Consider the following 57,671-nt stretch of genomic DNA (forward strand, 5'->3'; position numbering starts at 1 on the left):
CACGCGAAAAGGGAGTAATTTAATATAGTCTTTTAACCATGACGTGATATCATCAGATGATCCATCATCGGCAACAATCACATCAAAGTTATAGGTTTTCTCTTCTTTGAGTGATTAGAAAATCATACACAATGCCTTTTTATTATTGTAAAAAGAAATAATGACTGTTGCTTTTCTATCGTCCATAATATTTTTAAATCATTTGGAAGGTGTTAATTTGTTTCGTAGTATAACAATTATGTATAAGGTTTGGGACTGATTCGTGCGCTGGCTATACACCTTTATCCTGACTCTTGTGGCCCCATTATTATTAGTGGGCCTATATCGAAAGCGTCCCGGGAAACCGGCCGTCGGTGCGCGATGGCGGGAGCACTTTGGCCGTACGCCAGCTGTTGAGGGGCAGCCGATTTGGCTGCATGCGGTTTCTGTGGGCGAAGTGCTCGCCGCGAAACCCGTAATTGCCGCGTTGCAGCAGGCCTATCCATCCATTCCTTTGCTCGTCACCACCACGACCCCAACCGGCGCAGAGCAGGCAGAGAAGATAGAAGGCATTATCCATCGCTATATGCCAGTCGATTTTAACTTCGCTGTCCGTGGTTTTTTGCGCGCAGTAAAACCCCGCCTGTGCGTGATTATGGAAACCGAGCTGTGGCCAAACACCCTCGTTAACGTCCATCAAGCCGGTGTGCCTATCGTGGTCATCAATGCGCGCTTGTCCGAGAAAGCGTGCCGCGGCTATAAACGAATCGCACCGCTATTTCGTACCATGAGCCAAAATATCGATGTAATTTTATGTCAGCACGACAGCGATAAGGCCCGTTTTGCCGAATTGGGGGTTGCTGACAATAAGCTGGCGACGGTCGGCTCGGTCAAATTTGATATTAAAGCTACGGACCCACATCTGGGCCAATCACTGATTGATGACATTGGAGCGCGTCCATGCTGGGTCGCCGCCAGTACGCATGAGGGCGAAGATGCCATCATGCTCGACGCCCATGCTGCCTTGCTCCGTGATTATCCCGATGCCTTGTTAATTTTGGTTCCCCGTCATCCGGAGCGGTTTGATGGCGTAGAAGCGCAGATCCACACCCACGGACTCAGCGTCCAGCGCCGTACGAGTGACGCGCCAATCGCCCTATCCTCGCAAGTCTATTTAGGGGATACCATGGGAGAAATGATGACATATCTGGCTGCTGCGAACGTGGTTGTCATGGCGGGTAGCTTTCTCGGCCCTAAAGTCGGTGGGCATAACTTGCTCGAGCCTGCCGCGCTCGCGAAGCCACAATTAACGGGACCCAGCTACTACAATTTCCAAGTGATTGGTGACACCTTGATTGAAGCGGGCGCCTTGCAAGTATGCAACGACAGCCGCGATATTGCCGCGAAGATCGGTGCCTTTTTCTCGTCGCCACCACTGGGCGCGCAAGCAGGACAAGCCGGATTACAGGTTGTTGAGCAAAACCGAGGGGCAGTCGAGCGCACCTTGCAAGCACTGGCGCCTTGGTTAAATCGCTAACCCCTATTTGCGAATCTTGTTATAGCCTTTTAGCACGGCGGCCCAATCTTCGGGCTGCCAATGGATTTGACGTTTTTCCTTCTCTTTTTTAAACGAGCGATGCAAACGCGCTAAGTTGTCTTCTTTCCATTGTTCACCATCACGCTGCTGGCATTTGTCGAAATCAATTAACCACAACTTGCCTTTCTTATCGCGAAGAATGTTGTGAATATTGAGGTCAGTGTGACAAACACCGGCATCGTGAAGCCGTCGAACGAGTCGTCCGATGGATCGATAATCATGAGCCAATAGTGCATGTTCACAGAGAATAGCCACAAGATCGCGCGCGCCTGGCACTTTTTCAACCAGAATATCTGCCCGATACGTGCGCCCAGATTTGACCGCGCGCGCCGCAACCGGTCGAGGCACTGGCAACTTTTTCGCCCGCAAATAGGCGAGTAACGTCAGCTCCGCCCCGCAACGGGTTGTCTCCCAACCGGTGAACCAGTACTGATCTTTTACCAGCTTACCGAACAAACCGCCCCGATAATAATGGCGCAATGCCATTTCCATCTTAGGACCACGCACAAAAAACGTCGTACCGCGTCCTTTTGCTGAACCCGTCACCGCGGCTTGCTGATGCCAATAGTGAATATCGAAATAGTGGCGTGGATCCCCTTCCACCAACTCAGGGTCAAACCAAATACATTCGTTGTCGCGCTGTTCTACTTCTATACTCACTGTTTTTCCTATCTTGCGGTCTCTGCAGCGCCTATCAGTGTAACGTGCCTATTTTCAGATTCACAGACGCGCCACGATGAAGAACAATGCGTCTCGATGCATGATTTGATAACCTCTGCCCAGATAACACATCAAAAGGACAACCCTGTGACCAAGAAACAACTGACCCGTGTGATTTACCCGGGCACGTTTGACCCCATCACTAATGGCCATCTTGATTTAGTCGAACGCGCTGCAAGCATGTTCGATGAGGTCATCGTCGGTATTGCCGCAAGCCCCAGTAAAAAACCCCTGTTTGACCTGGACGAACGCGTCGCCTTAACCCAAGCGGTAACCAGTCATTTGCCCAATGTCTCTGTGGTCGGTTTTTCTGGACTACTGGTGAATTTTGCCAAGCAATACCAAGCCAACATTTTGGTACGCGGTCTACGTGCTGTCTCTGATTTCGAGTACGAGTTCCAACTGGCTAACATGAATCGCCGTTTGATGCCTGAGCTTGAAAGCGTGTTTCTCACCCCATCCGAAGAGCACTCGTTTATCTCATCGACCTTGGTCAAAGAAGTGGCACTGCACGGCGGCGACACCAGTGAGTTTGTACACCCTGATGTCTTAACCGCACTTTGCAATAAGCTTCACGTCAATACGCCATCATAGTGGCTGGCAATGCGGGCAGAATACCGTTGCCCGCTGCCCAATCACCACACGCTCTAATACCGTCTCGCATTGCGGGCAAGGTTCGCCGGCTTTGCCGTACACCCGAAGCTCCTGAGCAAAATAACCGGCTTTGCCATCTGCATTGGTAAAGTCTTTTAAGGTCGTCCCCCCTTGGGCAATCGCCGCCGCGAGCACGGTTTTTATCTCATCGACAAGACACGCTGCTTCTGAGTGCGTCAGGCTCCCTGCTGGGCGTTTGGGGTGGATCCCTGCACAAAAAAGAGATTCATTGGCATAGATATTCCCCACGCCAACGACCACCGCGTTATCCATAATGAAGGATTTCATCGCCAGTTTTTTACCCTTCGCACGCGTCAGTAAATAATCAGCGTTAAAAGCGTCACTTAATGGCTCAGGGCCAAGCTTACTCAGCACTTGATGCATTGTATCCTGCGCTTGCCACAGCCAAGCACCAAATCGTCTTGGGTCGTGATAGCGGATCATCATATTGTTGCTGAGAATGACATCCACATGGTCATGCTTTTCTGGGGCTAAGCTGGCGGGTAATACCCGTAAACTGCCCGACATCCCAAGATGCACAAGCGCCGCCCCTAGATCGCACTCGAGCAACAAATATTTGGCACGACGTGTTATCCGGCGAATCACTTGACCTTGGAGCAATTGCAATTCATCAGGCACCAGCCAGCGCAGCTGTGGTTGGCGAACAATAATTTGGGTGACGGTCTGACCTTCAACATAGGGAGTGATCCCCATGCGACTGACTTCGACTTCAGGTAATTCAGGCATGATAAGGACTTTTACTTACGACTTAGTCAACGGAAAAAGGTAACGGCTATCAACAGACACCGCCAGCCATTGGCCTTGCTCATTTTGCATTAACCAAAATTGCGGCTGCTGATAATAAGTAATACGGATAGGTTCTTGATCAGGACTACGCAGCAGCTCAAGCGTCCGCGGTGCGGTTAGTTGCGGCCGCAGCGATTGCAAGGTAGCGTCATTCACTTGTGTCCCTTTCAGTCCCAGCCAACGCTGAGCCAGCTCCGTGGGGCTAATCAATAACGGCTTGTCGGTTTGCCAACCATCGAGCGTTCGCGTCAAGGTTAAGTGCGAGAAGCGCAGCGCGAGCACCTCACTGCGTGACGTCACCAAGGCAATCACACCGTCAGGCATATCTCGGGCGTGGCGTTGGTGGCGCAGGTAGTCAGGCAATAGCATCAAACCGAAAAAGATCACCACGGAAAAAATGAGGATGTTGTTCCACGTTTTTCGTTTTAGCTTCATGAGACACCGCCACTGGATACCCGACTTTGTTAATCAGCAGTATATACACAAATGAGGCTGGCGTTGATAGCTAAGCAACCGGATGGCCCAGCCAGGAAAAATAGATATAAAAAAACCCAGCCTAGGCTGGGTCTTTCTCGAAACTTTCAACCAATTACTTGATTTTGGCTTCTTTATACATAACGTGCTTGCGAACTACGGGATCAAATTTTTTGATCTCGAACTTGCTTGGCATGTTACGTTTGTTCTTATCTGTGGTGTAGAAGTGACCAGTACCAGCAGAGGATACTAGACGAATCTTCTCGCGAATGCCTTTAGCCATTCTCTAAGTCCTCTTATACTTTCTCACCGCGGGCACGCATTTCTGCTAGTACAGAATCGATACCTTTTTTGTCGATGATGCGCATACCTTTAGTAGATAGACGCAGTTTAACGAAGCGTTTTTCGCTTTCTACCCAGAAACGATGAGTTTGCAGGTTCGGCAGAAAACGACGCTTGGTGGCGTTATTAGCGTGAGAGCGGTTGTTACCAACTACAGGACGCTTGCCAGTTACTTGGCATACTCGTGACATGAAAGTCTCTCCAAAATCGTTTCAGCTCGATATCAACCTTGTCCGCCAGTCCTGCAAATTCAAGGTCAGGCTCAAGGTCAAGGCTATCAAAGGTGGCGCATTATACTAACTGAATTCACATTGCTCAAGTCCCGAGCAGATCCTTTTGCGCTCTTTTTGATCGTTTTTTTCGCCAAAGGCGATCCTCAAAGGGATAACAACCAACCTCGTTCGGCGAAGGATACCACTTCTCCGTCCCCAACCACCAGATGATCAAGCACACGAATGTCGACTAATCCCAACGCTTGAACGATTCTTTCGGTGATTTGGCGGTCGGCCTGACTCGGCTCTGCCACACCCGAAGGGTGATTGTGGGCCAATATCAGCGCCGACGCATGTAATTCGAGTGCGCGGCGCACAATTTCACGCGGATACACACTCGCCGCATTGTGAGTGCCCTCAAAAAGTTGCTCATCGGCAATGACACGGTGTTGATTGTCGAGAAATAACACATAAAACGCTTCGCGGGGCCGGTCTCGAAGCAGCGTCGACAAATAACGGCGGGTATGATCAGGGCTGGTCAGTGCATCGGTTTTACTTAACGTTTCTTTTAAATAACGGCGACTAAGCTCCAATACCGCCTGAAGCTGGGCATATTTCGCGCTTCCTAGCCCTTTGTGCTGACAAAACGCAGCTTGGTTAGCACCCATCAGCGCACGCAGCGAACCAAAGTCATTTAACAGGTAGTCGGCCAGCTCGACCGCACTCATCCCCGTCACCCCAGTTCGCAAAAAAATCGCCAGTAACTCCGCATCAGACAGGCTTTGTGCCCCTCTACTCAGCAAACGCTCTCGTGGGCGGCAATCTTGCGGCATGGTTTTTAAGCTCATGATCGTTCTCCCTTTGCTGAGCCAGTCGTCGGCTACGACAAAGCCGATAGTAGGGAGAGGACGCCGCCTTGATACAAGCGCATCATGGCAAGGTTGCGTTACAGTCGCCTATTTTTATTCCCCGTTGCGTGTGCTTTTCAGCAGACATCAGCCCATATCACAGCCAACCTGGCTCACACCGTGCGAGGATTCATGCGCTTGAACAAGCTTTTTACGCTAAGGATTATGGTATGGTTGCGCCATTCACTGACAACGATATCACGCATTATGGCCAGTTCTTCACAACAGCCAGCCCAGACGCTGGCAGGAAAACGTATACTGCTCGGTATGGGCGGCGGCATTGCCGCGTATAAATGTGCCGACCTCACTCGACGTCTTATTGAACGTGGGGCGACGGTCAAGGTGGTGATGACTCGCGCAGCAAAAGAATTCATCACCCCGCTGACCATGCAAGCCGTTTCCGGTCACCCGGTATCAGATAGCTTACTTGACCCCGCCGCTGAAGCGTCGATGGGCCACATTGAATTAGCCAAGTGGGCAGATTTAGTCTTGCTCGCCCCCGCGACCGCTGACTTAATTGCACGCGTCCATGCTGGCATGGGCAATGATCTGCTCACCACGGTGTGTCTCGCCACCGATGCGCCGATTGCGATTGCACCCGCAATGAATCAGCAGATGTATCGTGCAGCTGTCACGCAAGCCAATATCGCTGCATTGAGTGCGCGCGGTTGTCTGATTTGGGGGCCCGACAGTGGCGCACAAGCCTGTGGCGATGTCGGCCCGGGGCGCATGCTAGAGCCGATGGCGTTAGTGGCAGAATGTGAACACTGGGCCGGTCCCACCCCTTTGGCTGGCAAGCACATCATGATCACCGCCGGACCAACCCGAGAAGCACTCGACCCGGTGCGCTATCTTTCCAACCATAGCTCGGGAAAAATGGGCTATGCGCTCGCAGAAGCCGCCCGTGCACTGGGGGCTACCGTGACCCTAGTGAGTGGCCCAGTCGCACTACCAACGCCCACCGGCGTACACCGTGTGGATGTGACCAGTGCACAACAAATGTATGAAGCCGTCCATGCCAGCATTGCCTCACAAGACATTTTTATTGGCTGTGCGGCCGTGGCGGATTATCGTCCCCAAACCGTTGCCGAGCAAAAGCTGAAAAAACAGGCCGATAAAGATGCAATGACAGTCACCATGGTGAAAAACCCTGACATTATCGCCTCGGTAGCTGCGCTGTCGGATACACGACCTTTTACCGTTGGTTTTGCGGCAGAAACACAGGATATCGAGACCTATGCACGCGATAAGCTTGCACGTAAAGGGCTCGACATGATTTGTGCTAACGATGTCTCGCTTTCAGACCAAGGGTTTAATAGCGATCACAACGCCTTACACCTTTTCTGGCCGAACGGTGATCTCGCACTACCGTTAACAGAGAAAGCACACTTGGCGCGCGCTGTAATGACGCATATCGCCAACCGTTATCACAAGGCGGATACCAAAGCGTAACGTAAAAAAACGCCGTTACATCAAGTGTAAAAGCGTGCGCCAAGGCCACGCTTTTTGCTTTTAATACAGGCACCTCACCGCTAAGATAAAGGGCATGACTAACACGCTTGGTGGCACCTCGTCCTGATGCTTCCTTTACCGCCCGCCAACGTGAGAATAAAAGACAAAGGAATCGCATGAATGGCAGCCCCGAAAAAAAATAATCGCCGCGAAGAGATCCTCCAAGCGCTCGCGCAAATGCTGGAATCCACGCAAGGCAGCCAGCGCATCACGACCGCCAAATTGGCCGCCCAAGTTGGCGTCTCCGAGGCGGCACTCTATCGCCACTTTCCCAGCAAAGCACGCATGTTTGAGGGCTTAATTGAGTTTATTGAGGACTCATTACTGTCCCGCATCAACCTGATTATTGATGAAGAGAAAGACACCTTAGTGCGTCTTAAGCTCATTCTGCAGTTGCTGCTTGGATTTGGTGAGCGCAACCCAGGGCTGACGCGTATCATGACAGGCCATGCGTTGATGTTCGAGCAAGACCGCTTACAAGGTCGCATCAACCAATTGTTTGAGCGCGTTGAAGCGCAACTCAAGCAAGTACTGCGGGAAAGACGTTTACGAGAAGGGAAAGGCTTTCCGCTCGATGAAGCGGTGCTCGCGAGCCAACTAATTGGCCAAGTTGAAGGCAGTTTGTGCCGTTATGTACGCTCCTCTTTCAAACAACTGCCTACCGCCAACTTTGAACAGTACTGGCAATTGCTCACCAGTCAGCTGCAATAAGCCATGTAAGCAATCAGGCGCGCCGTGGCGCGCCCAGTAAAGATTAAATACCATACTCTGCTTGATAGGCTTTGACCGCCGCCAGCTGCGCCGGATCAGCCTCGCTTTGCTCCAGATAGGTCACTAAGTCACTCAAACTAATGATAGAGACAACGCGGCAGGCAAAGTCACGCTCCACTTCTTGAATCGCAGACAGCTCTCCTTGGCCCCGTTCTTGGCGGTCAATCGCCACCAAAACACCGGCAAGTTGCGCACCTTGCGCCTGGATCAGCGCCATAGATTCACGAATAGCAGTACCTGCCGTGATCACATCATCCACCAACATCACGCGACCTGCGAGCGCACTCCCCACTAACTGGCCGCCCTCGCCATGATCTTTTGCCTCTTTGCGGTTAAAACAGTAAGGCGTATCCACATCATGATGATCGGCAAGCGCGACCGCGGTGGTGGTTGCAATCGGGATCCCCTTGTACGCAGGGCCAAATAGCACATCGTAATCAATCCCAGCATCCATTAATGCAGCGGCATAAAAACGACCCAATTTTGCTAAATCACGTCCGGTATTAAACAAACCTGCATTAAAGAAATACGGGCTCTTACGGCCGGATTTCAGGGTGAATTCACCAAACTTTAAAACCTGCTTTTCAAGGGCAAACTCAATAAACTGGCGCTGGTAGGCTTTCATTCCATCCTCTCACTATTAAAACGGTTGTGACGCTTATGTCACGGGCTCCATCCTGTTCTCAGGGCAAAAAAATAGCCCCCAATGTGGGAGCTACTCAATTTGTTATGCGTCGGCTAACGCCGATTTTTGGGCAACGACAATGTCATCAATGCCCTTCTTGGCCAGTACCAACATGGCATTGAGCTCATCGGGAGTAAATGGCTCTGCCTCAGCGGTACCTTGTACCTCAATCATACGGCCATCTTCGAGCATCACCACATTCATGTCGGTGTCTGCCGCGGAGTCTTCGACGTATTCCAGATCGCAAATTGGCGTTTGCTGATAAATACCTACCGACACCGCTGCGACGTGACCTTTCATAGGGTTCGCGGCAAGTTTGCCATCACGCACCATGGCATTGAGTGCGTCAGCCAGAGCAACGCTCGCTCCCGAGATAGATGCAGTACGCGTGCCGCCGTCGGCCTGAATCACATCACAATCGACTGTAATGGTGTACTCACCCAGCGCGGTTAAATCAACCGCTGCACGCAGGCTGCGCGCGATCAGACGCTGAATTTCCATCGTGCGGCCACCTTGTTTACCGGTCGACGCTTCTCGACGGTTACGCGTATGCGTGGCACGTGGCAACATACCATATTCTGCCGTCACCCAGCCTTGGCCCTTGCCTTTTAAAAAGCGTGGCACACCCTCTTCGACAGTGGCGTTACAAATGACTTTTGTGTCGCCAAAGCAAACCAGCACAGAGCCTTCTGCGTGGGCAGTAAAACCGCGGGTAAAGCTAACGGGACGAATTTGGTCGAGCGCTCTTCCACTTGGACGCATGCAAGTAACCTTTTGGGCAGATGAAATTTGCCCGCGATTATACGTGTTTCTTGCCACGCTTGCGATCCCTGTCGGCACATCTTGCCAACACAGCTGACGCATTGCAGGTGGATGCGTATAATCAAGCCATTCACTCTTTGCACACACAAGCAGGTACCAATGATCCACAGCATGACCGCCTACGCGCGACACGAAATCAAGGGCGATTGGGGCAACGCCGTTTGGGAAATTCGTTCCGTCAACCAGCGTTATCTCGAAACCTACATTCGCATGCCCGAGCAATTGCGCAGCCTTGAGCCCGTCGTGCGTGAGCGCTTCCGCAAGCGCCTTGCGCGCGGCAAAGTGGAATGCAACTTACGCTTTGATACCTCGCAAGCCAATCAAGACAAGCTCACCATTAACGAAGCCTTGGCCAAACAAGTAATTCACGCCGCCAAATGGGTGAAAGAAACCGCTGGGGAAGGCAACATCAATCCGTTCCAGGTCCTGAACTGGCCGGGGGTGATGGAAGCCCCTGAGCAAGATACCGACGAACTGCATCGCGCCCTATTGACTGGTCTCGATGAAGCACTCGACGCCTTTATCGCCGCGCGTGCGAGCGAAGGTGACAACATGAAGGCGCTGATTGAACAGCGATTAGATGCGATTAGCGCTGAAGTCATCAAAGTGCGCGAAAAGATGCCTACCGTGATTGAATGGCAGCGTGAACGCTTAACCACACGTTTGGAAGAAGCCAAAGTGGAGCTCGATCCAACTCGCATCGAGCAAGAAATGGTGATGCTGGCGCAAAAAGTAGACGTTGCAGAAGAGCTTGACCGCTTGGACTCACACGTTTCAGAGGCGCGAAAAATCCTCAAAAAAGGCGGCGCCTGCGGCCGACGCTTGGACTTTATGATGCAAGAGTTCAACCGCGAAGCCAACACCCTCGCCTCCAAATCAATCAGCACCGAAATCACCGCCTCCGGCGTCGAGCTCAAAGTGCTTATCGAGCAAATGCGCGAGCAGATCCAGAATATTGAGTAATCACTAGCAATTCTCAGCACTGACATTCAGACAGATAGAGATAGCTCGAGCGCGATATATTGAGCTGCCTCTATCTGCTTACCCTATATTCGCTCAGCCATTTTTTGCCCTACATTTGAGGCTCGTGGCGACAAAAGACACGCATCGGTCTCTAGCCTACCGCCAGCTTCGCCGCTTGCTGCCACATAAAGTTTGGCATCGGAGTGGCTAGCTCCCACGTAATATCCATCGGCTGAGATCCAGTGTGCGAGATATAATTCACTTCGCCAAAGTTCACAAATCCCATGGTACGCCCGTATTCATCCTTGGTTTGCTCACGTACAAACAAAAACAGGCGCTTCCCTATTTTTTGATGTTGAATGTAATCTTTGCCTCGGCCTTTATCAGGACGCGAGCTGTTTTGCGATTGCCAGTGAAAGCGTGACGCATTAATCGCATAATCGTGGTACATGGTTGTCGGGGAAAATTGCTTTTCATTTTTATCCAAGGTGACAAATAGCAACTCAATATTTTGATCTTTAAGCGCATAGAGCCCCTCTCGTGCAGGTGGCTGCCGCTCAAAGATGGTAGCGCCAAAGCCAACTAGAATTTGCTCACGTGAATATCGCGCATGAAGCCGCAATGGCACATCAGGCAAATCGTCCATCCTCAACTGCTCGTGCTTGGTTTGTGACAGTTTCCAATCCAACACGTCCATTAATTCTGTTTTGATGCCCAGCCGCCTTAGCGCGGCAAAGCTTTGCGCAATGGATGAAAAGCCAAGTGCTGGCCCTGTTTGTTGCCAAACATCATAATGGCACATGAGTCGATGCCGTTCGCTACCCGTATCAGGCGCAAAGTCTGTTTGGCAAAGCTGCTGTAAAAACTGTAGATACGCATGATCATCAGTGGTTAAAATCCGCTGAAATATCGCTTTCTTGATTGTTTTAAGTGCACTTTCATCAACAGGAGAATCATTAACCTGTAGTTCTGCTTTGAACACCAATTCTGACCAACAGCCCCGCTTGTATAGTTCGTTCAAATCAATATGCGGATACAAGGTTAGGAAGTTCGCTAGCGTCAGCGGCAGGTGGGTGTGTTGAGGATATTGCCGAACCATTGCCACTAAGCGCCTTAGCGTTAACGACGCTTTGCGGATGTTATCCAAGACCATTTCTTGGGTGCGCTTAGTAAGCTCAATACGACAACCCAAAGGCGCATGTGGGAAGCCTTGTTCAATCTCATGGTTAATCGCTCGAGCGCTCTTGCCCACCAGCGCACGAAACTTGTTTGCAAAGTCATACTCGGGACGCGAATGACCGACAAAGTCCAGGACGGTACAGCACTCTTTGCCTTCGGCTAGCCGTAAACCGCGGCCTAGCTGCTGAAGGAAAATGGTTAAACTCTCGGTGGGACGCAGAAACAATAAGGTATCCACTTCTGGGATATCGACCCCCTCGTTGAAAATATCAACCACACAAAGCACATTCACCTCACCGGCGCGCAGCGATTGCTGCTTTCGCTGGCGTTCATGCCGATTGTCGCTGGTCAACACATCCGCCTTAAGCCCTTGCAGTGAAAACTGTTGAGCCATGTATTGAGCGTGTTCTTTACTCACACAAAAAGCGAGCGCTTTCATACGGCTAAGATCCGTGATGATCTCGTTCATGCTGAGTAATATCTTATCCACCCGCGCTTGGTTGGACGTATAAAGGTTAGTCAGCTGTGCAATATCATAGCGGCCACGTTGCCAAGGAATGGTCCTCAGATCGGTATCATCATCAATACCAAAATATTGGAATGGGCAAAGATGACGACGATTAATCGCCTCTGGCAACCGAACCTCAGCCGCAATAACGCCACCAAAATCCGCGAGAATATCGCCGCCATCGTGACGCTCGGGTGTCGCCGTCAGACCCAGTAGTACTGACGGCGAAAAGTAGTGCAAAATCGCTCGATAACTGCTCGCAGCAATATGATGCACTTCATCAATCACAATGTAGTCATAGTAATCGGCCGTCAAGTTGAGCGTATCGAGCTGGTTGTTCAATGTTTGAATCGAGACAAACAGCTGACGGTAATGATCTGGCGTGTGACCACCGACCCACAGCTCGCCAAAGGTGCTGTTACGTAATACCCCTCGATAGGCCGCACGCGCTTGCTTAAGGATTTCTTCACGATGGGCCACAAATAAAAAGTTGGCATCAGGGTGTTTTTTCAAAAAACGGGCAAAATCAAACGCAGAGATCAGTGTCTTACCAGTGCCTGTTGCCGCCACCACTAAATTGCGAAAACGTTGATGCGTCTGGCGCTCAACCGTCAGCTGCTCCAAAATCTCCTTCTGGTGAGGGAAAGGAGAGAGGTCGAAGAAAAACGTAGCACCATCTTCTTCGCCACCCCGCTGCTGCCGAAGGGCTTGATTCAGTTTTTCGGTACTTTTTACATCTCCGTCAAATCGTTCAAATTCATTCGACGCCCAATACGTTTCAAAGGTGCTGAGTGATTTATTGATAATGTGGGGAATTTCTTGCGAGGTAATTTTTAGGTTCCACTCCAAACCATTCGTCAGAGCAGAATGAGAGAGGTTTGACGATCCGATATAACCGGTGTGATAGCCGGTCTCGCGCAGAAACAAATAGCTTTTTGCGTGAAGACGCTCGCGCTCAGTGTTGTAGCTTAACTTCACCTCGGTATTAGGTAGGCTGGCTAAATACTCCACCGCTTTCGCGTCTGTCGCGCCCATGTATGATGTGGTGATGACCTTTAACTCGCGACCACTGCGGGTAAAGGCTTCCAGCTCTTTACGGAAAATTCTTATCCCCGCCCACTTGATGAATGATACCAACCAATAGATTTTGTCCGCGGATAAAATCTCCCTTTTCAGCTCTGATTCCAATGAAAGACCCGCGTTACTGCCACAAAAAAGCTCACTTTGCGTTAAGCCGGTGAGTGGGAAAACATCTTGCACATAACGCGCTAAATCAGATGCTATCGGGTTTTCAAACTCATAAAGGGCCGTCAGGATTTTCCCCTGACTCGCGAGCAGATTATCGTCGATAATGTCTTTGTCGTGGATCTGGGTTTTCAGCCACAGCAAGAATTGGTTGGATAGCGAAATCTGCTGAGCTAGGCGATCGTCACTGGCGGGCACCGCGTCGAGCACATGATGTAAAACATGCGATAAAAAGCGAGACAACCAAACGGACGCCTCGTTGCTGGTAAGCTCTCGCTCACCAACATAGAATCGTTCTCGATCAATACGGCTCTCAATAAGCTGCGTTACCAGCTGCTCATAAATTCCGACCTGCTGCATTTTCCTTCCACTTGATGAGCCAGTTTCACCTTACAAACCACGGGTTGTAGGCGCTATGAAAGGATCACTTTTCTATACTTTTCAAACAATAGCAACAAAGAGTTAAGCCAGACTCTATCAACGGCTCGATGTGCCGACAGGCCAAACAACCACGCCCCTCATCAGAGGGGCGTGTACTTAACTCACCGCTTCAGGCTTTTTTTCGGCCACCGGTTGCTCGGCGCGGCGCTTGTGTTTGCGATATTTGGGGTGGGTGATTGGGATCGCGGAGAGTAGCTTTTGGGTGTACTCATGCTGGGGATGATGGTAGACGGTTTCAGTCGGCCCCTCTTCTACCACATGACCAAAGTACATCACTGCCACCTTATCGGAGATATGGCGAACCACCGATAAGTCGTGGGAGATAAAAATCATCGCCAAGTTCATCTCTTGCTGGAGTTTCAGCAACAGATTAAGAATCTGCGCCTGCACCGACACATCCAAGGCGGAGACGGATTCGTCACAAATAAGCAGTTTCGGTTTAAGGGCGATCGCTCGTGCAATACCAATTCGCTGGCGCTGACCGCCCGAAAACTCATGCGGATAGCGGTTAACCGCATCATGGGGTAAACCGACTTTGTCTAATAGCTCAAGTACCCACTGACGACGCTCTTTCGCGGTGCCAATATTGTGAATAATAAAGGGCTCTTCTAAGATCCCGCCGATGGTATGGCGCTGGTTTAGCGACTCGAGCGGGTCTTGAAAGACAATCTGCATGTCTTTGCGCAGTGGCCGCATCTGACGTGGCGATAAATGCGTGATGTCTTTACCTTCAAAGAAAATTTTCCCTTCAGTCGGCTCAAACAGCTTAAGCATGGTACGGCCAAGGGTGCTTTTGCCACATCCCGACTCACCGACCAGCCCCAGCGTTTCGCCTTGTGACACCGAGAGCGATACGCCATCGACGGCTTTAATGGTGTAGCCTTGACGAAGCAGGCCTTTGCCCGAGACAAAATACTGCTTCAGATTTTCTACTCTGAGGACTTCCTTGCTCATCTCGTTCTCCTGCAACTACGTGGATGATGGCGCAGCATCAAAGTCTTCCAACGGACGAATATCAATCATCTGCTTGGGTTGATGGTGACGCCCTGGCATTAATCCCAACAAACGCTTGGTATACGGATGGGCTGGGTGATCAAAGAGTGTGAAAATATCGGCCCGTTCGCGAATTTGGCCATCGTACATCACGGCAACATCGTCACATACCTCGGCGACTACCCCCAGATCATGGGTGATAAAAATTACCGCCATGCCGGTTTCTTCTTGCAGCTCGTTAATCAGATCCAAAATCGAGGCCTGCACCGTTACATCCAAGGCGGTGGTTGGCTCATCACAAATCAAGATATCGGGCTTGCAGGCCAGTGCCATCGCGATCATTACCCGCTGACGCATCCCGCCAGACAGGTTATGCGGATACTCGTTCAGCCGCTTTTCTGGCATCGGGATTTTCACCTTAGCCAGCATGTCGAGCGCACACGCCGCGCGGGCTTTTTTGTCGAGCTCTGGGCGGTGTAGCGTCAAGACTTCATTGATTTGTCGGCCAATGGTGTGCACAGGGTTTAACGCTGTCATCGGGTCTTGAAAGATAATCGAGATCCGATTGCCGCGCATTGCATAGCGCTCTTTGGCGGGCAGAGTGACCAAGTCGGTCCCGCGGTACAAGATTTCACCACCCGTTATTTGCCCATAGGGTTTTGGAAGTAATCCCATGATTGACATCGCGGTGACACTTTTGCCGCTACCCGACTCGCCTACCAAGCCGAGCGTGCGCCCGGCTTTGACCTCAAAGCTCACCCCGTGAAGTACCTCACGGGGGCCATCGTCAGTGGTAAAATTAACGGTCAAATCCTTAACCGATAGAATGACATCCTGCGTCATAATCGCCTCTACAGCTTGTATCTGTCATCAATGATGGTTGTAGGTTCAAAGGCTTTACCTTCGTCCATGGCTTCTTCGGTGGCTTCTTTCATCGCTTCATCAATCCAGTATGTGCCAAGACCAATCACCGACCCGTTACTTATCATGGTTTCTGTGCGCTTGGTCATCGCGTTATCTGGGATTTGTACATAACGCCAAAAACCTTGACGTACATACGGCACCATGTAACCCGGGGCAATCACGCTCGCCTCAGAAATCTTAGCGCGGATCTGGTGCGACAACTGATACTTCTTCTCCAGATCAAACTCCGTTTTGTAAGCCATAATTAACGCGTCCAACTCTGGAGCGCTGTAATTGGTATGGTTATTGGTTTGCGCTTTATTGGCATTATCCGAGTGGAAGTATTCCCAATAGGCAGGAACTTCGGAAGTGCCCATATTGAGAAAGGCAATTTGGTGCTTTTTCTCCAACACGTATTTAAACGCCGATGAGCCATCGACCAAGTTAATGGTAAATTCCAGACCCGCTTTTTTAGCTTGTTCTTTTAAGTAAGCAATACGCGGCGTGTGGTGTTGATAACCATAAGTGATGGCAAAGCTTAAACGCTCGCCTTTGTCGTTGATACGAATGCCATCTGGTCCCACCTGATTAAAGCCGGCTTTTTCGAAATAGCTGACCGCTTTTTTAGGATCGAACGCAGGCGGTGTTGCCCCGTCGTTGTCGTATTCACCATGACCAAAGCCCATCGCATGCGGTTTACGCGAGTAGTCACCACGGGTGATTTTTTTGATCATGCCATCAAAGTCAGTGGCATAGATGATGCCTTTGCGCACATTGATGTCATCCAGCAATGGCATGGCGGTATTTAGCCACAAGCCACCCGCGCCAACTGGGATCTCGTTATATCCCCAATACTTAGTGATGTAGCCCTTTCTATAGGGTTCAGATTGGGTTTTGTCGTGCCAGATATCGGGCAGAATCAAATCGAACACATCCAAATTGCCTTTTTCAAAGTGCTTCATGGCAATGTCATTATCTCGGATCACGCGCATTCGAATCTTATCGACGTTGTAGCGATGTTGATAATACGGGTTGGTATAACCCCACCAGTCATCCACATGCTCAAAGGTGACGCTACGGCCTTTTTGCACTCGTCCTAACGCATAAGGCCCCACTGTAGGCTCGGCCTTAAAGTTATAGCGGCGCACATAGTCATCAGCGATACCATCTTGGTTTTCATCTTTGCGTGGGTTGGCATAAAAATGCGCAGGACGTGGAACGAGACTGCCAAGGATATACAGCAAATCGTCATCGTTTTTCTCAATCGCGCTGCGCACGGCAATGGTGTGGGCATCTATTTTTTCGACACCACCAATCGTGTTGGTGTAATAGTCGTTATACCAAGGCGCAACAATATCTTTGGAGCGATAAAACTGCATCATAAAGACAAAGTCATCAGCGGTGACTGGCTTACCATCAGACCAGGTCGCGTCTGGATTAAGCTTAAAGTAGATGGTTTTATGATCATCGCCAAACGCCCACTCGTTGGCCAAATCCGGGATCCATTCCAAGGTGTCAGGGTGACGTTTCACCAATGAGGGCATTTCATCGAGGAAATAGCTACGCAGACCTGAGTTGGAGTCTGGGCCAACGGTGCGCAATGTCTGCGGAAAACTTAATAAATGGGTACGCAGTGTACCACCGCGTTTTGCCTCTGGTGAGCCAATTTTGGGGGCATCCCAGTTGGTTTGCCAATTGAGGTTTTCAGGCAACGAGGCTGCCCAACCGCTCAGGCTAAACATCGAGATTGAGGTCGCAAGGATCAGTTTTTTCATCGTGATGTCCCTATCGTGATTCACACATTGCTCACTGTGCTAATAATTAATCGTAACGGGTGAATTTTTTCGGATCGAAGGCAGCGCGTACCGCTTCACCAATAAAGGTCACCATCACCAATACCACCACCAGTGAGGTCACCACGGATGCAACAATCCATGGCGCATCCAAATTCGATTTGCCTTGCTGCAACAGCTCCCCCCAACTTGGCGTCGGTGGCATCAGCCCCAAGCCGAGATAATCCAGCGCCGTTAGTGCGGTAATATTGAGGGCGATGGTGAAAGGCGCCAAAGTAACAATCATCACCATAGTGTTGGGTAAAATATGACGGAAAAGGATCCGGCTGGTCGACGCCCCCAGCGCCCTCGCGGCCATCACATAATCGCGCGCTGACTCTTTATAGGTCATGGTGCGCATATACCAAGTGATCGCCATCCAACCAAACAGTACGTTAATCCCTACAAAGAGGGCAAAGGTGGGCTGAAGAATCGAGACCAATATCATGATCACGTACAAAAACGGTACCATCGACCAGATTTCGATAAAGCGCTGGAAAAACAAGTCAAACTTGCCACCCCAAAAGCCCATTGCACAACCTACCGCAGTGCCAATCGCATACGAGGCGGCCATGGTCAGCAATGCAAAACCCATTGCGGTTCGAAAGCCATAGACAAGGCGGGCGAGAATATCGCGTCCGATCTCATCGGTGCCAAGATAGTGCTTGTTTTCGGCGCTTGGCGCAGTCGGTGGAAAATCGCCGCTAAAGTCTTGTTCAAGCGGGTTCCACGGCACTAGTGGCATCACCACATAATTGTCACCGCCCTGCGCGGCAAAGGCTTTGGCAAGTTGACGGTAGTTAGCTTCGCTAGTGCCCACTTGACCAAAATCGCTCGCCAAGTGCACATCACTCAATACGGGGAAATAATACTCGCCGTTGTATTTGACCATTAACGCTTTACTGTTAATAAAAAACTCGGCGAACAGCGATAAGACCAGCATCACGGCAAGGATGATAAACGACCAGTAACCGCGTTTAATTTGTTTAAAGCTGCGGATTTTCTTTTGAGTTAAAGGGCTAAACGTCAACATATCAAGATCCAAACTTCACGCGAGGGTCAACCATAGCAACACAGATATCTGAGATAATGTTGCCGGCCAGTAGTAAAAGCGCATTGATGGCGACAATGCCCATCACCACCGGATAGTCGCGCTCCATAATCGACTCATAGCCAAGTAAGCCAATGCCGTTAATATTGAAAATCACTTCAATCAAAAACGCGCCAGTCATAAAGAACAATAAAGAGTTACCAAAATGGCTGGCTATCGGAATTAAGCTGTTGCGCAGCGCGTGCTTGCGCACCGCCGAACGGAACGGCAACCCTTTGGCGATGGCTGTGCGAATATAATCGGCAGATAAGTTTTCCATCAGGTTGTTTTTCATCGTCATGGTCAGAGTGGCAAAATCACCAATCAGATAACAAATCAGCGGCAGAACCGCATGCCACATCACATCTTTGGCGCGCTCCCAAAAACTGGTCGCGTCGTAGTAAGCATCGCCAACAAAGCCCCCCATTGGGAACCACTCGAGGTGATAACTAAACAAGGTGATCAGCAATACCCCGACCACATAGCCGGGTAAGGCAAACCCGATAAAGATCAGCACAGAGGAAGAGGAGTCAAACACTGAACCGTGTTTGAGGGCTTTGTAATAACCGAGCGGAAGAGAGATAAAATAACTGATAAAGAAGGTCATCCCGCCGTAAAACAACGAGACAGGCAGACGCTCGGCGATCATGTCAGTGACCGGCTCGTAGTAGCGCGTCGACTCGCCCAAGTCGAAATTGGCGAGTTTGCCCAGCCAATCAACATAGGCTTCCAGCACGGGTTTATCGAGCCCATAAAAGGCGCGTAACTCGGCAATTTGGTCTTCCGATAACGCCGAGCTGTCACCAGCACGCTGCAGGCTAGAGCCACCATCGGCTTGTGCTTGCATTTGCGTCATCATCCGCTCGACCGGTCCCCCAGGCACAAGACGGGTGATACCAAAGATCAAAATAGTAATGCCAAGAAAAGTCGGCACCACCAACAACAACCGACGTAAAAAGTACGACAGCATAGTCCACTACTCCCTGTTAACTATGTTTCAGCTAACTGATGCTTGGGCAGGCGACATTGGCCTACCTTCTCACAAATGTTTTTATGCCATCCCGGGCGTAAAAACATTTATCCGTATGACACGCTTCAATTAAGTGGTCTATATTTATCTTGATTTGCCGACACAATCAACGATCTCCACTTGCACGGCGAGACTTTTTTTCTCTTTCGATACCAGCCACTTACAAAATAAAAAAAACAATATTCATTCACATGACAGTAAAATTACAGAATATGACAAAACTATCAATTGAGTGTTTACTCTAGAAATTTACGCAAAAAAATCGCATAAGTTTCCATAGACGCTATAAACACAATTGTCAAATTAATGTCATTTTTTGTTAACTCATGTCAGTTTGAAACTGAACTCACTGCTTTTTCGTTGAACCTGTGAACGCCACTACTACCGATGCACGCATTAGGTAGATTATGCGGCGACAGACCCTAGAATGTTAAATAGTTGTATATTCTTTAAATTCATTCATCTTCAGCATATCCACTCATCGCGCAACCAAGCACGCTCATCCCGCCCATAATGAAACAATTCTCCAACAAAAAACAAAAAGCCAGTCATATAGACATAGTTGATCGCCAAAAATCAAAATAAACCACCAAAATAAGCGGACAAAACCATGAAAGCGCAAATAGAGAGTGTCGCTGTCACTTGTTTGACGCCTAGACGAAACATTCGGTATATCTGGCTGTCATGCGCGCTCAGGGATAAGAGCTGTACTGAAGATACGCGCTGAAGAAGTAGTCAAATGACAGGGAGCAATCAAGGATGAAGACAAGAACAACGGCACTGTCTGTTGCCATTGGTCTCGCAGTGGGATCACTTACATTCGCCTCAACCGCTATCGCGGACGAGTCTCAAGAACAAGCGCAAGAACTACAGAAGCTGAAAGTGACGGGTTCGCGTATATCACGTGCTGAAGTGGAAGGGCCGAGTCCCATTACTGTAGTTAGCAGTGAGGATATCCAAGCCAAAGGCTTCAATAGCGCACAAGATATTCTCAACAGCTTAACTCAAAATACCGGCGGTAATCTGTCGCAAACGAACTCTTTTAGTTTTACCCCAGCCGCACAGTCAGTGAACCTACGTGGCCTTGGGGCATCGCGCACACTTATTTTGATTGACGGTCGTCGCCTACCTCAGTACCCACTGGCACAAAATGGCTCAACAAACTTCCAAGATATTGGTCAGATCCCCGTTGCTGCCATTGAACGTGTTGAGGTACTCACCGATTCGGGGTCAGCCGTTTATGGGTCAGACGCCATTGGTGGGGTAGTCAACTTCATCATGAAAAAAGGCTTTGACGGTGTTTCTGTTAAAGGTCGCCATGGCCAAACGACCAGCGGGGGTTATTCAGCAGATCGTCTCGATGTGGTCGCCGGTAAAGACCTCGATTCAAAACGTGTATTCTTCGTTGGCCAATTTGCTGGCAACGATATTCTCAAGCAAAAAGACAAAAGCTGGGCCGGCGACGATAACTCAGCACGCTCGGCCTTGAGTGCTTACTCGAGCTACGGAGCCAGCTTCGTCGATGCTAGCGACAATATCACCTTACCAAGTGAAAACTGTAAAGATTTTCTTGAAGGAGACGGCGTCGCGCGCGCGGATGGAAAATGTGGTTTTAACCGGGCGTCACGTCGGACCTTAAAACCAGAAAACCAGCAAGCGGATCTAATGCTTCGTGGTGAATTCGATATCACACCTGATTTGATGGCCACTGCGGAAGCACGGTTTAACCACAAAGAAACCAACTCCACGTTTGAGCCCGGCGCATTAAAAGTCGAAACCGATGCGACTCACAGCCGAGGAGAAGGTACCTATACTCGACGCATGGTCGAATTTGGCAACCGTGAAAGTAACACAGAATCACGCTCTTATGGTGTCACCGTCGGGCTCGATGGCTACGTAAGCGACTATAGCTGGGATGCTTACGCAAGCTACTCAGAGCAAAAAGTCGAGACCGATAATCCAGCCATTTTTGCCAGTATCGGCGATGCGGTGAAAAACGACGAAATCGACCTCCTTGCGCGTCTTTCTCCGGAGACCGTAGAAAAATATAAGGGAACGTCGACCAAAAACGCTCGTACTAAGCTGTATTCGGTGAACTCGTCATTGGGTGGCGATTTAATCGAACTTCCTGCGGGCATGTCGAGCTTCTCAGTATACGGCGAGTGGAATCGAACTGATTATCTCGAAACCATCGATGAAAATACCAAAAACAGCCGTTTTGAAGGCTTAGGCGGTTCATCCGGTGGTGGCGATCGCGATCAGATCGGGTTGGGCGTTGAAGCCTTAGTTCCTATCATTGAAAACCTTGAAATGACACTCGCGGGTCGCTATGACCACTATTTTGACGATTCGTCAACCGGCGGAGCTTTTACGCCAAAAGTCTCTCTAGCTTATCGTCCTACCGACACCCTGCTATTGCGTGGTAGTTACGGGCTTGGGTTCCGTGCACCCGACCTGAAACGTCTGTTCGGCGATGATACCAAGGCATTTGGTAGCGGTTTTGACCCTGTGTTATGTGAAAATGCAGGGGGCAATGGCCCACAGGATAAAGACTCTATCCCTGAGTGTGATACCCAATACTTCGATGTCACTTCTGGGCCAAACAAAGAGCTTGAAGAAGAAGAAAGCACCAATATTAACTTGGGCCTCGTATGGGAGCCTGTTGAAGATCTCGGTCTGACTCTAGACTGGTATCGCATCAAGATGGAAAACGTGGTCACAGCACCAAGCTATCAAGATGTAATCAATGAACCAAGTAAATATGCCGGTGCGGAAGTGAAGCGCAACAGTGATGGCGAGATCGATAATGTAATTTATGGGCCGGTCAACCAAGCGTCTGAATTGCGCTCAGGTATCGACCTGTCGGTATCTTATTCTTACGATACTCAAAATTACGGTACCTTCAGCCCTAAACTGTCGGTGACTAAGATCATTGACGCTGAATACCGTGAGAGCGATAGTGAACCACTCATCGATGAAACCGACTTCTTACCTGAGTATACAGCCACATTAAACCTCGGCTGGGTCATGGGCGATTACAGCGTCAATGTCTTTGGTAAATATCGCGATAGTATGTGTACAGGTTATGCCAATCAATACTACTTCGATACCTGCCAAGACGCTAAAGATGCAGGACAGCAAACCAAAGTATCGAGCATGACAACTTGGAACTTAACCGCAACTTACGCCTTCAATGATCAAGGTAAAGTCACTTTGGGTGCGATCAATATGTTTGATAAACAACCACCTGCGGATCCGCTGAGTGATACATCACCATTCTATGCCTATGACTATGACAGCCCTCTGGGACGTCAACTCTACGTTGAAGCCGAATATAACTTCTAACTCAAACCTGGCGCGGTTTCGCCGCGCCTTATTTCTCTGCAATTTAACAGGTAACGGATATGGTACGTAAGGGATTAAATAACGCCATTCTCAGTTCTCTGTTGCTGACCAGCTCGTTTGCGATGGCTACTTCTACTAATGACGTTGTGTCGGCGGTAGAAAGTAAAAATAACGCAGGACAAGCATCGCAACAAAAAATTGATCAATACAGCGAACAAACCGATGGCATGCTCGCGGAATATAAAGCGGTTTTACGCCAGCTTGACAGTATGCGTATTTATAATAACCAGCTTGATCGTATGGTGAGTTCGCAAAATAGTGAAGTGGCGTCACTGGAAAAGCAAATTAACCAGATTGATCAGACCGCGATGGAAATTGTTCCGCTGACACTCAAAATGATTGATTCGCTCGATCAATTCGTGCAACTCGATTTACCGTTTCAGCTCAACGAACGCGAAAAACGCATTGCCAGCCTTCGCGAAATGATGGATCGCGCCGATGTCACCACATCAGAAAAATTCCGTCGCGTGCTTGAAGCCTACCAAATCGAAGAAGGCTTCTCTCGTAACATTGAAGCCTACAAAGCCAGCATGGAACGTGACGGCGATGTCAAAACCTATGACTTTCTTCGTGTAGGGCGGACAGCGCTGTTCTATCAGTCACCTGATGGCGCAGAAACCGGTATGTGGAACAAGCAAACCAACCAATGGGAATCACTTCCTGAAGGTTATCGTGATGCGGTTGAGCAAGGTCTGCGTATCGCGAAGAAACAAGCACCACCTGCACTGATTGAGCTACCTGTCTTTACAGGGGAGAAGTAATGATGAAGGGAATCAAGTATCTTCTAACCGGTATCACTGCCCTATCTTTATCGTTAAGCAGTGTACATGCCAACACTTTGGATGAGCTTCTCAACCAAGTGAAGAACGACCGTGTGACCGAGTCACAGCAAAACCGAGAGCGTGAAGCGGCGTTTTTGGCAGATAAAGAAAACCAAGCGGCACTCCTCGCTGAAGCCAAACAGCAATTGGCTTTCGAGACCCAACGCGGCGAGCAACTTAAAGCCACATTCGATGCGAACGATCAGAAACTGGCGGAATTGGCAGATACCTTACGTCAGCGTTCTGGCTCACTAGGTGAAATGTTTGGCGTGGTTCGTCAATTCTCTGGTGAATTTAAAGGTATCTTCCATGCCTCGCAAAACGCTGTGCAATTCCCGAACCGTGATGCACTGCTGACCAAGCTTGCCGAGAGCAAAGAGCTACCCTCTATCAATGAGCTAGAGCAATTCTGGCAAACGGTGATGGAGCAGATGATCGTATCGGGCGATACCTCGACGGTTCCTGCAACTGTGGTGTATGGCGAGGGCAGCGAAGCGAGCGATGAAGTCACACTCATTGGTGAATTTAACGCGATTGCCAACGGTAAATACCTGACTTACGTCCCTGAGACCGGCAAATTTGAAGAACTTGCCCGCCAGCCAGCTAGCAATATTTTGTCGAACGTGTCTGCCTTTGAGTCAGCATCCAGTGCCTACGCGCCACTTTATCTTGATCCGTCACGTGGTGTGATCCTTTCCCTACTGGTGCAAAGCCCTAACGTACAAGAACGTATCGACCAAGGTGGTTTGGTAGGTTACATCATTCTTGTCATGGGTGCGGTTGGTGTCCTCATCGCGCTGTTGTGCTACCTGCGCCTATCCGTAATTGGCAGCAAGATGCGTAAACAGAAGAAGAGTGACGCAGTCTTGAAAGACAACCCACTGGGTGAAGTCATCCAAGCCTACAAAGAACACCAAGGCTCCAGCTTAGAAGACTTGGAAGCGAAACTGGATGAAATCATCATGCGCAATGCGCCTAAGATTGAACGCTTTATTGGCTCAATCAAGTTATTTGCATCGGTAGCACCGCTACTCGGCCTGCTCGGTACGGTCATGGGGATGATTGGCACCTTCCAGGCGATTACCTTGTTTGGTACCGGTGATCCCAAGCTAATGGCTGGTGGCATTTCAGAAGCCTTGGTTACTACCATGCTTGGCCTGGTCGTCGCGATTCCGTTGCTGTTCCTCTACACCTTCGTACACAGTAAAGGGCGTCGATTGGTACAAACCCTCGAGGAACAAAGCGCTGGCTTTATTGCACGATATCAGGAAAAGCTTCATACAGCGGAAAGCTAAGGAGATGTCATGCAATGGATACTCTCTGAGTTAGCGTCGATTCGACACTTTCTCGGCATGGGTGGCGATGTATTGGTCGCCATCTTTGTGCTCAGTGTCTTTCTGTGGTGTGCGCTGTTAGAGCGTTGGTTTTACTTTATTTTTGTAGCACCTCGTGCGGCAAAATCGGTAGTCAGCCAATGGCAACAGCGCCCAGAGCATCGCAGTTGGGCAGCGCGAATGATACGGCAAGAGCTGGTTTCAATCCGTGACATAGAAAATAAACGCGGGTTACCCATCGTCAAAGTGTTGATCGCAATGTGCCCTTTATTGGGCTTGTTAGGGACGGTTGTGGGTATGATCCATGTGTTCGATACATTAGCGGTGGTAGGCACAGGGAGTCCTCGGGCGATGGCTTCAGGTATTTCTAAAGCCACTATCCCGACGTTAGCGGGAATGGTCGCCTCCTTGTCCGGTTTGTTTTTCAGCACACGCTTGGATCACCTTGCCAAAACATCAACGCGTAAGCTTGAAGACAAGCTTAAGCATGTCACCTCGTAAAAGGATTTAAGGTAGCGACATGAAACGACGTTATAGCAATGAAGGGAATGATGAAGCGGCGATCGACATGACACCCATGTTGGATATCGTCTTCATTATGTTGATCTTTTTTATCGTCACCACTTCGTTCGTCAAAGAAGCGGGTATTGACGTCAATCGACCCAGTGCGAATACCGCACAGACCGTCAGTAAAGGCAACATCATGGTTGCCGTCGGTCCTGCGGGTGATGTCTGGGTTGATAAACGCCGTGTTGAAGTCGGTGCAGTGCGTGCCAATATTGAGCGCTTGCGTGCAGAAAGCCCAGAAGGCGCGGTCGTCATCCAAGCGGATCAAGAAGCAAGCGCGGGTGTTGTTGTTGACGTCATGGACCAAATCAAAATGGCCGGTGTGGATAGCATCTCGATTGCAGCGAAAAGCAAGGACTAGCGTATGCGTTATTTGGCGTCGATTGTGCTCGCATTATTCGTCTCGCTGGGTTTGTTTTGGGGCATGGATAAAATCGTCAACAAAGAGCGCCATGAGTTAACTGGCGACGAGACTCAGCGAATTATCGAGTTTGTGCGCATCAAACCTGATGAAAAGATCAAAGAAAGAAAGCGTGAGCTTCCAAAGCCTAAGCCACCGAAAAAGCCGCCACCACCACCGGAAATGAAGGTGACATCTACGGTGAAGCCACAGATGGATCAAGTGAAGCTTGATATGCCTAACCTGGACTTGCCGGTGAACATTTCGGGCGGTTCGGTGCTGGGTCACTACAGCCAAGGCGGTGGCGGGATGGCCGGTAATCAGGGACCAACTCCTTTGGCGACCTTCTTACCGCAAATGCCTCGCAAAGCGGCACGAGCAGGGTTAGAAAAAGGGATTGTGTTACTTGAGTTTACCGTCAATGAGCAAGGGGGCGTGGAAGACGTTCAAGTCCTTGAGGAAGACCCGCGCCGTATGGGACTCCGACGGGCCGCGCAAAAAACGGTGCAACAATGGCGGTTTAAGCCCAAGGTTGTAGACGGCAAACCCGTCAAAGCTCGGCTTTCTCAAGAAATAGAGTTTTCGATTAACTAGGACGGCCATCATGAAAAACTCATTAACACGGATGTTGGCTTTAGCGCTGTTTGCTTTGAGCCTTTCAAGCGTGTCCTATGGTGCCAATAACCCGGAGCTATCGGACCGGACGTATCGCACCGTCAATAAAGTGCAAAAGTACATCGCTAACGAAGCCTATCAAGATGCAAAGGCAGAGCTTGAGAGTGCACTCGATCGCAGTGGTAATAAGAAATATGACCAAGCCGTGCTGCTTCAGCAGCTTGGTTATATTTACTCAATTGAAGATAACTACCCGAAAGCGACCGAATACTTTGCACAAGCGCTAAAGATTGATGCTTTGCCTGTGGCTGTCGCACAGCAAGTCAGATACAGCCTGGCGCAGCTCTATATGGTACAGGAGAAATTTGCTAACACGATTTCGCTGATGAAGCAGTGGTTTCGTATTCAACTGAGTGAAGGCGAGGACAAGCCAGATGCCATGAGTTACATGACATTGGCAAGTGCCTATGTCCAACAAGAGCAGTTTAAGCAAGCGATCCCCGAGATAAAGCAGGCCATCGCCCTCAGCGATAAGCCGAGTGAGTCTTGGTATATGATGCTCATGTCTGCCTATTACCAAACCAATGATTTAGCAAACACCGCCAACGTCCTGACCACGTTGACCGAGCTATTCCCAGAGAAAAAACAGTATTGGAAGCAACTGTCGGGAATAGAAATGGAGCGCGGAAAGGATGGTAAAGCACTGGCAGCGCTTGAGTCCGCTTATAAGCTCGGCTTGCTCGATGAGGAAAAAGAAATCCTCAGGCTCACTGACTTTTTAGCCTATCAATCTATTCCTTTTCGCGCCGCCACGACATTGGCCAAGGAGATAGAAAAGGGCACGGTAGAAAAAACCAGTGAGCATTTGGACAAGCTCGGCCAGTATTGGCACCAAGCGAAAGAACTCACCAAAGCGATTAACAGTTATCGTGCAGCTTATACGTTGGACGCCGATCCGAAAACCAAACTCAAGATCGCTCGCTTAATGATCCAAGACCAACAGTACAAGAACATTATTGACTTTGCGTCGGATACACAGGGCGTTCCCTTCAATGTTGCTGCTGAACTGGAGTACTTAAAAGGGATGGCCTACTTCGAGTTGGAGAATAACGCTGCTGCACTTAAAGCCATGCAACAAGCGGCGAAGTCGAACGAACTTAAACCCATGGCTTCCCCTTGGATAGCGTTCTTAACGAATAGCTAACCATGGCAACAACACTGCTTTTCTTTTTTGCCGAGCCTCTTTGTTGCTCGGCTTTTTTACCCTCATGGATTGAGCACGACCCCTATTGAAAAGGAAAACAACAATGAAAACTCCCGCACTCAGTGCCGCGGCGTTAGCCATGACTCTAGGCACAGCACACGGCGCCGATCACACCGATCCCTTTTTATGGCTGGAAGAGGTTGAGAGCGAGCAAGCCCTTACTTGGGTAAAAAAACAGAATGCCTCAACAAACGACATTCTTACTCACCACCCAAGCTATCCGACCTTCTACCAAGATAGCCTTGATGTATTAAATGCCAGTGACCGTCTCGCCTATCCGTCTCGTCGTGGCGACTACTATTACAACTTTTGGCAGGATGATACCCATATCAAAGGTATCTATCGACGCACCACGCCCGACAGTTATGCCAAAGCAAAGCCTGAATGGGAAACCGTCATTGATGTCGATGCACTCGCCAAAGCAGAAGGTGAAGACTGGGTACTTAAGGGCGTCGATTGCTATGCACCTGCCTACCAACGCTGCATGGTGGCACTCTCGCGCGGTGGCGCCGACGCCACGGTTAAACGCGAGTTCGACCTCACGACCAAACAATTTATTGCCGATGGCTTTTCACTCAGCGAAGCCAAAAGCGACATTACCTGGTTGGATAATGATCACTTACTCGTGGCAACGGATTTTGGTGAAGGAACACTGACAGATTCAGGCTATCCACGCCTGGTCAAAAAATGGCAACGTGGTACCTCACTCAAAGACGCACCCACAGTTTATGAAGGGAGCCCTCGCTCCGTCTCCGTCGGTATGTTCACATTGCGAGATGCCCACTCAAGGGTGACACTTGTCCGTGAAGGCGAAACCTTTTATCGCCAACAAACATTCTGGCTCGACAAAAACACCCTGCGCCCCCTGACTCTGCCCGCTGACAGTGAGATCCTCGGCTACTTTGAAGGCGCTTTGTTCTTCCAGCTCAAGTCAGACTTGCACCAAGGCGACACCCATTTCCGACAGGGCAGCATCCTCTCCGCTGCGCTGACTGACCTAACGACAGAACAGCCACGCTATCAAGCATTTCTTGTCCCCGACACCAAAACCAGTATCGAGTCCGTTGACTTTACGGCACGCCATATCATTGTCAGCGAGCTAAATGACGTCAGTTCGCGTATTCGCGTGTTGCATAAAGACGCCAAAGGGGATTGGCAACAAAAGCCTGTCGAGCTCGAAAAAAACACCCATATGCGTGTATTCAACACCTCGCCAGAACATGATGACTTTTTCGTTGACGTGGCAAGCTTCTTGACGCCACCTTCTATCTACCGGGTAGACGCTCAGTCGCATGAGACGCGACGTCTAAAGTCAACGCCACCTAAGTTTGACGCTAATGATTTAGTCGTCGAGCAACACTTTGCGACCTCTAAAGATGGCACACAAGTCCCCTACTTTTTGGTGGCCTCTAAAGCCTTGAAACGCGATGGTAAAAATCCAACCTTGTTGTACGGATACGGTGGCTTTGAAGTGAGCTTAACGCCCCACTACAGCGCGTTACTTGGTAAAAACTGGCTAGAAAAAGGTGGGGTTTATGTCCTCGCCAACATTCGTGGTGGCGGAGAGTATGGCCCTGCTTGGCACCTTGCGGCACTCAAACATCAAAGACACAAAGCCTATCAAGATTTTGAGGCCGTCGCAGAAGATGTGATTGGCAAAAAAATCACCACACCTGCCCATCTTGGCATTCAAGGCGGTAGCAATGGTGGCCTGCTGGTCGGCGCTGCCGTAACACGTCGTCCAGAGCTCTATCAAGCCGTGGTTTGCCAGGTGCCATTGTTGGACATGAAACGTTTTAATAAGCTACTGGCAGGCGCCAGTTGGATGGCGGAATATGGCAACCCTGATACCGAAGCAGATTGGGCCTATCTTAAAACGTACTCGCCCTATCACAACCTCAGTCAGGATACCGCTTATCCTCGCGTGCTATTCACCACCTCAACCCGCGATGACAGAGTTCATCCTGCTCACGCACGTAAAATGGTGGCCAAAATGCAGGCGATGGGCCACGACGTACTTTACTATGAAAACATGGAAGGGGGTCATGCGGGCGCCTCAAACAACGCGACCCGTGCTGCCATGTATGCCAGAACCTATACCTATCTCGCAAGCCAGCTGGCTTTACGCACCGATAACGACTAATGCCCTTACGTGAAGAGGGTTGGTAATTTCCAGCAATCCTCTACAATTGGTTGGGTTATGCCGAGCATGCAAATGCTCGGCTTTTTTTCACCCTATTAACCCAAAGAGTGCCTGATGGAGTCTGTCTCTCGCGCGAAGCGCTTGTTTTCTACCACCCTGCCCATGCTATTCGGGGTGCTGTCACTGATGAGTTTTCAGTTAGTCGACAGTGCATTTATCGGCCAACTTGGGGTACTTCCCCTTGCTGCGCAAGGCTTTACCTTGCCCATTCAAATGATCATTATCGGGATTCAGGTCGGGTTAGGTATTGCCACGACCGCGGTCATTTCACGCGCGCTCGGCGCGGATAAATGCGATTACGCCAAGCAACTCGGCGGCTTAATCCTCCTGATAGGGACCCTCGGTGTCGCGGGTTTCGCCCTGCTTTTGTATGCGCTACGTCACCCGATATTAATGCTACTCGATGCCCCTCAGAGCGTGTTTCCGGTGATTGATAGTTATTGGATTATTTGGCTGGTCAGCGCTTGGGCGGGGGCGGTGCTGTATTTCTTTTACAGTATTGCGCGGGCCAACGGAAACACCTTGCTGCCCGGCTCCATGATGGTGGTCACTAGCCTGTTAAACTTGGTCCTCGATCCTGTGTTCATTTTCTGGCTCGATTGGGGCATAAATGGCGCCGCCGTCGCAACCCTGATCGCTTTTGGTAGCGGTGTGGTCATTGTCGCGCCACGGGTTATTCGCAAAGGTTGGATCTCGATGGCGTGGCACGATTTAGACATTGCCAAAAGCGTCAAATCCATCGGCCATATTATGGGGCCAGCAATGATAAGCCAGCTGCTACCGCCCGTTTCGTCCATGCTGGCAACCAAGCTACTCGCCGGCTTTGGTCCTGCGGCAGTTGCGGCATGGGCGGTGGGATCTCGCTTTGAATTTTTTGCGATTGTATCTGTGCTTGCATTAACCATGTCGATGCCACCTATGGTGGGTCGCCTACTGGGTAAAGGTGATCTCACCGAGATCCGTCATTTGGTGAAACTGGCCTGTCAGTTTGTCTTAGGCTTTCAATTGCTGATCGCTGTAGTGACCTGGTTTGCCGCCGATCCACTCGCCCAACTCATGACCAGCGATCAGCAAGTGACTGACATTTTGCATTGGCACCTGACCTTAGTGCCGTTTAGCTTAGGTGCTTTGGGCGTGTGCATGTTGATGGTCTCCATTACTAATGCATTAGGCCGTTCATACACCGCCTTGACCATCTCCGCCCTTCGTCTGTTCGCATTTTTCTTGCCATGCTTATGGTTGGGCGCGCAACTGGCTGAGTTATATGGCTTATTTGTGGGCGCTTTAGTCGGCAATATTCTCGCTGGCGCAGTGGCTTATGGTATGTATCGACGCGCAATGGCTAAGCTTATAACGCGCGAGTCCCTCTAAACTGACTCAACAGTCACCGCTATCATCGACTGGATACCACTAAAAAGCCCGCCACAACAGGGCGGGCTCACAAGCACAATGCGCTTAGCGCATGCGGGACTAATAACCCAGCTTGGCAAGTGTCGCTTGAATATCTTTGCCTTCACCGCCAGAGAGCGTTTTCACCGCAAGGTTAGGACGGTTGGTGAAAAAGCCATCCACACCACGGTCACGATAGCGCTCAAAGTCTACCGCTTGATCCACGGTGTAAACATGCATCAGCAAGTCTTTCTCATGGCTCATCTCTACCATCCAAGGTGCTGCAAGCTCCATGTAGCTAAACTGGCTTGACCATGCATCATCGTGCTGCGTTTGGATAGTGGATGGACCCACACCGATCGCGCCATGCTGTTTGGAATAATCCAACCATTCTGCGTAGCCTTCTTTCGAAGCCACTTCTTGGCGCGCATAGTATTGGGCGTAAGACTCATCGTCTGCTTTCGGCGCACTGTCCTTGGTGGGAATGTAGCCATCACCCGCCCAAAGCAGCAAGATTTTTGGCACGGTTGGCATCACACTTTGCAGCGTTTCAAGGCTCGATTTATTAAAAGTTTGTAGGATCACTTTGCCCTTGGCATCGTCATCTAGCCAGCCATGCTTGGTCAAATCGTCTTTCAAATCTTTCTCAATGCCTGGGAAGAACTCCGGCACCTTGGTCTCGATATACAGACCGGGCTGATGCGCACAGCCTTCAGCGATTTCACGCACTTGGTCTAAAGTAACAAGCTTCAAGCCACGGAAGCTTTCACGCGCGCGCTCTGGGTATGATTCATTAAACCAGCTACCCGCATCCAGTTTTTCCAGCTCTGCCCATGTAAAGGTATTGACCGGATCGTCGGCGCGCTCAGGGTAGACCGTCTCGATATTAGTATTACGCTTGAGGTTATCGTCATGCACAGCAATCAATTTGCCGTCTTTGGTGCGCTGCAGATCAAGCTCGAGGTAATCGGCACCCACTTCACACGCGAGCTGATACGCGGGCAGCGTGGACTCGGGGGCGTTGTAGGAATCACCACGGTGGGCAATAACGGCGTGATCGGCAATGCCAAGCTTTTCGCTAAGCGCACTGTCACTGGCTTGAACTGAAGAAGAGAAAGATAAGGCACTGGCCACACTCAGTGCGGCAACGGTCAAGCTCAGGGTCGCTTTTGATGTTATATTCAACGGGTACTCCTTAATGTCGTTGAAATTGGCGAGATAATTAAACGCTTGTTCAATTATCGAGACAGCATAGCAAAAGCCTGATTTAAAGAGAAAACAAACTCAAAACGCCCACCGAAAAAGGTGGGCGTTAGCACGATTAAGAGGCCAGCGGCCAAAGTGACTCAACCGCCTGCAATGGGCGTTGGTCTGGGTTAGAGAGATAGTGCGGGCGTGGTGGTAAACCACTAAATGGCGTCACCGTTTTATTCTCCACACTGTTATAGACAAACATTAAAATCGAGCGTGGATCATTGGCGATATTATCAGGTGAACCGTGCATTAAGTTGCAGTCATGGAACACCAAGGTTCCAGCTTTACCCGTGACGGAGGCAACGCCATTATCATCGAGCAACGTCTCCATGGTCTCTGGTTTAGGCACGCCCAGCATTTGTTTTTTCAGCGACTGCTGATAGTTTTTCTCGCCGGTACTGCCTTCACAAGACACATAGTGATAATGCGAGCCAGGGATGACGTACAACGGCCCATTGTGCTCGGTGTTATCAGTGAGCATCAGCCAGACGGTAACCGCTCGCATCCGTGGCATTCCATCCTCAACGTGCCAAGTCTCGAAGTCAGAATGCCAAGGAAACGACTTACCTTTAAACGCTGGTTTAATATTGACGCGTGATTGCATCAAATACGCGTCCGAGCCCAAAATTTGTCGTACTTTATTGAGAATGCGCGGATCGCGCGAGAAGCGATCAATTAAGTCACTGTAGGCAAAAGGTTTAAAAATGGTGCGCAGCTCGTCGCTATCCGGCTCGGTATATAGCTCTTCATGGCCGGTCATATCATCACGTAGGCGGGTAATCTCGCGTTTAAGTGGTGCCACCATTTCCGGCATATAGTCATTCATCACCAAAAAGCCTTGGCGCTCAAACGTATCCAGCTCTTGCTGGCTTAAGCTATGCGGTACCTTGGGTTGCACACGGCCGTAAACAACCGGATCTAAGCGTGGGGAAAGCGTTTCTTTACCATTGACGCGTGAGGGATATACATCGGCTATCGCTGCCATTATTGACACCTCCTTCATGCCATTCTTTTTCTGGTGATATCTTCTCTCTTTTTGGGGCCCCAAACGGGCATTGAGTGGAATACAGTTCCATATCGGGGCGACTCGATAGAAATCAACCCCGAAGCGAATTGCGGGAGCAGCCTAACAGGTTAGCAAGCGAGAGTGAACCTTTGTCATCGTGTTCACGAAAAAGGTATCCCCTTATTTTTACAGTGAAAAACGAATCGGCACTGTGACGGTGATTGTCAGCCCTGGCAAGGCATCTGGCGGCGTCGGCAACGGGGACGCACGCTGTACCAGCGCCTTAGCCTCTTCATCCAAACTCTCAAATTGGCTCGAGGTTTGGAGTTTGACCGATTGCACCTCGCCTTGGCGATTGACGGTAAAGGTTACCCGAGGCGAGCCTTGCTGCTTAAGTCGCCGAGCAAATCGAGGATAGCGCTTATAGTGCGCCAAATGCGCGTGAACCCGTCGCTGCCAATTCAACTTGGCAACCTTCCCCTTTACGGTTAGCTGTCCTTGCGCTGGGCCAGTCACTTTTTCACTGTGTGTTGGCGCGTCAACATGTTTCGGCGCACTCGCCTCTTTCGCGACCGACGACGCACGTGACGTTTTGGGGCTTTCCTTTGGTTTAAGGCGAGGCTCAGTCGTTTGCACCTTGTGTGTCTCAACCGTTTTTTTTGTCTCTACCGCTTTAGGCGGCTTCTTGGCAGGGCGTGAGACAGACTGCGGCTGTTTTTGGACTTGCGCATTTTTTTTATCTTCAACCACAGGCGTCGCGTTTGGCGTCGGCATCACTTTTTCCGCCACCGTCTCAGATGCATCAGCAGGCTGACTGGCGCGTTGCGGTTTGCCCTCTTTCACATCGTGCTTTTCCACCTTTGGGGCAGACACTTCTGGTGCGATGACAGAAATAGCAATCGGCACCGCGGCGGGAGGCGGTGCGAGCGTGCGCGCTGGTGTCCAAAAGTACGCGATCGCCACGCCAAAATGGAGACTGACGCTCACTAGCGCCCCCACCAACCAGCCTTTTCGCGTGCGGTCTAACTCAAAGCCTTGAGGCAACCCAGCCAATACCGTCATGAGGAACTCGATGCTGACTGCGCAATACCCACCAGCCCGACTTGCTGATAACCCGCTTGACTAAGCGTATTAATCACTTCCAACAGTGACTGATAAGGCAAGGTTTTATCGGCCCGCAAATATAAACGGGTTTGTTTGTTCGCCACCCATAGAGGCAACTTCTGACTGGCTTCTTCAAGGGAAAACGCAGGATGCTCGTCAACTTGCAACATTTGTCCAGAGCCTACAGACAAATACACAGGCTGACTGGGCGAGGCATTCGGCTTCGCCGAAGAGGTGGGTAAATCCACCGGCACGCTGACGGTTGCAAGCGGGGCCGCAACCATAAAAATGATCAATAACACCAACATCACATCGATAAATGGTGTCACATTAATCTCATGGTTTTCTTGTAGTTCATGGTCTGACGAGGAAAATTGAAAGCTCATCTTTCTACCCTGCCTGTCGCCACGCAAGTTCAGTTTGCGCATTGCGCTCACTGTCGAGATCACGGCTCACCAGCACCAAAATAGCCACCGCTAAATCCCCCATTTGAGCACGATACGCAGCCAATGCACGGGTAAAATAGTTGTAAACAATCACAGCTGGGATCGCCGCAACCAAGCCAAGAGCCGTTGCCAGCAGGGCTTCAGCAATCCCGGGAGCCACCACGGCTAAATTGGTCGTTTGCGTATGCGCAATGCCAATAAACGCATTCATGATCCCCCACACGGTACCAAACAGCCCCACAAAGGGAGCCACGGACCCGATCGATGCCAGCACCCCTGTGCCACGATTCATCATGCTAGCCTGTGCCACCTGTACCCGCTCCAACCGTGCTTGTACCCGCTCTTTAACGCCTTGACCGACTGCATCTACTTGTTCGGATAGGGCAAGCTCGGTTTGCGCCGCACTGAGAAACGCCAGCCCAGTGCCCTGGTGAGACGATGCCGCCGCTTTGGCCGCCGCAAAGCTTTCAGCGTGAGCGCAAAGTGACACCAGTGGCGCTAAGCGGCGACGCGCACGACCGAGTTGCCACTGCTTAGTGACGAGCACAGCCCATGTCACGCCTGAAGCCGCCAGCAATATCAGCATGACCGCTTTGACGATAGGATCCGCAGCCTGATACATACCGAGCGGAGACAGTGCATCAACGGACAAATGGGTGGCCTGCGAGCCTGAAGCGGTCACCACTGACCCGCTCTCCGCTGGTGCCGTGGATTCACTCGCCTGCACATGCACCGTGATGACCAAGAGCCACAGTCCCAGCCCTATCCAATATCGCTTCATTTTGAGTCCTTATTATCCATGCGTAATACGCCATATCGGTTATCTACCCGCTATACCGAACGAATAACGAAAACCCGTAAAAAATTTTTAAAATTGTTTTTCAAACTGGACTTGGATGCGCGTGTAATCATGGCTGTAGAGCCATTCAACATTGCTTCGTGTTTGATGATACTGGCCGGTGATCACCGGAGAAAAACCCGCCACAGTTAGCGTAGGGAGGCGCAAACTCAATACCAGCGTATGTTGAATATCATGCCGCTTGTTCCCCAACATGGCGTTGTATTCTCGATAGTTACGATCTTGATAAGCATAACTAAATAGACCATCGAGTTCGGGCGTCGGCTGAAAACTCACCCCGACTCGTCCTCCTAGGCTGCGCCAGTCAAAGACAGTATCCTCACTTTGGCTATCCGTGTAGTTTGCACCGATAAAAGCTAACCAGTTGGGATGAAGCTGAGAGAACCATGTTGCAGACAAATAGGTTTCCTGCCCCGACAGCGCCTTCAGCTGTGCGCCTTGATAACGGATATCTTTGCTGACAACCGTTCCCTTAAACGTCGATGCAGGAGTAAGGATACGTAAGTAGTCAAGGTTGACACCAAAGGTATGGGAAATCCACGTGCCTCCTTGCCAAGTGCCTTCCAATAAGGGGCCTATTGAGAGTTGATTCGCCGCATTTTGATACCGATACCCAATCAACCACTGGGTGTCCCACTGGTTATAGCTATCGTTTTTATCGTAATCCGCACCATATGCCATACCACGGATAAAGCCATGATGATGACCAGATACAGCCCATGTTTTTGCTGCCGAGAGCGTGGCTCCCCAGCCATAACTGGCAATCGCGTCCGGCGTTTTTCGTACGTAAGCACACCCTGCAGCCACCGATAGCAAACAGGTTTCACTGTGAGACGTTTTATTGATATTGGTGTGATACTCAGGCCCAATCGCCAACGAGCCTTGCCATGACTGACGCAAAGATAGTGCTTGTAAATAGGCCGAGACGGTTCGCTGAACACCAGCTGCGTGAGGCATACCAGCAATGCTTGTCGCGATAGCCTCAAAGTATTGTTTGGCCTCACGGCTTTGGTAATCTTCAAATAACACGCGCGCTAATGATAACTGCGCCAGTAAAAAATCAGGCTTAAGTTCAAGTAGAGCTTGATAGTCATGCGCAGCTTGGGCGAGGTTTCCTGCCTGTCGGGCTAAGCCCCCCTTGGCATAAAGGATTAACATAGCATCGTGGCCGGGTAATGTTTGATAGTAAGGCAGCCCTTCAGCCACCCTATCCCAAGCGTGTTGTCGTATCGCTTGGTAGAGCGCTCTTCCCAATGCATTCACATCCAATGTTTCCAAAGGAACATGCCATGATGGTGTGCTGGGCAGTGCTAAATCAGCCTCTGCCAGCGCTTTGTCTTCCGATTGTTTTTGTTGTTGTCTCTGACGCTGTTCAATACGAAGGTCTGTTTCGGATTGGCTACTGAATACCAACGTGGGCGTGATCATCAAGCAAATAACGCCGACGAGTAAATAAAACCGCATGCAACACCCGCAAATAAAAAGCAGAGGCACATCGCCTCTGCATCATAAAAAATAAACGCTATTTTTTGGTGCCACCAAAGGCGGTATTTAGATCGCGGTCGGCAAAGGTTGCAATCCCAGCAAGGGCTGCGGCGTCTGCACCAAAGAAATGGCCTTGTGTAGCACCTTTAACCCCTTGACCTCCATGTAAAGCAACCGCTTTACCCTCAAACGCCGCAGTTTTCGCATCAATACCTGCATCAATGCTTAGTTTCATCGCAGCATTACTGATGGTGCCGCGAACGGTTTTAGCGGAAAAGTCTGCGTTAAACTCACCAGTCAATGCATTATTGCCAGTAAAGCGGTTCAAGCCAGTCACTGCATAAGATGCCGTGCCCGATGTGGGCAGACTCGTTTGGGTGTTATCGCCCGCATAATACACACTGCGATCTTGACCATTACCGGCAAAGTCTTGCGACCATTCACCAAACCATACGTCGCCCGCACCGGCCTTCGCAAAGTTAAACACTCCCGCATCCCCGGAATGTGATGTGCCATTGGTGTAAATGTCGCCTTGCTTTTGGGTACTGCTGGCACGGGTCAACCCTTCAAAGTCCACCTTAAATGTTGAGGAAATACGGTTGTCATTACCAATCCCCGCCTTACCCATTGTATGGGGGCCAAAAGGCACATTGGATGTGCCGACTTCAATGTTGGCGTCATCGCTTTGTGTGCCAACAATATCAGCCAAAGCAGATGTGGTAGTTAAAATGGCACTCAGTGCTATCACGACGGTTTTGTACGGCATAATGTGACTCCTAGGTAAATGATTTCAACGTTCAGCAAATAATTTGCTTCATCCTCTTTACCGTTCAGTTCAGGCAAACCCGTAACCGCGTCGTTAAAATTTTGCTTTTAGCATCAATTTAATGGTGCGCCCTGGCGCCGGTACACTGGAACGCACCAGTGGGTCAATGTGGTAGACATCGGTTAAATTGGTCCCTACGACTTCAAGCGCGATGTGGCGTGATAACTGATAATTGGCAAATGCATCAAACGTTAAGGTATCGTCGCGCTGGACCACCTCATCTGACTTGGCTTTGGCAAGGTACGCGCCTTTGACCCCAGCTTCTAACTGACGATTGAAAAAGCGATGGCCCAGTTGCAGCGACGTCGACCACGCTGGGGGGACTTGCGATTCTAAATATCCGCCAGGAAAACCGCCAAACAGACAATTGCGATAATATTCTGGCTCGTCGGGGCGATAACGTGTGACGACGGAGCTCTCATCACAGACTTGATTGGTGAGCATGTAAGCGCCATTTAAATCGGCAAACCAATCACCGTCATCGTAGTTCGCTTGCAGCTCCAATCCTGCCAGCGTCTGCGAATCAATATTGCTAAAGCGCAGCATGTCATCTCGCTCGATCACGTTTTCAGTGAGGTGGTGAAAGTAAGCCAGTTTCAGATCACCGTGAGTAAAATGATGAATGTAGCCTAACTCGTGATTCACCGTTGCTTCGGGTTTGAGGCTGGTATACGCATTATTTAACGCGGAAAAGCTAAGCGTGCTTTCAAAGAGGCTTGGAAAGCGCAACATTTGGCTGTAGCGGTAGTAAATACGGTCTTGCGGCGTAGGAGAAAATGCCACGGAGGCAAACGGTGACCAACCCTGCCCGTGATCGTGTGTTTTGGGACGCATGTTCACTTTGGTATTCAATTGATTGGTCGCACGACACGTCCCTTCAATGTAGTTGTCTGGTAATAGTCCATTAGCGGGGTCACAGGGATTTTGCGCACGGCTATATTTACCGTTTCCATCATGTAACCAAGCTTGTGTGCGCTCTTCAATTTCACCTTCTTCGCGCAGCTTGGCTTCTTCTTCAGCAAGATCAGCCAATATCTGGCTCTCAGGGAACCCAAAATCCTCCAGCATTCTACGATAACTGTCCAGTATCGCCTGAATTTCAGCCTCACTCAGGAACACACGCACTTTATAGCTGGCTTCAAGCCCCGGCGAGACAGCCTGCTGCGTGAACAGGGTATCGTCCCCTTCGGCTTGGCGCGCTGCAAGGAAGTCATCTTTGACATCAAAGCCTTGAAACTTCACACCAGCGTTGAGCGTCCATTGGGTATGTGGCTGCCAAGTGGCTTGTAAGCTGGCATCAAATTCTTGATAGGTCCCTTCTTGTGGAAAGTGCACCCAACCATCGGCTTTGTTCGCATCATAAGTATCATCAGAACGTTGTTCTCGGTATTGGTATCGTCCTGCGGCAGTCATAGATAAGGTGTCACTGAACGCCATGGTATTGCTGATATTCACGCCAATACGGCTATCTTTTGCATTAGACGCAGCAGTATTACGCAACAGGGTGCTGTAGCCCGGTAACAGGTCATGGTTATTGGCATAGTTAGGAAACCCACCTCGGGTATTGGTATCGCTGACGGTGTAGGTGGTCCACAACTTGGCCGTTAAATCAATCCAAGGGTCCTTTGGCGACCAGTGATAATCAAGGTTGTAAGCTTGGGCACGCACGCGGCTAAGTGGCCATTGCGCCATTTTATTGCCATCAATTAAGTCACCAGAGCGACTTGCCATGATTTCACCATACTCGGCATCGGTGTAGCGCGCGCCAAGGCTCAATTGCTGCGCGCCCTCGAAAAGGAATGTACTTTTCAGCAACACAGATTCGGTTTCGCTGGACGTGTTGGGAATTTCCGCGCCCGGCAGATGGCGCAGCGCCAAGGTCTCTGGGTCGACCTTGGTCATATAGGCTTCTTTCGAATCGCCGCTTTTATAAAAACCACTATCATGTTTTCCCCCATAATAATTGCCTTTATAGCGATAAGCATAAGCAGCCAACCATTCCATGCTTTCGTCTCGTTTTGCCAGCGCAAGACGGTAAGCGTAGTCATCCCCCGAGAAAGGATTGTTGTTTTTGTTGTGGCTCATCGGCTGCCACAGCGAAGGATCGGCGTAAGGGTATTGGGGCGTGGACGGAAACCCGTCGACGTCGCGATAATCTTGCCCTGTGTATAAGGTCCCTAACGTGGGCGCAACCGCATTGTTGCTTCCTTCAATCAAGAACTCACCGCCAAAGTCTTTTCCCGGCAGCAAAATATCTTGTGCAGAGAGGGTGTTGACGACCACCGCGCCGCCTGTGGATGTTTTGACGTTCGCCACAGTATTGGGGCCTTTGATGACCTGCACACCACCAATTAAGTTGGGATCAATATAGCTGCGATTCGAGACACCACGGTAGCCACGCCAGACAGTCAGCCCTTGCTCTGTGCCATCAATGAGGACAGGCACACGACCCGGCCCTTGAACACCTCGAATATTTGGGTCAATGCCTCCTCCGTTGCGCGCATCACCACTGTACACATTGGGCATACCTTTAAAGAGATCAGCCGCATCTTTACCTTTATATCGCTCAACCTCTTTTTTGCCCGCGTACACCGTTGACCGGTTGTCATCGTAAACAGCATATTTACCCGCTTCATCGCGACTAATCTCCCCTTCCGAAAACGACACATCTAGGGTATCGAGCGTCAGCGACTCTGTGCTGTCGGTAATTTGATAGCTGCCATCGGCTTGTCGATGTGCCGTCAAACCCGTACTGGTCAGTAGGATGTTGAGGCCTTGCTCTGGGGTAAACTGTCCGTCGAGCCCCGCACTGTAAAAACCTTCGGACAAACGCGCATCCAGATGAAATTCGATACCCGATGCCAGCGCAAAGGCTTTTAATACCGCATCAAGCTCTCCGGCGGGGATCTGGTAGGTATTTACCGTGTCTGTTTGGGCATAAACGGGGGAATAAAAAGGCACACCCAAGGTTAACGATAGACATAATATCGATGATTGCAGTTTCACAATACGGCTCCACTTAAGTGAGTTAACTAACCGATACACCGAACGAAGGCGTGGGATCCGTAAAGGTGAGTGTCATTTTTTATTGGGCTGGAATAATTTGTACCCAGAGCGCAGTACGAAAGCGCAGGGCAATAGGCAGAATGGTTTCTAGATGCGCCAGGGTTTGCTGGATATTGCGGGTGGAAAATACTCCCGTCACGGTTAGATCATCCAATTGCGCATCTAAGCGCAACCAGCCTGAGAAATACCGTGAGAGCTCTTCAACTAGCGTCGAAAGCGGCATGCGTTCAGCCACGAGTTTTTGCTCCAACCAGCTCACCGCGTGAGTTTCTAAAGGCGCAAGATGCTGCACCTTATTGTCCGTGCATTGCACCGAATGCCCGGCGGGAATGTAACGCAGTTGCCCTTGGAATGGCTGAATACGCGCATTGGTCGATAACAATTGTATGGCACTGAAGCGCGCAAACTGGCGCACAGCAAGCTGGCCTTGCTCCTCAACCCACACCTGACCATGGGCGGTGAGAACCGATAAAGGCGATGCCGCTTCGAGCATCACTTCACCGCGCTCAAGGAAAATCTGTTTTTTCCCGCCTTGATAATCGACCCACACCCGCGAGTCTGTGTTTAACGCGACACGACTCTGATCCGGCAAGGTGAACTGCTTGAGTTCCCCGACTCGGCTTGCCAAGGCAACGCCCTGTTCGTAACGCTGCGCATTAGAGCGCCATGCTAATAAGCACCCTGCGCCAATACCAATACCACCGAGCATCAAAAACCGCCGGCGCGACAGGCCACTTTGTCGTAATAAGACCGAATGATGTCCCGAGACATCCTGAAGCTGGGATTGCACACCTTCCAGCGCTTGCCATGCCTTTTCATGATGAGGGTGAGCACGTCGCCACTGTGATAGTGCTTGTTTATCCTGCTCAGACACGTCGTCCGCCCACATACGGGCCATCCATTGTGCCGCTTGCTCAACCACATGAGGCGATAAAGATGACATCATGAATCACTCTTGCGCGGCGAGTACACAGGCAGTCAGTGCCTTGGCAACATATTTCTCTACCGAGGAAACTGAGACAGAAAGCGCCTTTGCGATGTCTTTATAGCTCATTCCCTCGAGCTGGCGCATCAGCAAAGCCTGCCGCACCTTGACCGGCAAATGCCCTAATAAAGCATCAACCGCCACCAAGGCTTCCATGGTTTGTTGGTGTTGCTCGGGCGAGCTGGCCATGCGTTCCGGCTGCGCTTGCAGATAGTCTAAGTAAGCTTGCTCAACGCGACGACGGCGATACCAATCGACGATCAAGCCTTTGGCGATATGGGTAAGGTAAGCACGCGCACTGTCTGTATCAGGCAAACGGCCGGAATTAAGCAAACGCAAATAGGTATCTTGAACTAAGTCGGCCGACGTTGACGGGCATCCCATGCGTCGCTGAATAAAGCCCGAAAGCCAGCGCTGATGTGACACATACAGCGAGGTAACACCCTGATGTAACGCCTGCTGACTCCCTATCATTGAATGTGCTCCCTACACCTAAACCGACCACCCAATACAAACGCTAACAATTATCATTAATAATTGCGTATATGCAAGCATGTTCTAGACAGAGCCATGCTTTATCGACTTAGCGCACAGTTTGTGTCACACCGGCAATCGCGCACGCATGTATCAAGTCAGTAAGTTCACGCTCTAGCGTTCAAATCCCCGCCGGTTCGTGCTAACCTGCGCGCCTCCCATCGGGAGACTACTATCTATTCGTCGATCTCCGTCAATACGATTGCGCTATGCTTTGGTATTGGCATCAGCCGGTTAAAGTGATCAATCCATGAGTCAAGGTACGCTTTATATTGTTTCTGCCCCGAGTGGTGCAGGCAAATCAAGCCTGATTTCAGCACTGCTGAATGACAATCCACGCTATGACATGAAAGTGTCGGTTTCACACACCACACGCGCTATGCGCCCCGGTGAAGAAAACGGCGTGCATTACCATTTTGTCGCAGTAGAAGAATTCAAGGCCTTAATTGATCAAGGCGCCTTTTTGGAACACGCGGAAGTCTTTGGCAACTATTACGGGACATCGCGCGTATGGATTGAAGAGATGCTTAATAAAGGCATCGACATCTTTTTGGACATTGATTGGCAAGGGGCGCAGCAAATTCGTCAACAGATGCCGAACAGTAAAAGCATCTTTATTTTGCCGCCTAGCCGCGAAGAGTTAGAGCGCCGTCTCACCGCTCGCGGCCAAGATAGCGAAGAGGTGATCGCCAAACGCATGCAAGAAGCACGTTCAGAGATCTCTCACTATGCTGAATATGACTATTTGATCATTAATGATGACTTTGATGTCGCATTAATGGATCTTAAAGCGATCCTCCGTGCAGAGCGGATGCGTCAGCCTAAACAAGCCAGCAAATATCATGCAATGATTGACGACTTGCTGGCCGACTAATCATGAATATTGGCGTTTGTTCGATTGCAGCGCACCCAGTGCTAGCAATGGACGGCCGCCTTTTGTATAATTTTCGGTCATTTTTAAGACCTGTTTATCACTACAGCTGGAGTCCTTCATGGCACGCGTAACTGTTCAAGACGCCGTTGAAAAAATTGGTAACCGTTTCGATCTCGTTCTGGTTGCGGCCCGCCGCGCCCGCCAAATGCAAACGGGTGGTAAAGATCCTCTAGTACCAGAAGAAAATGACAAGTACACCGTGATCTCACTGCGTGAGATCGAAGAAGGACTGATCAACAAAGAAGTGCTAGACGCGCGTGAGCGTCAAGAAAAGCAGGAGCAAGAAGCTGCCGAAATGGCCGCTGTTAGCACCATTTCTGGTCACCGTTAATCGCGTCATCATCAGGGAACAGGCCGTTTGTACCTCTTTGATAGCCTGAAAGAAGTCGCGAACCAATACTTGCCGGAATCGCAGCTTGAAGCGCTCCGGCAAGCGTATCTGGTTGCGCGCGATGCCCATGACGGGCAAACCCGCTCCACCGGTGAGCCCTACATCATCCACCCCATCGCCGTTGCGCGGATCCTCGCAGAAATGCGCTTGGACTGCGAAACCTTAATGGCGGCGTTGCTGCACGATGTGATTGAAGACACAGACGTGACCAAAGAGGATCTGCAACAACGCTTTGGTGATGTGGTTGCGGATCTGGTGGATGGCGTTTCCAAGCTCGACAAGCTCAAGTTTCGCGATCGCAAAGAAGCGCAGGCGGAAAACTTCCGCAAAATGGTCATGGCAATGGCCCATGACATTCGCGTCATTCTGATTAAGCTCAGTGACCGCACCCATAATATGCGTACCTTGGGTGCCCTGCGCCCCGATAAACGTCGTCGTATTGCCCGCGAAACACTGGAAATTTTTGCCCCACTCGCTCACCGTCTCGGTATTCACAATATTAAAGTGGAGCTCGAAGAGCTCGGCTTTGAAGCGCTCTACCCCAACCGCTATCGCGTCCTCAAAAAAGTGATTGCGCAAGCGCGGGGCAACCGCAAAGAAATGATCCAAAAAATCCATGCGGAAATTGAAGGCCGCTTGGAAGATGCCGGGATCAACGCGCGCGTGCTTGGCCGAGAGAAGAACCTTTATTCCATCTATAACAAGATGAAGAATAAAGAACAGCGCTTTCATACCATTATGGATTTGTATGCCTTTCGCGTGATCGTCGAGGACCTCGACACCTGTTACCGCGTGTTAGGGCAAATGCATAATTTGTACAAACCACGTCCCGGCCGCTTGAAAGATTACATTGCCGTGCCGAAGGCGAACGGTTATCAATCACTGCATACGTCAATGATTGGTCCGCATGGTGTGCCAGTTGAAGTGCAAATTCGCACTGAAGACATGGACCAGATGGCGGACAAAGGGGTCGCTGCGCACTGGGCGTATAAGAGCGGCGCCGAACGTCCATCCGGTACCACGGCACAAAAACGTGCTCAGCGCTGGATGCAAAACTTGATTGAGCTGCAGCAAAGCGCGGGGAACTCCTTCGAGTTTATCGAAAGCGTTAAATCCGATCTTTTCCCCGATGAGCTGTATGTCTTTACCCCGAAAGGGCGTATCGTCGAGCTCCCCGTGGGCGCCACGGCCGTTGACTTTGCCTATGCGGTCCATACCGATGTGGGTAACACCTGTGTCGGCGCGCGAGTCAATCGTCAACCGTATCCGCTAAGCCAACCACTGAAAAACGGCCAAACCATTGAGATCATTACCGCACCGGGCGCTCGCCCGAATGCCGCATGGCTCAATTATGTGGTGACCGCTCGGGCACGGACCAAGATCCGCCAAGTGCTCAAAACCATGCGCCGTGAAGAATCAGTCACATTGGGACGTCGTTTGCTCAACCATGCGCTGGGTGAGAAGAACCTACCCGATGTCGATCCTGACCGCCTCAATGCGATTTTGACCGACCTGAAGCTAGAAAGCAGCGATGATTTGCTCGCCGCGATCGGCTTGGGTGAGTTAATGAGTGTCGTGATCGCTCGCCGCCTGCTGGACGATGAAAACACGGACGCGGAACCTTCGGACGGGAAAATGCCTATCCGTGGCGCAGATGGTATCTTGGTCACTTATGCCAACTGTTGCCGCCCTATTCCGGGCGATCCGATTATCGCGCACGTCAGCCCTGGTAAAGGCTTGGTGATCCACCGTGAAACCTGTTCAAACATTCGCGGCTACCGTCAAGAGCCGGACAAATATATGCCTGTTGAGTGGGCAGACGATTTCGATCAGGAGTTCAGTACTCGTCTACGCGTGGATATGCAGAACCATCAAGGGGCGCTGGCGGATTTAACCAACACCATCGCCGCGACGGGATCGAATATTCAGGGACTGACGACCGAAGAAAAAGATGGTCGCTTGTACACCATCTTTGTTCGCCTCACCACCACAGACAGGGTTCACCTTGCCAATATTATGCGTCGCATTCGTGTGATGCCAAACGTGGTCAAGGTCAGCCGTCAAAAGAACTAGCCATGTTGCCGTTTCGCGCTCAGGCTATCACTCGCCCGCCTTTTGGTGGGCGAGTTTGTTTCTCTCCTATCGTGTAACTAACGGAACCTCACCATGACACCAGAACGGTTTGAACGTATTCATCAAGTGCTTGCTCAGCGCCAGCCTGATCTCACCGTGTGTATGGAACAAGTCCATAAGCCAAATAATATCTCTGCCATTATTCGCACCGCAGATGCCGTCGGCGTGCATCGCCTTCATGCCGTCTGGCCAAAAGGCAGTAAAATGCGCGCTTTAGGTGGCACTTCGGCAGGCTCTCGCAACTGGGTAGATGTACAAACCCATGATTCGACTGCCGAAGCCTTTGATGCGCTTCACGCTCAAGGCATGCAGATCTTAGTCACCAACTTATCCGACACCGCCATCGATTTTCGCGACGTCGATTACACCCGCCCCACCGCTATCGTATTAGGCCAAGAAAAAGAAGGCATCAGTCGCGAAGCGCTCGATAAGGCGGATCAAGATATCCTCATCCCAATGGTGGGTATGGTACAGTCATTAAACGTGTCAGTGGCGAGTGCTCTTATTCTGTATGAGGCCCAGCGACAGCGCCAATTAGCGGGTATGTACCAGCGGGCTCACACCCATATTCCGGACGAAGAAGTCCACAAGATCCTGTTTGAACGGGGCCATCCTGTTTTAGCACGCGTGGCCAAACAAAAAGGGCTGCCCTATCCACCGCTGGATGAACACGGGCAAATCGTTGCTGATGAGGCATGGTGGTCTGCGATGCAGGCAGCCAAACACAAACGTAGTAAATAACGGACTATTTTGATGCGATCATCCATGCTCAATGCTGTCTCAGTCGAAACACTGGCCGGTGTCGGCGCCAAAATGGCGAAAAAGCTGACCAAGCTGGGGTTGTATACGGTTCAAGATGTCTTGTTTCACTTGCCGTACCGTTATGAAGATCGCACACGCGTCTGGCCGATCGCCAGTTTGCTCCCCGGACAAACCGCGACCGTTGAGGGTGAAGTGACGCACAATGACACTGTGTTTGGGCGCCGCCGCATGCTGACCGTGCGGATCCATGACGGCAATGGTGCGCTGACGCTACGCTTTTTTAACTTCAACGCCGCGATGAAAAACAGCCTCGCCATCGGCAAACATGTGAAGGCCTATGGCGAGCTAAAACGCGGTAAGCATGGCCTAGAAATCATTCACCCTGACTATAAAGTCTTTTCTGAGCCTACCGAGCTTGCGCTAGAAGAAACCCTGACACCTGTCTATCCCACCACCGAAGGGCTGCGCCAAGCTACCTTGCGCAGTCTAACCGACCAAGCGTTGGCATTGCTGGACAAAAGTGGTGTACAAGAGTTACTCCCTGAGGGCTTATATGATAGACAGCTTTCATTACGCGATGCCTTACACCTTTTGCATCGTCCGCCACCAGAGGTGTCACTAGAGGCCCTGCAAGCCGGGCAACATCCTGCCCAACGTCGGTTAATTATTGAAGAATTACTCGCCCAACATCTGTCGATGCTGTCCGTTCGTCATCAAGCGCAAGCGGTCAGTGCCACACCGTTGCCACCGAATGGGGCGCTGAGCCAACAATTGCTGGCCAACCTGCCATTCTCCCCCACAGGGGCACAATCGCGCGTAGTCGATGAAATCAGTCGCGATCTGGCTAAGCCCGTCCCCATGATGCGCTTGGTACAAGGCGATGTGGGCGCGGGTAAGACGCTGGTTGCGGTATTGGCGGCGCTGCAAGCTATCGAACACGGTTACCAAGTCGCATTAATGGCCCCCACGGAGCTATTGGCCGAACAGCATGCGGTGAATTTTGCCCAATGGCTGGAGCCGTTGGGAATTCAAGTCGGTTGGCTCGCCGGTAAGCTTAAAGGCAAAGCGCGCGACGCTGAACTTGCACGGATTGCCAGCGGTGAGGCGAAAATGGTGGTCGGCACACATGCGCTGTTTCAAGCCCATGTCGACTTTGACCAGTTAGCCTTGGTGATCATTGATGAGCAACACCGCTTTGGTGTTCACCAACGTCTCGCCCTGTGGGAGAAAGGTGAGCAACAAGGAGCGCATCCGCATCAATTGATCATGACAGCCACTCCGATCCCGCGTACTCTCGCGATGACTGCGTATGCCGATCTCGATACCTCGATTATCGATGAGCTCCCCCCGGGGCGTACTCCGATCCAAACCGTTGCCGTGCCAGATACGCGCCGCGATGACATTATTGCGCGTGTCAGTGCCGCCTGCAGTGAAGGCCGCCAAGCGTATTGGGTATGTACCTTGATTGAGGAATCCGACGCTCTCGAAGCGCAAGCTGCCGAGGATACCGCCACCGCACTCAAAGCGGCGCTCCCTCATCTTGCCGTCGGCCTTGTCCACGGACGCATGAAAGCGGCGGAAAAACAAGCAGTCATGCAAGCCTTTAAGCAAGGGGAGCTGCATTTGTTGGTCGCGACTACCGTGATTGAAGTGGGCGTCGATGTCCCCAATGCCAGTTTGATGATCATTGAAAACCCCGAGCGACTCGGGTTGGCACAGCTCCACCAACTACGGGGGCGTGTCGGTCGAGGCTCCGTCGCCAGCCACTGTGTGCTCTTGTATCATGCCCCTTTGTCTAAAACCGCCAGTCAACGCTTGGGCGTCCTGCGCGAGAGCAATGATGGCTTTGTGATCGCACAGCGCGATCTCGATATTCGCGGGCCCGGCGAGCTTCTCGGTACCCGGCAAACCGGCTTGGCCGAGTTTAAAATTGCCGATCTGGTGCGTGACCAAGCGCTGATCCCTGAGGTACAAAAGTTAGCGCACCACCTGCATCAACACTATCCGCAACACGCCGCCGCAATCATCGCACGTTGGCTTGGCCATAAAACCCATTATTCCAACGCATGATCGCCGATATCGCTCTCCCAGTGGGCCATGACTAACGCCATGGCCTCGGATTTGCTATATCCGGCTTGATTGGCCACCTGAATAAAATGTGCCAATGGCGCTTGTACATATTGCAACCGTTGATGAGGCTCAGCAGGACGCGCTTGCTGGCTGACTTTCATCCCAACGCCTCGCACTCGCTCTAACCATCCTTGCTCGGCAAGTTGCTGATAACTGCGCGAGACCGTCATCGGATTCATCTTTAACTCTCGCGCCAGCACACGTACCGACGGCAAGCGCTCGCCTGAGCGCAGCGCACCACTGGCGATCTGACGCTGGATTTGCTCAATCAATTGCTGAAATTTCGGGGTAGGATCGTTTTTATCTAAACAAAGTCGCATAGGCCATAGTGTGTGTATTAGTTCTATACGACAGTATGGTCGGCCTATCCGCCTTCGCGAATAGGCCATGAAGAAAACGTGGCAACGCGCACACTAGCTTTTGGCACGCCCCTGATTGACCGGAAATGTCATCTGGATCCTCAACCCTCCTTCGGTACGGGAAGACAGGCGAATATCGCCGCGCAGTTGTTCCACAATCCGTTTCACAATAGCGAGTCCCAGTCCGGTTCCCTCGCTACCACGGGCTGAGTCACCCCGCGTGAACGGCTGGAAAAGCGACGCTTCTAGGCTCGCATCAATACCCGGTCCATTGTCCTCAACTTCGACCCATTGATGGGTATGATCGGCGGTACTGCCACAACGAATGCGTACCCAGCCGTTGCCATAGCGGACCGCGTTAACCACCAAGTTAGTCACGGCCCGCTTAAGCGCCACTGAGTTGGCATACAACTCGCCATACAAAGGCAGCAACTCGGTATCCATCTCGATACCCACCAGCTGTTGGCTATTCGCTACATCACGACAAATGCTCGCTAAATCCACCGGATCAGGGTCTTGCTGCTGCACCGCGCGCAGATAGTCCATAAACTGATTGATGATCTCGTTGCACTCTTCAGTGTCTTTAGTGATGCTATCGGCAAGGTATTCATCGTCCGGCGACATCATTTCGGTCGCCAAGCGAATGCGCGTCAGCGGCGTGCGCAAATCATGGCTCACCCCTGCCATCAGCAAGGCGCGATCTTCTTCGAGTTTGCGTATGCCTGCAGACATTTTATTAAACGCCACTGTTACCGCTTGAATTTCAGAGGCGCCTTTTGGGGCCACCGGCTCAGGAAACCGGCCTTCAGCCACATCTAACGCAGCACGCTCTAAGGTCACCAGTGGGCGGTTTTGCATCTTAATAAACAGCCAACCACCTGCAATCACCAGCAACGCAATAATCAGGCTGTATTGGAAAAGGGGCGCAAAGTCATCTTGATGCAGTTCGGAAAGCGGAATACGCATCAAAAAGTCATCAATGGCGTCAAACTTTAACCACAGCACATAGCTGTCTTCACCACTGACAAGGCGCACTTCGGTCGGCGTTCCCAGCTCTTCGCTCATCCGCGCACTGAGATAATCTATCTGCATCGCGTCTTGGTAAGCGCCTGCGGCGTCACTGTTAGGAGCATGTAAGGTCACCCCAATTTGTTCCAGCAGTTGCCGACGCACAGGCTCACCCAAGTGCAGCACTTCCCCGTCTTTTAGCGTCCAATCCTCTTCCAGCATCAAGCGCACTTCAAAGGCCAAGATCTTATTAAACTGCTGCAAGCTGGGGAGCAGGGCATAATTGACGATGGTGAGATAAGAAAAAACTTGGCTGGCAATCAATAGGCCAGCCAAAATCAACAGCGTGCGGGCAAAGTTGGTGCGCGGCGACATCCGCATCGCTTAGACCTCGCCGTCAGGGACAAACACGTAGCCCAGCCCCCACACCGTTTGGATATAGCGTGGCTTGCTCGGATCTTCTTCAATCATGCGGCGCAATCGCGAGATTTGCACGTCAATGGAGCGCTCCATCGCGGAGTACTCACGTCCGCGCGCCATATTCATCAACTTGTCGCGTGATAACGGCTCGCGCGCATTGGTCACCAATGCTTTAAGGACCGCAAATTCGCCCGAGGTTAACGTCATCGGGTCGTCATTACGGAACATCTCCCGCGTACCGAGATTGAGGCGAAACTCGCCAAATTCGACCACCTTGGTGTCTGCACTCGGTGCGCCCGGCGCTTCAATGGTTTGGCGGCGCAAGACAGCACGGAGGCGCGCCAATAGCTCCCGTGGGTTAAATGGTTTGGGTAAGTAATCGTCCGCACCCACTTCTAATCCGACAATACGGTCAATTTCATCACCCTTTGCGGTGAGCATTAAAATCGGTAATTGGTTGTTCGCCTGACGCAAACGGCGGCAGATAGATAAGCCATCTTCACCCGGCAGCATCAAATCCAAGACCATCAGGTGAAAGGCTTCCCGCGCGAGCAAGCGATCCATCTGTTCGGCATTGGCCACACTGCGCACTTGGAAGCCCTGCTCAGTTAGGTAACGCTCCAGTAGCGAACGCAGACGCATATCATCATCCACCACTAGGATTTTATAGTTTTCTTGCATGGTTAACCCTCATACTCAATGCGGTTATCTGCCGACAAATCAAGCAGTCACTGCTGTAATCATACCGGATTTTGCCACATTTGCGTGGATTGACACTGATGGTTCCGCCACGAAACAACGAAGAAATTGTTACCGAGTGTTGCCTCGACAAGCTTGCTCGGTTCTTGTAATTTGCTCGTTGAAATTGCATCACTTATTGAGGCTTCGCGAGGGTTAAGGAGACGCTGCGTGAAAACCAAACTGGTCACCCGTGAAGGGTTTAACGCACTCAAAGCGGAACATGACCACCTATGGCATGAAAAACGCCCAGAGATCACCAAAATTGTCAGTTGGGCGGCAAGTTTAGGCGACCGCTCAGAGAATGCCGACTACACCTACAACAAGCGCTTGCTGCGACAAATTGACCGCCGCGTCCGTTATCTGCGCAAGCGGCTGAATGAACTCACCATTGTCGACTACTCGCCCCAACAAGAAGGGCGGGTCTTTTTTGGCGCTTGGGTGGAAATTGAAAACGAGGCGGGCGATATCAAACGCTTTCGGATTGTTGGCCCTGATGAGATTTACGATCGTAAAGACTACATCTCGATTGATGCGCCCATGGCGCGCGCCCTGCTCAAAAAAGCGGTCGATGATGAGGTGGTGGTCCGAACCCCTGAAGGTGAGAAGCATTGGTTCGTCAATGCAATCACTTACCCAACAGAGACCGACTCACGGGAACCTTAACGACCACAAGGGTCAAAGAAACAGATTCAATGGCAGTGCTGCGGTGCTGCCGTGCTTGTTTACAAAAGGATATGCATGCACAGTCAACTGACTCAAACCCTGGCTAAAGAGCTCAATGTCTCACCCAACCAGGTCGCAACCGCCGTTGCGCTGCTCGATGACGGAAATACCGTCCCCTTTATTGCTCGCTATCGAAAAGAAGCCACCCAAGGGCTGGATGACAGCCAACTGCGCACGCTGGAAACACGCTTAGTGTACTTGCGCGAAATGGAGGCTCGGCGTGACACCATCCTAAAATCGATTGATGAGCAAGGTAAACTAACCGATAGCTTGCGTCGCGACATTTTAGCGGCGGACAGCAAGAACCGCTTGGAAGATCTCTATCTGCCCTATAAACCCAAGCGTCGTACCAAAGGACAGATTGCCATTGAAGCAGGCCTAGAACCCCTGGCCGAGGCCTTATGGCAAGACGCGTCGCAAGACCCTGACACACTCGCCCAATCCTATCTCAATCCCGAGCAAGGCATCGCCGACACCAAGGCAGCACTCGACGGCGCCCGCGCCATCATGATGGAGCGCCTCGCTGAAGATGCCGCCTTGCTCGATAAAATTCGTCAATATCTCAACCAACACGCGGTGTTACGCGCAAGTGTTGTCACAGGCCAAGAAGAGGCTGGGGCGAAATTTAAAGACTACTTCGATCATCAAGAGCCGATCTCTAAAGTGCCTTCTCACCGTGCCTTAGCCATGCTCCGGGGCCGTAACGAAGGCGTCTTGCAACTGGCCTTAGTCGCTGACCCAGACCAAGAAGCAGACAGCAAAGGCAGTATCTGCGAAACCATGATTGCCGAGCACTACGGTTTATCCTTGGGCAGTGCGCCCGCCGATCGTTGGCGTAAGCAAGTTATCGCGTTCGCGTGGCGAGTCAAAATACTCATGCACCTTGAGACTGAGCTTATGGCCAGTTTGAAAGAGCGGGCCGAAAGCGACGCCATTGATGTCTTTGCTGCCAATCTAAAAGACGTTTTGATGGCCGCTCCCGCGGGCCCACGCTGTACGCTCGGCATCGATCCGGGTTTGCGTACCGGCTGTAAGGTGGCCGTGGTGGACGGTACGGGGAAATTGCTCGATACCGCCACCATTTATCCTACCGCCCCACGTCACGACGTAGATGGCGCGAGCAAGACGGTGCTCAATTTAATTAAACGTCATCAGGTCAACCTCATCGCGATCGGCAACGGCACCGCTTCCCGCGAGACCGAAGCGTTTGCCAAAACCATGCTAAGTCAGGCTGGTTTAGCCATTCAGACCGTCATGGTCAGTGAGGCAGGTGCCTCGGTGTATTCGGCATCGGAATTAGCCGCCAATGAGTTTCCAGACCTTGATGTCTCGCTGCGTGGTGCCGTTTCTATCGCCCGCCGCTTGCAAGACCCACTGGCCGAACTGGTTAAAATTGACCCGAAATCGATTGGCGTAGGCCAATATCAACACGATGTCTCTCAAAGTCAGCTTGCCAAAAAACTCGATGCTGTGGTCGAAGACTGTGTGAACGCGGTCGGGGTGGATCTGAACAGTGCATCGGCGCCACTCCTGACTCGTGTCGCTGGCTTAAGCCAAACCATGGCGCAAAATATTGTCGCTTTTCGTGATGAAAATGGCCGCTTTGGCGATCGTAAAACCCTGCTGAAAGTGCCGCGTCTTGGCCCTAAAGCATTCGAACAATGCGCGGGCTTTTTACGGGTAATGGATGGTGCCAACCCGCTGGATCGCTCTGGCGTTCACCCAGAAACCTATTCTTTGGTCAAACGCATTGCGGAGAAAACCGGCAAAGCCGTCGAGGCGCTGGTCGGTAACAACCGTTTCTTGCAAGGCCTGAACGCGAAAGAGTTTGCAGATGACAACTTTGGGGCAATCACGGTCACCGACGTGCTTAACGAGCTGGCAAAACCCGGCCGCGACCCGCGTCCTGAGTTTAAGACCGCCACCTTTGCGGAAGGCATCAATCAAGTCAGCGATCTGAAGCCCGGAATGCAACTGGAAGGCGTGGTGACCAACGTGACGCACTTTGGCGCCTTTGTCGATGTCGGGGTTCACCAAGACGGTTTGGTGCACATCTCCGCCCTATCGAATCGCTTTGTCAGTGACCCTCGCGAGGTGGTCAAAGCCGGAGATGTGGTTAAAGTCAAAGTGATGGAGGTGGATGTACCACGCAAACGGATTGGCTTATCCATGCGTTTGGACGATACCCCTTCAGGCGACAGTGCGTCCCAAGGACAAGGCGATAACCACAAAGCGGGACAGTATCGCCCATCACGCAAGGCGCCTCGTCAACCCGCCGCACCTATCGGCGGAAGCATGGCTGATGCCTTTGCCCGCGCCAAGCGCTCTTAACGACGCAAAAAAGCCCCGCTCGTCTTGGCGGGGCTTTAACGTCAATAGGCTCGGTGGACCGAGCTTAAATCACAATCAACACTTCTGAAGGCATATTCGCCACGGTCGCTTGCTGGTAGCGCATCGCGACTACCGCACGGGTACGTTCAAATCTTTGCAGCTGCTCAATTTTCTCCAACACCTCTTCGGGCATTTTGAGCCCCAACGGATAGCCGTTTTCTGGTCGCGCCTCGTCTCCGGGCTCGCTACGAGTGATGGCATCAATGCGGTTAGCAACATTGGCGCCGTTGTAGTCTGCGTCTTTAAATGACTCGGGGGTATAGTCGAAAGAATAATTGGGATGCTGTGACGGATCCCAAGAGGGATTACGCAGTTGCTTGTCTTGCTCCGTCGCGGGTCTTTCATGATCCAACGCGGGCGGCTGTTTGGTCGGAACAATTTTTTCGCGCACACGATTTTCCCGCGCAACTTGCTCAGTTGGCGGGTTCACCGATGGCGCGACAGTTGGGATACTGACGCTTGCTGGCGATATATTCATCTGATGCTACCTCCCAACATCAGCTGAAGGCCTTATTGTCAGTCCGGCCTCGTCTCCTTATAGTTTAGACGACAACCGCGAGTATTGTGCCTATTGTTCCCAACGCAGACAAAAATTGTCCTGCGTTATAGGCGGTATCATCGTTTTCCTTCACTTTTTCCGGATGGTCCATGCCCAACGCGCCATAAGTAAAGGATTCGACCGATGATTTCTCTTTAGACTTCTCAACGCCTTCAGCGTTTTTAGCTGCTTTCGCATCCTTGACGTCTTTCACCGCTGGGGTGGCCGCTGTCTCAGCGGGCTTTGTATCTTTGACCTCTTTGTCCGCATTTGGTTGCGTTTGCGGCGGTGATTTTGGCTTCATCGACTGAGGGTGATAGGCCTGAGACTGCCCAACGTTACCTACGTTCATTATGGTCTCTCCTAATGTCAGAGCAAGTGACATAGTTAACTTATCGGCAGAACCATGACAAGATTTAGTCAATTCTGCCAAAAATCGTTCAGCGCGCGCAGTCAGGGCGGCAATTCGTTGCCAGAAAGGCGGTGAGCCTGTCTACCACACCGTCAGGCTCAGTGACAAAAGGGGCATGGGCACTGTGTGCAAACACCTCACTCGGTGAATGCGGTAACCAAGCGTCCATCTGTCCCGCCACGGCGACAGGCACCAACCCATCGAGGCGACCGTACAACCGCAGCCAAGGTAAGCGAATCGACTGGCATGCTTGACGTAAATCCGCCGACGCCAGTATTTGCAAACCATCAGCCAGAGCCTGAGGATCCGGTGCAGGTCGTGAAAACACTGCCTGCTTGAGCGCTTTAATGTCTTTCTTCGCAGTGGGCGACCCCATGGCCTGCAACGCCATAAACCGCTCCACGGTCAGAGAAAAATCCTGCTCAAGCTGTGAGGCAAATGCATTCAGCACCGCGGGTTTAATACCTCGCCATCCCGGTTCCGCGACAAACTTGGGTGAGCTTGCGACCGTCACGAGCCCCGTCAAACGATGGGGCGCGAGCAGGGCCGCTTGCGTGGCCACCAATCCGCCCAGTGACCAGCCCAACCAAGTTGCTTGCGCTGGTGATTCTTTAAGCAACACTTGTGCCAGTTGTTCTAAATCAAGCCCCGGCTGTGCGGGGCTCAACCCAAATCCGGGCAAGTCAACACAATGAACACGGTAGTTTGCAGTGAGATACGGCAAGATAAGCGACCAAACAGCACTGTTCATTCCCCAGCCATGAATGAGAACCAGATCGGGGCCTTGTCCGTAAGATTGCCAATCACATAACGCCATGCTTTACACTGCCTTTGTACTCTTTTTCATCAGGATGGCTATGATACCAGCAATTCATCCCCCTCGCCTTGCTGGCGTTTGGCAAAGCATTAGGGGCAAATCTTTGCCCCATCAGTGCCCCGTGTGTCGCTTATCCCTCCCTGCCGATCACACCTTGTGCTGCGATGCGTGCTGGGATAAACATCATCAGGCCTACGGGTGTCAATGTTGCGGCTTGCCGGTGCTCACCCCTCAAACACATTGTGGTCAGTGCCTCAGCCATCCACCTGCGTGGCATACGCTTACCGCGATCAGTGCCTACCTCGACCCACTCCCTGATTTGGTTCACCGCTTTAAATATCAAGGAGACTTCGAGCTCGCCCTTCCGTTCGCCAAGCTGCTCAGTGAGAAAATCGACACGCCTGCCCCAGTCTTACTGCCTGTTCCCTTACACTGGCGGCGACGGCTACAACGCGGCTTTAACCAAAGCGCACATCTGGCATGGGCGCTACAACAGCGGCTTGGCAGCCGAGTCGTCAATCACTATCTAAGACGTACTCGCCATACCTCACCTCAGCAAGGGCTGGATAGATCTGCGCGACTGAAGAACCTGCGCGGGGCATTTCGCTTACACGGCGCACTGCCGGCAGAGCATGTTGCGCTTGTCGACGACGTGGTGACAACCGGAGAAACGGTCAGTCAA

General features: G+C 51.1%; 52 protein-coding genes and 1 pseudogene (1 of these 53 running past the window's edge). 22 read left to right on the forward strand and 31 right to left on the reverse strand.

Translation table 11 applies throughout. The features are described 5' to 3' along the window. Window positions 1-102 (reverse strand): annotated as a pseudogene (locus BZG84_RS16605) (hypothetical protein); the annotation flags it as partial. Between the two features lie 160 nt (window positions 103-262). Between BZG84_RS16605 and waaA the strand changes: the two are divergent. Next, the gene (waaA, locus tag BZG84_RS02385) at window positions 263-1,516 is read left to right on the forward strand and encodes a lipid IV(A) 3-deoxy-D-manno-octulosonic acid transferase (RefSeq protein ID WP_077479539.1); all 1,254 of its coding nucleotides are present in this window, start codon (window positions 263-265) and stop codon (window positions 1,514-1,516) included. Window positions 1,517-1,519: 3 nt separating this feature from the next. Here the strand turns inward: waaA and BZG84_RS02390 are convergent, their stop codons facing one another. Continuing rightward, window positions 1,520-2,230 (reverse strand): 3-deoxy-D-manno-octulosonic acid kinase, encoded by a 711-nt coding sequence (locus BZG84_RS02390; RefSeq protein WP_077479548.1) that lies wholly within the window; start codon window positions 2,228-2,230, stop codon window positions 1,520-1,522. A 153-nt stretch (window positions 2,231-2,383) separates the two neighbouring features. Here BZG84_RS02390 and coaD point away from each other — a divergent pair, with 153 nt between their 5' ends. Then, window positions 2,384-2,890 (forward strand): pantetheine-phosphate adenylyltransferase, encoded by a 507-nt coding sequence (gene coaD, locus BZG84_RS02395; RefSeq protein ID WP_069590889.1) that lies wholly within the window; start codon window positions 2,384-2,386, stop codon window positions 2,888-2,890. On the opposite strand, the gene mutM is transcribed toward coaD, so the two are convergent. The 5 genes from mutM to radC form a co-directional block, all read right to left on the reverse strand. Further along, window positions 2,885-3,697, reverse strand: a complete 813-nt coding sequence (gene mutM / locus BZG84_RS02400; protein WP_077677963.1) for a bifunctional DNA-formamidopyrimidine glycosylase/DNA-(apurinic or apyrimidinic site) lyase — start codon at window positions 3,695-3,697, stop codon at window positions 2,885-2,887. The two genes, coaD and mutM, sit on opposite strands and share 6 nt — an antisense overlap. 15 nt (window positions 3,698-3,712) lie before the next feature. Further along, window positions 3,713-4,192 (reverse strand): hypothetical protein, encoded by a 480-nt coding sequence (locus BZG84_RS02405; protein WP_077455069.1) that lies wholly within the window; start codon window positions 4,190-4,192, stop codon window positions 3,713-3,715. A 154-nt stretch (window positions 4,193-4,346) separates the two neighbouring features. Then, on the reverse strand, window positions 4,347-4,514 hold the full coding sequence (rpmG, locus tag BZG84_RS02410) for a 50S ribosomal protein L33 (RefSeq protein ID WP_069590895.1): 168 nt from the start codon (window positions 4,512-4,514) through the stop codon (window positions 4,347-4,349). A gap of 13 nt (window positions 4,515-4,527) precedes the next feature. After that, window positions 4,528-4,764 (reverse strand): 50S ribosomal protein L28, encoded by a 237-nt coding sequence (gene rpmB, locus BZG84_RS02415; RefSeq protein ID WP_069590897.1) that lies wholly within the window; start codon window positions 4,762-4,764, stop codon window positions 4,528-4,530. Between the two features lie 185 nt (window positions 4,765-4,949). Beyond that, entirely contained in the window at window positions 4,950-5,633 is a 684-nt protein-coding gene (gene radC / locus BZG84_RS02420; protein WP_077479543.1) for a RadC family protein, read from the reverse strand. Window positions 5,634-5,900: 267 nt separating this feature from the next. Here radC and coaBC point away from each other — a divergent pair, with 267 nt between their 5' ends. Continuing rightward, the gene (gene coaBC, locus BZG84_RS02425) at window positions 5,901-7,145 is read left to right on the forward strand and encodes a bifunctional phosphopantothenoylcysteine decarboxylase/phosphopantothenate--cysteine ligase CoaBC (RefSeq protein ID WP_108743588.1); all 1,245 of its coding nucleotides are present in this window, start codon (window positions 5,901-5,903) and stop codon (window positions 7,143-7,145) included. A gap of 180 nt (window positions 7,146-7,325) precedes the next feature. Next, window positions 7,326-7,916: a nucleoid occlusion factor SlmA gene (gene slmA / locus BZG84_RS02430; protein ID WP_069590901.1), complete on the forward strand. Its 591-nt coding sequence runs from the start codon at window positions 7,326-7,328 to the stop codon at window positions 7,914-7,916. A gap of 43 nt (window positions 7,917-7,959) precedes the next feature. On the opposite strand, the gene pyrE is transcribed toward slmA, so the two are convergent. Beyond that, window positions 7,960-8,601, reverse strand: a complete 642-nt coding sequence (pyrE, locus tag BZG84_RS02435) for an orotate phosphoribosyltransferase (RefSeq protein WP_077479545.1) — start codon at window positions 8,599-8,601, stop codon at window positions 7,960-7,962. 102 nt (window positions 8,602-8,703) lie between these two features. After that, window positions 8,704-9,423, reverse strand: a complete 720-nt coding sequence (gene rph, locus BZG84_RS02440) for a ribonuclease PH (RefSeq protein WP_069589051.1) — start codon at window positions 9,421-9,423, stop codon at window positions 8,704-8,706. A gap of 159 nt (window positions 9,424-9,582) precedes the next feature. On the opposite strand from rph, the gene BZG84_RS02445 reads away from it, so the two are divergent. Continuing rightward, window positions 9,583-10,446: a YicC/YloC family endoribonuclease gene (locus tag BZG84_RS02445; RefSeq protein WP_077479546.1), complete on the forward strand. Its 864-nt coding sequence runs from the start codon at window positions 9,583-9,585 to the stop codon at window positions 10,444-10,446. Window positions 10,447-10,597: 151 nt separating this feature from the next. Here the strand turns inward: BZG84_RS02445 and BZG84_RS02450 are convergent, their stop codons facing one another. The 6 genes from BZG84_RS02450 to BZG84_RS02475 form a co-directional block, all read right to left on the reverse strand. Further along, entirely contained in the window at window positions 10,598-13,738 is a 3,141-nt protein-coding gene (locus tag BZG84_RS02450; protein ID WP_077677964.1) for a DUF3427 domain-containing protein, read from the reverse strand. Window positions 13,739-13,915: 177 nt separating this feature from the next. Continuing rightward, window positions 13,916-14,773 (reverse strand): ABC transporter ATP-binding protein, encoded by an 858-nt coding sequence (locus BZG84_RS02455; RefSeq protein ID WP_077455048.1) that lies wholly within the window; start codon window positions 14,771-14,773, stop codon window positions 13,916-13,918. A gap of 15 nt (window positions 14,774-14,788) precedes the next feature. Next, on the reverse strand, window positions 14,789-15,655 hold the full coding sequence (locus BZG84_RS02460) for an ABC transporter ATP-binding protein (protein WP_069588948.1): 867 nt from the start codon (window positions 15,653-15,655) through the stop codon (window positions 14,789-14,791). 8 nt (window positions 15,656-15,663) lie between these two features. Continuing rightward, complete coding sequence (locus BZG84_RS02465) at window positions 15,664-17,490, reverse strand: extracellular solute-binding protein (RefSeq protein ID WP_077479772.1); 1,827 nt, start codon at window positions 17,488-17,490, stop codon at window positions 15,664-15,666. 46 nt (window positions 17,491-17,536) lie between these two features. Then, window positions 17,537-18,580, reverse strand: a complete 1,044-nt coding sequence (locus BZG84_RS02470; protein ID WP_077479773.1) for an ABC transporter permease — start codon at window positions 18,578-18,580, stop codon at window positions 17,537-17,539. A 1-nt stretch (window position 18,581) separates the two neighbouring features. Then, on the reverse strand, window positions 18,582-19,607 hold the full coding sequence (locus tag BZG84_RS02475) for an ABC transporter permease (RefSeq protein WP_077455045.1): 1,026 nt from the start codon (window positions 19,605-19,607) through the stop codon (window positions 18,582-18,584). Between the two features lie 819 nt (window positions 19,608-20,426). Between BZG84_RS02475 and BZG84_RS02480 the strand changes: the two genes are divergently transcribed. The 9 genes from BZG84_RS02480 (at window position 20,427) to BZG84_RS02520 (ending at window position 31,647) form a co-directional block, all read left to right on the forward strand. Then, window positions 20,427-23,012, forward strand: coding sequence for a TonB-dependent receptor plug domain-containing protein (locus tag BZG84_RS02480; protein WP_077479775.1), 2,586 nt, complete (start codon window positions 20,427-20,429; stop codon window positions 23,010-23,012). Window positions 23,013-23,071: 59 nt separating this feature from the next. Then, window positions 23,072-23,833 carry a DUF3450 domain-containing protein gene (locus tag BZG84_RS02485; RefSeq protein ID WP_077455043.1) on the forward strand — a complete coding sequence of 254 codons (762 nt, stop codon included), beginning with the start codon at window positions 23,072-23,074 and terminating at the stop codon, window positions 23,831-23,833. A 2-nt stretch (window positions 23,834-23,835) separates the two neighbouring features. Continuing rightward, window positions 23,836-25,188: a MotA/TolQ/ExbB proton channel family protein gene (locus tag BZG84_RS02490; RefSeq protein WP_069589053.1), complete on the forward strand. Its 1,353-nt coding sequence runs from the start codon at window positions 23,836-23,838 to the stop codon at window positions 25,186-25,188. 9 nt (window positions 25,189-25,197) lie between these two features. After that, complete coding sequence (locus BZG84_RS02495) at window positions 25,198-25,728, forward strand: MotA/TolQ/ExbB proton channel family protein (protein ID WP_069588959.1); 531 nt, start codon at window positions 25,198-25,200, stop codon at window positions 25,726-25,728. Window positions 25,729-25,747: 19 nt separating this feature from the next. Beyond that, complete coding sequence (locus BZG84_RS02500; RefSeq protein WP_069588961.1) at window positions 25,748-26,155, forward strand: ExbD/TolR family protein; 408 nt, start codon at window positions 25,748-25,750, stop codon at window positions 26,153-26,155. Window positions 26,156-26,158: 3 nt separating this feature from the next. Then, window positions 26,159-26,788 (forward strand): energy transducer TonB, encoded by a 630-nt coding sequence (locus tag BZG84_RS02505; protein WP_077479776.1) that lies wholly within the window; start codon window positions 26,159-26,161, stop codon window positions 26,786-26,788. Between the two features lie 10 nt (window positions 26,789-26,798). Then, window positions 26,799-28,013 carry a tetratricopeptide repeat protein gene (locus tag BZG84_RS02510; protein WP_101494753.1) on the forward strand — a complete coding sequence of 405 codons (1,215 nt, stop codon included), beginning with the start codon at window positions 26,799-26,801 and terminating at the stop codon, window positions 28,011-28,013. 103 nt (window positions 28,014-28,116) lie between these two features. Beyond that, window positions 28,117-30,216 (forward strand): prolyl oligopeptidase family serine peptidase, encoded by a 2,100-nt coding sequence (locus tag BZG84_RS02515; RefSeq protein WP_077479778.1) that lies wholly within the window; start codon window positions 28,117-28,119, stop codon window positions 30,214-30,216. A gap of 114 nt (window positions 30,217-30,330) precedes the next feature. Then, entirely contained in the window at window positions 30,331-31,647 is a 1,317-nt protein-coding gene (locus BZG84_RS02520) for an MATE family efflux transporter (RefSeq protein WP_077479779.1), read from the forward strand. A gap of 99 nt (window positions 31,648-31,746) precedes the next feature. Here the strand turns inward: BZG84_RS02520 and BZG84_RS02525 are convergent, their stop codons facing one another. From BZG84_RS02525 to BZG84_RS02570, 10 genes are all read right to left on the reverse strand, one after another. Beyond that, the gene (locus BZG84_RS02525) at window positions 31,747-32,850 is read right to left on the reverse strand and encodes a glycerophosphodiester phosphodiesterase (protein ID WP_077479780.1); all 1,104 of its coding nucleotides are present in this window, start codon (window positions 32,848-32,850) and stop codon (window positions 31,747-31,749) included. Between the two features lie 136 nt (window positions 32,851-32,986). Then, entirely contained in the window at window positions 32,987-33,904 is a 918-nt protein-coding gene (locus BZG84_RS02530) for a phytanoyl-CoA dioxygenase family protein (protein WP_077479781.1), read from the reverse strand. A 207-nt stretch (window positions 33,905-34,111) separates the two neighbouring features. After that, window positions 34,112-34,987 carry an energy transducer TonB gene (locus BZG84_RS02535; protein ID WP_077479782.1) on the reverse strand — a complete coding sequence of 292 codons (876 nt, stop codon included), beginning with the start codon at window positions 34,985-34,987 and terminating at the stop codon, window positions 34,112-34,114. Then, window positions 34,984-35,415 (reverse strand): biopolymer transporter ExbD, encoded by a 432-nt coding sequence (locus tag BZG84_RS02540; protein WP_077479783.1) that lies wholly within the window; start codon window positions 35,413-35,415, stop codon window positions 34,984-34,986. The genes BZG84_RS02535 and BZG84_RS02540 overlap by 4 nt, the downstream gene beginning before the upstream one ends. 4 nt (window positions 35,416-35,419) lie before the next feature. After that, entirely contained in the window at window positions 35,420-36,256 is an 837-nt protein-coding gene (exbB, locus tag BZG84_RS02545; RefSeq protein WP_077479784.1) for a tonB-system energizer ExbB, read from the reverse strand. An 87-nt stretch (window positions 36,257-36,343) separates the two neighbouring features. Further along, the gene (locus BZG84_RS02550) at window positions 36,344-37,798 is read right to left on the reverse strand and encodes a surface lipoprotein assembly modifier (protein ID WP_077677965.1); all 1,455 of its coding nucleotides are present in this window, start codon (window positions 37,796-37,798) and stop codon (window positions 36,344-36,346) included. Between the two features lie 58 nt (window positions 37,799-37,856). Further along, on the reverse strand, window positions 37,857-38,585 hold the full coding sequence (locus BZG84_RS02555) for a Slam-dependent surface lipoprotein (RefSeq protein WP_077479786.1): 729 nt from the start codon (window positions 38,583-38,585) through the stop codon (window positions 37,857-37,859). 93 nt (window positions 38,586-38,678) lie between these two features. Continuing rightward, a complete protein-coding gene (locus BZG84_RS02560; RefSeq protein WP_131825058.1) occupies window positions 38,679-41,651 on the reverse strand; it encodes a TonB-dependent receptor in 2,973 nt (990 codons plus the stop codon). Between the two features lie 79 nt (window positions 41,652-41,730). Further along, window positions 41,731-42,657 carry a DUF4880 domain-containing protein gene (locus BZG84_RS02565; RefSeq protein WP_077479788.1) on the reverse strand — a complete coding sequence of 309 codons (927 nt, stop codon included), beginning with the start codon at window positions 42,655-42,657 and terminating at the stop codon, window positions 41,731-41,733. 3 nt (window positions 42,658-42,660) lie between these two features. Then, window positions 42,661-43,170: a sigma-70 family RNA polymerase sigma factor gene (locus BZG84_RS02570; protein ID WP_077662567.1), complete on the reverse strand. Its 510-nt coding sequence runs from the start codon at window positions 43,168-43,170 to the stop codon at window positions 42,661-42,663. 310 nt (window positions 43,171-43,480) lie between these two features. Here BZG84_RS02570 and gmk point away from each other — a divergent pair, with 310 nt between their 5' ends. The 5 genes from gmk (at window position 43,481) to recG (ending at window position 49,520) form a co-directional block, all read left to right on the forward strand. Continuing rightward, on the forward strand, window positions 43,481-44,104 hold the full coding sequence (gene gmk, locus BZG84_RS02575) for a guanylate kinase (RefSeq protein ID WP_069588981.1): 624 nt from the start codon (window positions 43,481-43,483) through the stop codon (window positions 44,102-44,104). Window positions 44,105-44,222: 118 nt separating this feature from the next. After that, on the forward strand, window positions 44,223-44,495 hold the full coding sequence (gene rpoZ, locus BZG84_RS02580; RefSeq protein WP_069588983.1) for a DNA-directed RNA polymerase subunit omega: 273 nt from the start codon (window positions 44,223-44,225) through the stop codon (window positions 44,493-44,495). Between the two features lie 27 nt (window positions 44,496-44,522). After that, window positions 44,523-46,628, forward strand: coding sequence for a bifunctional GTP diphosphokinase/guanosine-3',5'-bis pyrophosphate 3'-pyrophosphohydrolase (spoT, locus tag BZG84_RS02585; protein ID WP_077479791.1), 2,106 nt, complete (start codon window positions 44,523-44,525; stop codon window positions 46,626-46,628). Window positions 46,629-46,721: 93 nt separating this feature from the next. Then, complete coding sequence (gene trmH, locus BZG84_RS02590) at window positions 46,722-47,429, forward strand: tRNA (guanosine(18)-2'-O)-methyltransferase TrmH (RefSeq protein ID WP_077479792.1); 708 nt, start codon at window positions 46,722-46,724, stop codon at window positions 47,427-47,429. A gap of 12 nt (window positions 47,430-47,441) precedes the next feature. Further along, window positions 47,442-49,520 carry an ATP-dependent DNA helicase RecG gene (gene recG, locus BZG84_RS02595; protein ID WP_077479793.1) on the forward strand — a complete coding sequence of 693 codons (2,079 nt, stop codon included), beginning with the start codon at window positions 47,442-47,444 and terminating at the stop codon, window positions 49,518-49,520. On the opposite strand, the gene BZG84_RS02600 is transcribed toward recG, so the two are convergent. From BZG84_RS02600 to ompR, 3 genes are all read right to left on the reverse strand, one after another. Continuing rightward, window positions 49,505-49,900 carry a GntR family transcriptional regulator gene (locus BZG84_RS02600; RefSeq protein ID WP_077479794.1) on the reverse strand — a complete coding sequence of 132 codons (396 nt, stop codon included), beginning with the start codon at window positions 49,898-49,900 and terminating at the stop codon, window positions 49,505-49,507. The two genes, recG and BZG84_RS02600, sit on opposite strands and share 16 nt — an antisense overlap. A 93-nt stretch (window positions 49,901-49,993) precedes the next feature. Further along, on the reverse strand, window positions 49,994-51,328 hold the full coding sequence (gene envZ, locus BZG84_RS02605; protein WP_077479795.1) for a two-component system sensor histidine kinase EnvZ: 1,335 nt from the start codon (window positions 51,326-51,328) through the stop codon (window positions 49,994-49,996). A 3-nt stretch (window positions 51,329-51,331) separates the two neighbouring features. Further along, window positions 51,332-52,048 carry an osmolarity response regulator transcription factor OmpR gene (ompR, locus tag BZG84_RS02610; protein ID WP_069588994.1) on the reverse strand — a complete coding sequence of 239 codons (717 nt, stop codon included), beginning with the start codon at window positions 52,046-52,048 and terminating at the stop codon, window positions 51,332-51,334. Between the two features lie 228 nt (window positions 52,049-52,276). On the opposite strand from ompR, the gene greB reads away from it, so the two are divergent. After that, the gene (gene greB, locus BZG84_RS02615) at window positions 52,277-52,771 is read left to right on the forward strand and encodes a transcription elongation factor GreB (protein ID WP_077479797.1); all 495 of its coding nucleotides are present in this window, start codon (window positions 52,277-52,279) and stop codon (window positions 52,769-52,771) included. A 75-nt stretch (window positions 52,772-52,846) separates the two neighbouring features. After that, complete coding sequence (locus BZG84_RS02620; protein ID WP_077479798.1) at window positions 52,847-55,162, forward strand: Tex family protein; 2,316 nt, start codon at window positions 52,847-52,849, stop codon at window positions 55,160-55,162. Window positions 55,163-55,226: 64 nt separating this feature from the next. On the opposite strand, the gene BZG84_RS02625 is transcribed toward BZG84_RS02620, so the two are convergent. From BZG84_RS02625 to bioH, 3 genes are all read right to left on the reverse strand, one after another. Next, window positions 55,227-55,700 carry an ATP-dependent Lon protease gene (locus tag BZG84_RS02625; protein WP_077677966.1) on the reverse strand — a complete coding sequence of 158 codons (474 nt, stop codon included), beginning with the start codon at window positions 55,698-55,700 and terminating at the stop codon, window positions 55,227-55,229. A 64-nt stretch (window positions 55,701-55,764) separates the two neighbouring features. Continuing rightward, window positions 55,765-56,064 (reverse strand): hypothetical protein, encoded by a 300-nt coding sequence (locus BZG84_RS02630; RefSeq protein ID WP_443216369.1) that lies wholly within the window; start codon window positions 56,062-56,064, stop codon window positions 55,765-55,767. 136 nt (window positions 56,065-56,200) lie between these two features. Next, entirely contained in the window at window positions 56,201-56,989 is a 789-nt protein-coding gene (gene bioH / locus BZG84_RS02635) for a pimeloyl-ACP methyl ester esterase BioH (RefSeq protein WP_077455026.1), read from the reverse strand. A 40-nt stretch (window positions 56,990-57,029) separates the two neighbouring features. Between bioH and BZG84_RS02640 the strand changes: the two genes are divergently transcribed. Continuing rightward, a protein-coding gene (locus BZG84_RS02640) for a ComF family protein (protein ID WP_077677967.1) crosses the window boundary here: on the forward strand, window positions 57,030-57,671 show its 5' portion. The gene runs 75 nt beyond the window's last position; 642 of the gene's 717 nt are visible here — the first part of the coding sequence; the start codon lies at window positions 57,030-57,032; its stop codon lies off the right edge, out of view.

Origin of the sequence: Salinivibrio sp. PR932 (genome assembly GCF_001996125.1) — a bacterium.
Taxonomy (GTDB): Bacteria; Pseudomonadota; Gammaproteobacteria; order Enterobacterales; family Vibrionaceae; genus Salinivibrio; species Salinivibrio proteolyticus.

What these genes read in the sequence shown, in the direction of transcription:
- recG (WP_077479793.1), top strand. Translation starts at nt 47,442, where the DNA reads ATGCGATCATCCATGCTCAATGCTGTCTCAGTCGAAACACTGGCCGGT.
- BZG84_RS02620 (WP_077479798.1), top strand. Translation starts at nt 52,847, where the DNA reads ATGCACAGTCAACTGACTCAAACCCTGGCTAAAGAGCTCAATGTCTCA.
- exbB (WP_077479784.1), bottom strand. Translation starts at nt 36,256, where the DNA reads ATGAAGCGATATTGGATAGGGCTGGGACTGTGGCTCTTGGTCATCACG.
- BZG84_RS02460 (WP_069588948.1), bottom strand. Translation starts at nt 15,655, where the DNA reads ATGACGCAGGATGTCATTCTATCGGTTAAGGATTTGACCGTTAATTTT.
- BZG84_RS02555 (WP_077479786.1), bottom strand. Translation starts at nt 38,585, where the DNA reads ATGCCGTACAAAACCGTCGTGATAGCACTGAGTGCCATTTTAACTACC.
- BZG84_RS02625 (WP_077677966.1), bottom strand. Translation starts at nt 55,700, where the DNA reads ATGAATATATCGCCAGCAAGCGTCAGTATCCCAACTGTCGCGCCATCG.
- coaBC (WP_108743588.1), top strand. Translation starts at nt 5,901, where the DNA reads ATGGCCAGTTCTTCACAACAGCCAGCCCAGACGCTGGCAGGAAAACGT.
- mutM (WP_077677963.1), bottom strand. Translation starts at nt 3,697, where the DNA reads ATGCCTGAATTACCTGAAGTCGAAGTCAGTCGCATGGGGATCACTCCC.
- trmH (WP_077479792.1), top strand. Translation starts at nt 46,722, where the DNA reads ATGACACCAGAACGGTTTGAACGTATTCATCAAGTGCTTGCTCAGCGC.
- BZG84_RS02490 (WP_069589053.1), top strand. Translation starts at nt 23,836, where the DNA reads ATGAAGGGAATCAAGTATCTTCTAACCGGTATCACTGCCCTATCTTTA.
- ompR (WP_069588994.1), bottom strand. Translation starts at nt 52,048, where the DNA reads ATGCAAGAAAACTATAAAATCCTAGTGGTGGATGATGATATGCGTCTG.
- BZG84_RS02480 (WP_077479775.1), top strand. Translation starts at nt 20,427, where the DNA reads ATGAAGACAAGAACAACGGCACTGTCTGTTGCCATTGGTCTCGCAGTG.
- BZG84_RS02510 (WP_101494753.1), top strand. Translation starts at nt 26,799, where the DNA reads ATGAAAAACTCATTAACACGGATGTTGGCTTTAGCGCTGTTTGCTTTG.
- BZG84_RS02465 (WP_077479772.1), bottom strand. Translation starts at nt 17,490, where the DNA reads ATGAAAAAACTGATCCTTGCGACCTCAATCTCGATGTTTAGCCTGAGC.
- BZG84_RS02455 (WP_077455048.1), bottom strand. Translation starts at nt 14,773, where the DNA reads ATGAGCAAGGAAGTCCTCAGAGTAGAAAATCTGAAGCAGTATTTTGTC.
- radC (WP_077479543.1), bottom strand. Translation starts at nt 5,633, where the DNA reads ATGAGCTTAAAAACCATGCCGCAAGATTGCCGCCCACGAGAGCGTTTG.
- BZG84_RS02450 (WP_077677964.1), bottom strand. Translation starts at nt 13,738, where the DNA reads ATGCAGCAGGTCGGAATTTATGAGCAGCTGGTAACGCAGCTTATTGAG.
- BZG84_RS02500 (WP_069588961.1), top strand. Translation starts at nt 25,748, where the DNA reads ATGAAACGACGTTATAGCAATGAAGGGAATGATGAAGCGGCGATCGAC.
- BZG84_RS02520 (WP_077479779.1), top strand. Translation starts at nt 30,331, where the DNA reads ATGGAGTCTGTCTCTCGCGCGAAGCGCTTGTTTTCTACCACCCTGCCC.
- rpmG (WP_069590895.1), bottom strand. Translation starts at nt 4,514, where the DNA reads ATGGCTAAAGGCATTCGCGAGAAGATTCGTCTAGTATCCTCTGCTGGT.
- pyrE (WP_077479545.1), bottom strand. Translation starts at nt 8,601, where the DNA reads ATGAAAGCCTACCAGCGCCAGTTTATTGAGTTTGCCCTTGAAAAGCAG.
- BZG84_RS02505 (WP_077479776.1), top strand. Translation starts at nt 26,159, where the DNA reads ATGCGTTATTTGGCGTCGATTGTGCTCGCATTATTCGTCTCGCTGGGT.
- bioH (WP_077455026.1), bottom strand. Translation starts at nt 56,989, where the DNA reads ATGGCGTTATGTGATTGGCAATCTTACGGACAAGGCCCCGATCTGGTT.
- BZG84_RS02600 (WP_077479794.1), bottom strand. Translation starts at nt 49,900, where the DNA reads ATGCGACTTTGTTTAGATAAAAACGATCCTACCCCGAAATTTCAGCAA.
- envZ (WP_077479795.1), bottom strand. Translation starts at nt 51,328, where the DNA reads ATGCGGATGTCGCCGCGCACCAACTTTGCCCGCACGCTGTTGATTTTG.
- rpoZ (WP_069588983.1), top strand. Translation starts at nt 44,223, where the DNA reads ATGGCACGCGTAACTGTTCAAGACGCCGTTGAAAAAATTGGTAACCGT.
- BZG84_RS02540 (WP_077479783.1), bottom strand. Translation starts at nt 35,415, where the DNA reads ATGAGCTTTCAATTTTCCTCGTCAGACCATGAACTACAAGAAAACCAT.
- BZG84_RS02485 (WP_077455043.1), top strand. Translation starts at nt 23,072, where the DNA reads ATGGTACGTAAGGGATTAAATAACGCCATTCTCAGTTCTCTGTTGCTG.
- BZG84_RS02515 (WP_077479778.1), top strand. Translation starts at nt 28,117, where the DNA reads ATGAAAACTCCCGCACTCAGTGCCGCGGCGTTAGCCATGACTCTAGGC.
- BZG84_RS02535 (WP_077479782.1), bottom strand. Translation starts at nt 34,987, where the DNA reads ATGACGGTATTGGCTGGGTTGCCTCAAGGCTTTGAGTTAGACCGCACG.
- rpmB (WP_069590897.1), bottom strand. Translation starts at nt 4,764, where the DNA reads ATGTCACGAGTATGCCAAGTAACTGGCAAGCGTCCTGTAGTTGGTAAC.
- BZG84_RS02570 (WP_077662567.1), bottom strand. Translation starts at nt 43,170, where the DNA reads ATGATAGGGAGTCAGCAGGCGTTACATCAGGGTGTTACCTCGCTGTAT.
- BZG84_RS02630 (WP_443216369.1), bottom strand. Translation starts at nt 56,064, where the DNA reads ATGAAGCCAAAATCACCGCCGCAAACGCAACCAAATGCGGACAAAGAG.
- BZG84_RS02550 (WP_077677965.1), bottom strand. Translation starts at nt 37,798, where the DNA reads ATGCGGTTTTATTTACTCGTCGGCGTTATTTGCTTGATGATCACGCCC.
- rph (WP_069589051.1), bottom strand. Translation starts at nt 9,423, where the DNA reads ATGCGTCCAAGTGGAAGAGCGCTCGACCAAATTCGTCCCGTTAGCTTT.
- gmk (WP_069588981.1), top strand. Translation starts at nt 43,481, where the DNA reads ATGAGTCAAGGTACGCTTTATATTGTTTCTGCCCCGAGTGGTGCAGGC.
- BZG84_RS02565 (WP_077479788.1), bottom strand. Translation starts at nt 42,657, where the DNA reads ATGATGTCATCTTTATCGCCTCATGTGGTTGAGCAAGCGGCACAATGG.
- BZG84_RS02470 (WP_077479773.1), bottom strand. Translation starts at nt 18,580, where the DNA reads ATGTTGACGTTTAGCCCTTTAACTCAAAAGAAAATCCGCAGCTTTAAA.
- BZG84_RS02530 (WP_077479781.1), bottom strand. Translation starts at nt 33,904, where the DNA reads ATGGCAGCGATAGCCGATGTATATCCCTCACGCGTCAATGGTAAAGAA.
- BZG84_RS02405 (WP_077455069.1), bottom strand. Translation starts at nt 4,192, where the DNA reads ATGAAGCTAAAACGAAAAACGTGGAACAACATCCTCATTTTTTCCGTG.
- BZG84_RS02445 (WP_077479546.1), top strand. Translation starts at nt 9,583, where the DNA reads ATGATCCACAGCATGACCGCCTACGCGCGACACGAAATCAAGGGCGAT.
- BZG84_RS02475 (WP_077455045.1), bottom strand. Translation starts at nt 19,607, where the DNA reads ATGCTGTCGTACTTTTTACGTCGGTTGTTGTTGGTGGTGCCGACTTTT.
- BZG84_RS02495 (WP_069588959.1), top strand. Translation starts at nt 25,198, where the DNA reads ATGCAATGGATACTCTCTGAGTTAGCGTCGATTCGACACTTTCTCGGC.
- slmA (WP_069590901.1), top strand. Translation starts at nt 7,326, where the DNA reads ATGGCAGCCCCGAAAAAAAATAATCGCCGCGAAGAGATCCTCCAAGCG.